This is a genomic window from Pseudomonas sp. FW305-96, from assembly GCF_058783825.1.
In genome coordinates, this window is record NZ_JBYSYW010000037.1 from 1 (window position 1) to 55,812 (window position 55,812).

At 60.4% G+C, this 55,812-nt stretch carries 60 protein-coding genes and 5 tRNA genes (1 of these 65 only partly in view); 60 read left to right on the top strand and 5 right to left on the bottom strand.

Annotation, left to right across the window (positions count from 1 at the left end; translation table 11 throughout):
• Positions 1–206: 206 nt before the first annotated feature.
• From birA to bfr, 50 genes are all read left to right on the top strand, one after another.
• Positions 207–1,166, top strand: a complete 960-nt coding sequence (gene birA, locus AC3WL2_RS22105; RefSeq protein WP_102684361.1) for a bifunctional biotin--[acetyl-CoA-carboxylase] ligase/biotin operon repressor BirA — start codon at positions 207–209, stop codon at positions 1,164–1,166.
• Entirely contained in the window at positions 1,156–1,905 is a 750-nt protein-coding gene (locus AC3WL2_RS22110; protein ID WP_102684362.1) for a pantothenate kinase, read from the top strand. Before birA ends, AC3WL2_RS22110 begins: the two co-directional genes overlap by 11 nt.
• A gap of 11 nt (positions 1,906–1,916) precedes the next feature.
• Positions 1,917–2,342, top strand: a complete 426-nt coding sequence (locus AC3WL2_RS22115; RefSeq protein ID WP_102684363.1) for a hypothetical protein — start codon at positions 1,917–1,919, stop codon at positions 2,340–2,342.
• 152 nt (positions 2,343–2,494) lie between these two features.
• A tRNA-Tyr gene (locus AC3WL2_RS22120) sits at positions 2,495–2,578 on the top strand.
• A 24-nt stretch (positions 2,579–2,602) separates the two neighbouring features.
• A tRNA-Gly gene (locus tag AC3WL2_RS22125) sits at positions 2,603–2,676 on the top strand.
• Between the two features lie 28 nt (positions 2,677–2,704).
• Positions 2,705–2,780: transfer RNA gene (locus tag AC3WL2_RS22130), tRNA-Thr, on the top strand.
• A 79-nt stretch (positions 2,781–2,859) separates the two neighbouring features.
• Positions 2,860–4,053, top strand: a complete 1,194-nt coding sequence (tuf, locus tag AC3WL2_RS22135) for an elongation factor Tu (RefSeq protein WP_038707241.1) — start codon at positions 2,860–2,862, stop codon at positions 4,051–4,053.
• A gap of 54 nt (positions 4,054–4,107) precedes the next feature.
• A tRNA-Trp gene (locus AC3WL2_RS22140) sits at positions 4,108–4,183 on the top strand.
• 44 nt (positions 4,184–4,227) lie between these two features.
• Positions 4,228–4,596, top strand: coding sequence for a preprotein translocase subunit SecE (gene secE / locus AC3WL2_RS22145; protein WP_023628745.1), 369 nt, complete (start codon positions 4,228–4,230; stop codon positions 4,594–4,596).
• A gap of 9 nt (positions 4,597–4,605) precedes the next feature.
• Positions 4,606–5,139, top strand: coding sequence for a transcription termination/antitermination protein NusG (gene nusG, locus AC3WL2_RS22150; RefSeq protein WP_023628746.1), 534 nt, complete (start codon positions 4,606–4,608; stop codon positions 5,137–5,139).
• A gap of 119 nt (positions 5,140–5,258) precedes the next feature.
• A complete protein-coding gene (rplK, locus tag AC3WL2_RS22155; RefSeq protein WP_011531881.1) occupies positions 5,259–5,690 on the top strand; it encodes a 50S ribosomal protein L11 in 432 nt (143 codons plus the stop codon).
• The gene (rplA, locus tag AC3WL2_RS22160; protein ID WP_023628747.1) at positions 5,690–6,385 is read left to right on the top strand and encodes a 50S ribosomal protein L1; all 696 of its coding nucleotides are present in this window, start codon (positions 5,690–5,692) and stop codon (positions 6,383–6,385) included. The genes rplK and rplA overlap by 1 nt, the downstream gene beginning before the upstream one ends.
• 198 nt (positions 6,386–6,583) lie before the next feature.
• Entirely contained in the window at positions 6,584–7,084 is a 501-nt protein-coding gene (gene rplJ / locus AC3WL2_RS22165; protein WP_023628748.1) for a 50S ribosomal protein L10, read from the top strand.
• Between the two features lie 77 nt (positions 7,085–7,161).
• Complete coding sequence (rplL, locus tag AC3WL2_RS22170; protein WP_003255496.1) at positions 7,162–7,527, top strand: 50S ribosomal protein L7/L12; 366 nt, start codon at positions 7,162–7,164, stop codon at positions 7,525–7,527.
• A gap of 220 nt (positions 7,528–7,747) precedes the next feature.
• Entirely contained in the window at positions 7,748–11,821 is a 4,074-nt protein-coding gene (gene rpoB, locus AC3WL2_RS22175) for a DNA-directed RNA polymerase subunit beta (RefSeq protein ID WP_031314438.1), read from the top strand.
• Positions 11,822–11,883: 62 nt separating this feature from the next.
• A complete protein-coding gene (gene rpoC / locus AC3WL2_RS22180) occupies positions 11,884–16,083 on the top strand; it encodes a DNA-directed RNA polymerase subunit beta' (RefSeq protein WP_046857349.1) in 4,200 nt (1,399 codons plus the stop codon).
• A gap of 211 nt (positions 16,084–16,294) precedes the next feature.
• Positions 16,295–16,666 carry a 30S ribosomal protein S12 gene (gene rpsL / locus AC3WL2_RS22185; RefSeq protein WP_003255492.1) on the top strand — a complete coding sequence of 124 codons (372 nt, stop codon included), beginning with the start codon at positions 16,295–16,297 and terminating at the stop codon, positions 16,664–16,666.
• A 106-nt stretch (positions 16,667–16,772) separates the two neighbouring features.
• Positions 16,773–17,243 (top strand): 30S ribosomal protein S7, encoded by a 471-nt coding sequence (gene rpsG, locus AC3WL2_RS22190; RefSeq protein WP_023628750.1) that lies wholly within the window; start codon positions 16,773–16,775, stop codon positions 17,241–17,243.
• A gap of 30 nt (positions 17,244–17,273) precedes the next feature.
• Positions 17,274–19,418: an elongation factor G gene (gene fusA / locus AC3WL2_RS22195; protein WP_102684364.1), complete on the top strand. Its 2,145-nt coding sequence runs from the start codon at positions 17,274–17,276 to the stop codon at positions 19,416–19,418.
• 31 nt (positions 19,419–19,449) lie between these two features.
• Positions 19,450–20,643 (top strand): elongation factor Tu, encoded by a 1,194-nt coding sequence (tuf, locus tag AC3WL2_RS22200; RefSeq protein ID WP_038707241.1) that lies wholly within the window; start codon positions 19,450–19,452, stop codon positions 20,641–20,643.
• Positions 20,644–20,784: 141 nt separating this feature from the next.
• The gene (gene rpsJ, locus AC3WL2_RS22205; protein ID WP_003186070.1) at positions 20,785–21,096 is read left to right on the top strand and encodes a 30S ribosomal protein S10; all 312 of its coding nucleotides are present in this window, start codon (positions 20,785–20,787) and stop codon (positions 21,094–21,096) included.
• An 80-nt stretch (positions 21,097–21,176) separates the two neighbouring features.
• A complete protein-coding gene (gene rplC, locus AC3WL2_RS22210; protein ID WP_011531887.1) occupies positions 21,177–21,812 on the top strand; it encodes a 50S ribosomal protein L3 in 636 nt (211 codons plus the stop codon).
• Between the two features lie 12 nt (positions 21,813–21,824).
• Entirely contained in the window at positions 21,825–22,427 is a 603-nt protein-coding gene (gene rplD / locus AC3WL2_RS22215) for a 50S ribosomal protein L4 (protein WP_003255485.1), read from the top strand.
• Entirely contained in the window at positions 22,424–22,723 is a 300-nt protein-coding gene (gene rplW, locus AC3WL2_RS22220; RefSeq protein ID WP_003255484.1) for a 50S ribosomal protein L23, read from the top strand. Before rplD ends, rplW begins: the two co-directional genes overlap by 4 nt.
• A gap of 14 nt (positions 22,724–22,737) precedes the next feature.
• On the top strand, positions 22,738–23,562 hold the full coding sequence (gene rplB / locus AC3WL2_RS22225) for a 50S ribosomal protein L2 (RefSeq protein ID WP_003255483.1): 825 nt from the start codon (positions 22,738–22,740) through the stop codon (positions 23,560–23,562).
• Positions 23,563–23,578: 16 nt separating this feature from the next.
• A complete protein-coding gene (gene rpsS / locus AC3WL2_RS22230) occupies positions 23,579–23,854 on the top strand; it encodes a 30S ribosomal protein S19 (RefSeq protein ID WP_003255482.1) in 276 nt (91 codons plus the stop codon).
• Positions 23,855–23,865: 11 nt separating this feature from the next.
• Entirely contained in the window at positions 23,866–24,198 is a 333-nt protein-coding gene (gene rplV / locus AC3WL2_RS22235) for a 50S ribosomal protein L22 (protein ID WP_003103908.1), read from the top strand.
• Positions 24,199–24,211: 13 nt separating this feature from the next.
• On the top strand, positions 24,212–24,898 hold the full coding sequence (gene rpsC, locus AC3WL2_RS22240; RefSeq protein WP_011531889.1) for a 30S ribosomal protein S3: 687 nt from the start codon (positions 24,212–24,214) through the stop codon (positions 24,896–24,898).
• 12 nt (positions 24,899–24,910) lie between these two features.
• Positions 24,911–25,324, top strand: a complete 414-nt coding sequence (gene rplP / locus AC3WL2_RS22245) for a 50S ribosomal protein L16 (RefSeq protein WP_009397508.1) — start codon at positions 24,911–24,913, stop codon at positions 25,322–25,324.
• The gene (gene rpmC, locus AC3WL2_RS22250) at positions 25,324–25,515 is read left to right on the top strand and encodes a 50S ribosomal protein L29 (protein ID WP_002555481.1); all 192 of its coding nucleotides are present in this window, start codon (positions 25,324–25,326) and stop codon (positions 25,513–25,515) included. The genes rplP and rpmC overlap by 1 nt, the downstream gene beginning before the upstream one ends.
• 2 nt (positions 25,516–25,517) lie before the next feature.
• Positions 25,518–25,784 (top strand): 30S ribosomal protein S17, encoded by a 267-nt coding sequence (gene rpsQ / locus AC3WL2_RS22255; protein ID WP_003255478.1) that lies wholly within the window; start codon positions 25,518–25,520, stop codon positions 25,782–25,784.
• Positions 25,785–25,807: 23 nt separating this feature from the next.
• Positions 25,808–26,176 (top strand): 50S ribosomal protein L14, encoded by a 369-nt coding sequence (gene rplN / locus AC3WL2_RS22260; protein ID WP_008089810.1) that lies wholly within the window; start codon positions 25,808–25,810, stop codon positions 26,174–26,176.
• An 11-nt stretch (positions 26,177–26,187) separates the two neighbouring features.
• A complete protein-coding gene (gene rplX / locus AC3WL2_RS22265; RefSeq protein WP_023629180.1) occupies positions 26,188–26,502 on the top strand; it encodes a 50S ribosomal protein L24 in 315 nt (104 codons plus the stop codon).
• A gap of 20 nt (positions 26,503–26,522) precedes the next feature.
• Positions 26,523–27,062 carry a 50S ribosomal protein L5 gene (gene rplE, locus AC3WL2_RS22270; protein WP_003255474.1) on the top strand — a complete coding sequence of 180 codons (540 nt, stop codon included), beginning with the start codon at positions 26,523–26,525 and terminating at the stop codon, positions 27,060–27,062.
• A gap of 13 nt (positions 27,063–27,075) precedes the next feature.
• Complete coding sequence (gene rpsN / locus AC3WL2_RS22275) at positions 27,076–27,381, top strand: 30S ribosomal protein S14 (RefSeq protein WP_023629181.1); 306 nt, start codon at positions 27,076–27,078, stop codon at positions 27,379–27,381.
• A 210-nt stretch (positions 27,382–27,591) separates the two neighbouring features.
• Positions 27,592–27,984 (top strand): 30S ribosomal protein S8, encoded by a 393-nt coding sequence (gene rpsH, locus AC3WL2_RS22280; RefSeq protein ID WP_046857345.1) that lies wholly within the window; start codon positions 27,592–27,594, stop codon positions 27,982–27,984.
• Positions 27,985–27,996: 12 nt separating this feature from the next.
• Positions 27,997–28,530, top strand: coding sequence for a 50S ribosomal protein L6 (gene rplF / locus AC3WL2_RS22285; protein WP_046857344.1), 534 nt, complete (start codon positions 27,997–27,999; stop codon positions 28,528–28,530).
• A gap of 10 nt (positions 28,531–28,540) precedes the next feature.
• Entirely contained in the window at positions 28,541–28,891 is a 351-nt protein-coding gene (gene rplR / locus AC3WL2_RS22290) for a 50S ribosomal protein L18 (protein WP_023629183.1), read from the top strand.
• A 3-nt stretch (positions 28,892–28,894) separates the two neighbouring features.
• Positions 28,895–29,395, top strand: a complete 501-nt coding sequence (gene rpsE / locus AC3WL2_RS22295; protein ID WP_046857343.1) for a 30S ribosomal protein S5 — start codon at positions 28,895–28,897, stop codon at positions 29,393–29,395.
• A gap of 2 nt (positions 29,396–29,397) precedes the next feature.
• Positions 29,398–29,574, top strand: coding sequence for a 50S ribosomal protein L30 (gene rpmD / locus AC3WL2_RS22300; RefSeq protein ID WP_011531895.1), 177 nt, complete (start codon positions 29,398–29,400; stop codon positions 29,572–29,574).
• 3 nt (positions 29,575–29,577) lie between these two features.
• Complete coding sequence (gene rplO / locus AC3WL2_RS22305; RefSeq protein ID WP_011531896.1) at positions 29,578–30,012, top strand: 50S ribosomal protein L15; 435 nt, start codon at positions 29,578–29,580, stop codon at positions 30,010–30,012.
• A complete protein-coding gene (secY, locus tag AC3WL2_RS22310) occupies positions 30,013–31,344 on the top strand; it encodes a preprotein translocase subunit SecY (RefSeq protein WP_003257108.1) in 1,332 nt (443 codons plus the stop codon).
• Positions 31,345–31,374: 30 nt separating this feature from the next.
• Positions 31,375–31,491, top strand: coding sequence for a 50S ribosomal protein L36 (rpmJ, locus tag AC3WL2_RS22315; protein ID WP_011531897.1), 117 nt, complete (start codon positions 31,375–31,377; stop codon positions 31,489–31,491).
• Positions 31,492–31,622: 131 nt separating this feature from the next.
• Positions 31,623–31,979 carry a 30S ribosomal protein S13 gene (gene rpsM, locus AC3WL2_RS22320; protein WP_003255457.1) on the top strand — a complete coding sequence of 119 codons (357 nt, stop codon included), beginning with the start codon at positions 31,623–31,625 and terminating at the stop codon, positions 31,977–31,979.
• An 18-nt stretch (positions 31,980–31,997) separates the two neighbouring features.
• Positions 31,998–32,387, top strand: coding sequence for a 30S ribosomal protein S11 (gene rpsK, locus AC3WL2_RS22325; protein WP_012270237.1), 390 nt, complete (start codon positions 31,998–32,000; stop codon positions 32,385–32,387).
• A gap of 15 nt (positions 32,388–32,402) precedes the next feature.
• Complete coding sequence (rpsD, locus tag AC3WL2_RS22330; protein ID WP_023629185.1) at positions 32,403–33,023, top strand: 30S ribosomal protein S4; 621 nt, start codon at positions 32,403–32,405, stop codon at positions 33,021–33,023.
• A 22-nt stretch (positions 33,024–33,045) separates the two neighbouring features.
• Positions 33,046–34,047 carry a DNA-directed RNA polymerase subunit alpha gene (locus AC3WL2_RS22335; RefSeq protein ID WP_003255452.1) on the top strand — a complete coding sequence of 334 codons (1,002 nt, stop codon included), beginning with the start codon at positions 33,046–33,048 and terminating at the stop codon, positions 34,045–34,047.
• Between the two features lie 42 nt (positions 34,048–34,089).
• Positions 34,090–34,476: a 50S ribosomal protein L17 gene (gene rplQ / locus AC3WL2_RS22340; protein WP_003255451.1), complete on the top strand. Its 387-nt coding sequence runs from the start codon at positions 34,090–34,092 to the stop codon at positions 34,474–34,476.
• Between the two features lie 170 nt (positions 34,477–34,646).
• Positions 34,647–36,086 (top strand): catalase, encoded by a 1,440-nt coding sequence (locus AC3WL2_RS22345; protein WP_102684365.1) that lies wholly within the window; start codon positions 34,647–34,649, stop codon positions 36,084–36,086.
• A 162-nt stretch (positions 36,087–36,248) separates the two neighbouring features.
• Complete coding sequence (gene bfr / locus AC3WL2_RS22350; RefSeq protein WP_028690240.1) at positions 36,249–36,713, top strand: bacterioferritin; 465 nt, start codon at positions 36,249–36,251, stop codon at positions 36,711–36,713.
• A gap of 72 nt (positions 36,714–36,785) precedes the next feature.
• On the opposite strand, the gene uvrA is transcribed toward bfr, so the two are convergent.
• The gene (gene uvrA, locus AC3WL2_RS22355; RefSeq protein WP_173862457.1) at positions 36,786–39,620 is read right to left on the bottom strand and encodes an excinuclease ABC subunit UvrA; all 2,835 of its coding nucleotides are present in this window, start codon (positions 39,618–39,620) and stop codon (positions 36,786–36,788) included.
• Positions 39,621–39,749: 129 nt separating this feature from the next.
• Between uvrA and AC3WL2_RS22360 the strand changes: the two genes are divergently transcribed.
• Positions 39,750–41,144, top strand: coding sequence for an MFS transporter (locus AC3WL2_RS22360; RefSeq protein WP_046857339.1), 1,395 nt, complete (start codon positions 39,750–39,752; stop codon positions 41,142–41,144).
• A gap of 9 nt (positions 41,145–41,153) precedes the next feature.
• Positions 41,154–41,702: a single-stranded DNA-binding protein gene (locus tag AC3WL2_RS22365; protein ID WP_023629920.1), complete on the top strand. Its 549-nt coding sequence runs from the start codon at positions 41,154–41,156 to the stop codon at positions 41,700–41,702.
• 88 nt (positions 41,703–41,790) lie between these two features.
• On the opposite strand, the gene AC3WL2_RS22370 is transcribed toward AC3WL2_RS22365, so the two are convergent.
• Entirely contained in the window at positions 41,791–42,285 is a 495-nt protein-coding gene (locus AC3WL2_RS22370) for a GlcG/HbpS family heme-binding protein (RefSeq protein ID WP_256582661.1), read from the bottom strand.
• Positions 42,286–42,520: 235 nt separating this feature from the next.
• On the opposite strand from AC3WL2_RS22370, the gene fdnG reads away from it, so the two are divergent.
• From fdnG to AC3WL2_RS22405, 7 genes are all read left to right on the top strand, one after another.
• On the top strand, positions 42,521–45,589 hold the full coding sequence (gene fdnG / locus AC3WL2_RS22375; protein ID WP_146022615.1) for a formate dehydrogenase-N subunit alpha: 3,069 nt from the start codon (positions 42,521–42,523) through the stop codon (positions 45,587–45,589).
• Entirely contained in the window at positions 45,589–46,539 is a 951-nt protein-coding gene (gene fdxH, locus AC3WL2_RS22380) for a formate dehydrogenase subunit beta (RefSeq protein ID WP_038707246.1), read from the top strand. Before fdnG ends, fdxH begins: the two co-directional genes overlap by 1 nt.
• Positions 46,536–47,192, top strand: coding sequence for a formate dehydrogenase subunit gamma (locus tag AC3WL2_RS22385; RefSeq protein ID WP_102684367.1), 657 nt, complete (start codon positions 46,536–46,538; stop codon positions 47,190–47,192). The genes fdxH and AC3WL2_RS22385 overlap by 4 nt, the downstream gene beginning before the upstream one ends.
• A gap of 4 nt (positions 47,193–47,196) precedes the next feature.
• Complete coding sequence (gene fdhE, locus AC3WL2_RS22390) at positions 47,197–48,123, top strand: formate dehydrogenase accessory protein FdhE (RefSeq protein ID WP_102684368.1); 927 nt, start codon at positions 47,197–47,199, stop codon at positions 48,121–48,123.
• Positions 48,124–48,276: 153 nt separating this feature from the next.
• A complete protein-coding gene (gene selA / locus AC3WL2_RS22395) occupies positions 48,277–49,704 on the top strand; it encodes an L-seryl-tRNA(Sec) selenium transferase (RefSeq protein ID WP_102684369.1) in 1,428 nt (475 codons plus the stop codon).
• Positions 49,701–51,623 (top strand): selenocysteine-specific translation elongation factor, encoded by a 1,923-nt coding sequence (gene selB, locus AC3WL2_RS22400; protein ID WP_102684370.1) that lies wholly within the window; start codon positions 49,701–49,703, stop codon positions 51,621–51,623. The genes selA and selB overlap by 4 nt, the downstream gene beginning before the upstream one ends.
• Before the next feature lie 6 nt (positions 51,624–51,629).
• Positions 51,630–51,725 (top strand) — tRNA-Sec (locus AC3WL2_RS22405).
• 36 nt (positions 51,726–51,761) lie between these two features.
• On the opposite strand, the gene AC3WL2_RS22410 is transcribed toward AC3WL2_RS22405, so the two are convergent.
• Positions 51,762–52,751, bottom strand: coding sequence for an asparaginase (locus AC3WL2_RS22410; protein WP_102684371.1), 990 nt, complete (start codon positions 52,749–52,751; stop codon positions 51,762–51,764).
• A gap of 75 nt (positions 52,752–52,826) precedes the next feature.
• Positions 52,827–54,269 (bottom strand): alanine/glycine:cation symporter family protein, encoded by a 1,443-nt coding sequence (locus AC3WL2_RS22415; protein ID WP_023632679.1) that lies wholly within the window; start codon positions 54,267–54,269, stop codon positions 52,827–52,829.
• Positions 54,270–54,450: 181 nt separating this feature from the next.
• Here AC3WL2_RS22415 and AC3WL2_RS22420 point away from each other — a divergent pair, with 181 nt between their 5' ends.
• A complete protein-coding gene (locus AC3WL2_RS22420; RefSeq protein ID WP_023632678.1) occupies positions 54,451–55,263 on the top strand; it encodes a helix-turn-helix domain-containing protein in 813 nt (270 codons plus the stop codon).
• A 41-nt stretch (positions 55,264–55,304) separates the two neighbouring features.
• Here AC3WL2_RS22420 and AC3WL2_RS22425 read toward each other — a convergent pair whose 3' ends face one another.
• A protein-coding gene (locus tag AC3WL2_RS22425) for an alpha/beta hydrolase (protein ID WP_102684372.1) crosses the window boundary here: on the bottom strand, positions 55,305–55,812 show its 3' portion. Its footprint extends 332 nt past the window's final position; the window shows 508 of its 840 coding nt (coding positions 333–840); its start codon lies beyond the right edge, outside the window; its stop codon occupies positions 55,305–55,307.

Consider the following 55,812-nt stretch of genomic DNA (forward strand, 5'->3'; position numbering starts at 1 on the left):
CCATGTGAGAGTAGGTCATCGTCAAGATTCATTTCGCAAAACCCCTATCTGCGCGAGCAGGTAGGGGTTTTGTCTTTTGTGCTTTTGGCAAGTCGATGCGCTCCCTTGTAGGAGCGCGTTGCCTGCAATGCCAACGGTAGCCCTTTTCCTATGCAAGCCCTCGGGGCGTGGCTATCATGCCAGCCTTATTCCGAGTCGAGATTGGCATGCTGAAGTTGTTGAACCTCCTCAAGGATGGCCGGTTCCATTCCGGAGAAGCCCTGGGGGCCGCCCTTGGGGTGAGTCGCAGCGCCGTTTGGAAGCAGCTGCAGCACCTGGAGAGCGAACTGAACCTGACCATTCACAAGGTCCGTGGCCGCGGCTATCAGCTGGCGGCGCCGTTGAACCTGCTCGAAGCGCAGGCGATCGCCAAGTTCTCCCAGGGCGAGCCATGGCCGGTGTTCATTCACGAAACCATCGACTCCACCAATGCCGAAGGGCTGAGGCTGGTCGCGCAAGGGCAGGCTGCGCCGTTTCTGGTGCTGGCCGAGCGCCAGAGTGCAGGTCGCGGTCGGCGCGGGCGCCCGTGGGTCAGTCCTTTTGCCGAAAACCTCTATTACAGCCTGGTCTTGCGCATCGATGGTGGCATGCGTCAGCTCGAAGGTTTGAGTCTGGTGGTCGGCCTGGCGGTAATGCGTACACTACAGGCGTTCGGGCTAAAGGATGTGGGGCTCAAGTGGCCCAACGATGTCCTTGCCGGCGGGCGCAAGATCACCGGGATCCTCCTGGAGCTGGTCGGGGATCCTGCGGACGTCTGCCATGTAGTGCTGGGTATTGGTATCAATGTAAACATGCAGGGCAACGAACAGATCGATCAGCAATGGGCCTCTATGCGCGGCGAAGCTGGGCAATTGGTGGATCGCAACCACCTGGTGGCGGTGCTCAGCCAGCAGTTGCAACACGAGCTTGGTCGCCATCGCCGCTATGGTTTCGCTGCGTTCCAGGAAGAATGGGAACAGGCGCATCTTTGGCAGGGGCGTAAAGTTTCACTTGTCGCGGGCACCTCGCGTATCGAAGGCGTCGCGCTGGGGGTGGATGGCCAGGGCGGCTTGCGTCTGGAGGTCGATGGTGTGGAAAAGAGCTTCAGCGGCGGCGAGCTGAGCCTGAGGTTGCGTGATGATTCTTGAGCTCGATTGTGGAAACAGCTTTATCAAGTGGCGCGTCATCCATTCAGCCGACGCCACCATCAACGGTGGTGGCATCGTGGACTCCGACCAGGCGTTGGTCGCAGCTGTCGCGGGGCTCTCGAGCCTGCGTCTGACTGCCTGCCGCATGGTCAGTGTACGCAGTGAAGAGGAAACTTCATCGCTGTGTGCGCTGATCCAGGCCTCGTTCGGTGTCGAGGCAAACGTGGCCCAGCCTGTGAGGGAAATGGCTGGCGTGCGCAATGGCTATGACGATTATCAGCGCCTGGGCATGGACCGCTGGCTGGGGGCGCTGGGCGCCTATCACCTGGCCAAGCGTGCTTGTCTGGTCATCGATTTCGGCACCGCGGCCAAGGCCGATTTCGTCGCGGCCAATGGTGAGCACCTTGGTGGCTACATCTGCCCGGGCATGCCGCTGATGCGTAGCCAGTTGCGTACCCATACCCGGCGTATTCGCTATGACGACGCGTCGGCCGAGCGCGCCCTGAACAGCCTGGCGCCGGGGCGCTCGACCGTCGAGGCGGTCGAGCGTGGTTGTGTGCTGATGCTCCAGGGCTTCGCCCGTACCCAGATCGAGCAGGCCAGGGCGATCTGGGGTGAGGACTTCACTGTCTTTCTGACTGGTGGAGATGCGCCCTTGGTGCAGGAGGCGGCGCCGAAGGCTCGGATCGTGCCGGACCTGGTATTCGTCGGTTTGGCCATGGCCTGTCCATTGAACTGAGGTGACTGACTATGCGCTGGTTGTTTCTGCTGTTGGTTGTGCTCAACGTCTTTTATTACGTGTGGCATCAGCAGGAAGCTCCCCTGAGGGTCAAGGAAGTCGCCCCGTTGGCTTTGTACAAAGGTTCCCAGCAGGAAATCCGCCTGTTGCGCGAAACCGGAGTTGCGGCGCCCGCCCGACGCCGTGACGAATGTCTGGTTGTTGGGGGGATGACTGCGCCCGAGCAACTCGAGGCGTTGCGTCAGCGGCTGGTCAGTCTGGATATCGCTGCCCTGCCAGTGGTTGGTCAGCTACCGGGTGCCGAGGGGCTATGGCTCAAGGTTGCCCCGGAAAGCGAGCGTTTGCTGGACCCAACTGTGCTCTCGACTCTTTCCAAGGATTTCAAAGACTTAAAACACAAAATTATTTTGTGCGAGGGTATTGCAACTGCTGAATAGCTTGATAGAATGGCGCCCGCTTCACAGGGAACATCACTTAGGTGGTAGATCTGGAGGCAGTGTCAAAGCAGCTAAGTTTCAGATTTGATTGAAAAAATTTGAAAAAACGCTTGACACTGGGGCGGCAGCCAAATAGAATGCCGGCCACATCTGGAGGGATTCCCGAGCGGCCAAAGGGGACGGACTGTAAATCCGTTGCGAGAGCTTCGAAGGTTCGAATCCTTCTCCCTCCACCAGTTTTAGCGAGAGCTGCAAGCTCCGCGGGTATAGTTTAGTGGTAGAACCTCAGCCTTCCAAGCTGATGATGCGGGTTCGATTCCCGCTACCCGCTCCAAGTTTGCTGTTGTTGCACAAAGTGTTTCGCTCTTGTAGCTCAGTTGGTAGAGCACACCCTTGGTAAGGGTGAGGTCAGCGGTTCAAGTCCGCTCAAGAGCTCCATATAAACAAGGCAGATATGAAAATATCTGCCTTTGTTTTATCAGCGGTATGACTATTTCTTCTGCGGAGGACTGTATCGATGGCTAAGGAAAAGTTTGATCGTTCGCTACCTCACGTTAACGTCGGCACTATCGGCCACGTTGACCACGGTAAGACCACTCTGACTGCAGCGCTGACCCGCGTCTGCTCCGAAGTTTTCGGTTCGGCCGTCGTTGAGTTCGACAAGATCGACTCGGCTCCGGAAGAAAAAGCTCGCGGTATCACCATCAACACCGCGCACGTCGAGTACAACTCGAACATTCGTCACTACGCTCACGTTGACTGCCCAGGTCACGCTGACTACGTGAAGAACATGATCACCGGTGCTGCCCAGATGGACGGCGCGATCCTGGTTTGCTCGGCCGCCGATGGTCCGATGCCACAAACCCGTGAGCACATCCTGCTGTCCCGTCAGGTTGGCGTTCCGTACATCGTGGTCTTCCTGAACAAGGCTGACCTGGTAGACGACGCTGAGCTGCTGGAACTGGTCGAGATGGAAGTTCGCGACCTGCTGTCCACCTACGACTTCCCAGGCGACGACACCCCGATCATCATCGGTTCGGCTCGTATGGCGCTGGAAGGCAAAGACGACAACGAAATGGGCACTACCGCTGTCAAGAAGCTGGTAGAAACTCTGGATGCCTACATCCCTGAGCCAGTTCGTGCCATCGACCAGCCGTTCCTGATGCCAATCGAAGACGTATTCTCGATCTCGGGTCGTGGTACCGTTGTTACCGGTCGTATCGAGCGTGGTATCGTCCGCGTTCAGGACGCCCTGGAAATCGTTGGTCTGCGTGACACCACCACCACCACCTGCACCGGTGTTGAGATGTTCCGCAAGCTGCTGGACGAAGGTCGTGCTGGCGAGAACTGCGGCGTTCTGCTGCGTGGTACCAAGCGTGACGACGTTGAGCGTGGTCAGGTTCTGGTCAAGCCAGGTTCGGTCAAGCCGCACACCAAGTTCACCGCAGAAGTCTACGTCCTGTCGAAGGAAGAAGGCGGTCGTCACACTCCGTTCTTCAAAGGCTACCGTCCTCAGTTCTACTTCCGTACCACTGACGTGACCGGTAACTGCGAACTGCCGGAAGGCGTTGAAATGGTAATGCCAGGTGACAACATCCAGATGACTGTCACCCTGATCAAGACCATCGCAATGGAAGACGGTCTGCGTTTCGCCATCCGTGAAGGCGGTCGTACCGTCGGCGCCGGTGTCGTAGCAAAAATTATCGAATAAGTAGTTGATTTACTTGATCAGGCCGGTATAATGGCCGGCCTGATACAGCGTTACAGGTCAGTAGCTCAATTGGCAGAGCGACGGTCTCCAAAACCGTAGGTTGGGGGTTCGATTCCCTCCTGACCTGCCATTCACCTCGGTGTGATTGGCTTTCTTCTTACAGGATCCTCCCCGATGACTCCCAAAACTGAAGCCCAAGAATCGCGTTTCGACTTGTTCAAGTGGCTGGCTGTAGTGGCTTTGGTGGTTGTCGCCGTTGTGGGTAATCAGTATTACTCCGCCTCGCCGATCCTGTACCGCGTTCTTGCACTTCTCGCCCTGGCTGCGGTTGCAGGCTTCGTTGCCTTGCAGACTGCGAAGGGTAAGTCGTTCTTCACGCTGGCGAAGGAAGCGCGGACCGAGATCCGTAAAGTCGTGTGGCCGACCCGCCAAGAAACCACTCAGACCACGCTGATTGTCGTGGCTGTTGTTCTGGTTATGGCACTGCTGCTGTGGGGTCTCGACTCCCTGCTCGGTTGGGCGGTCTCCTTGATTGTTGGCTAAGGGTGTCCCGTGGCTAAGCGTTGGTACGTAGTGCATGCTTACTCGGGTTACGAGAAGCATGTGATGCGCTCCCTGATCGAGCGCGTCAAGCTGGCTGGCATGGAAGACGAATTCGGCGAGATCCTGGTCCCGACCGAAGAAGTCGTTGAAATGCGTAACGGCCAGAAGCGCAAGAGCGAGCGCAAATTCTTCCCTGGCTATGTATTGGTCCAGATGGAAATGAACGAAGGGACTTGGCACCTTGTCAAGGATACCCCTCGGGTCATGGGTTTCATTGGTGGTACCGCAGACAAGCCTGCGCCGATCACTGATAAAGAGGCCGAGGCAATCCTCCGTCGCGTTGCCGATGGTAGTGACAAGCCGAAGCCGAAGACGTTGTTCGAGCCGGGTGAAGTGGTTCGAGTCGTTGATGGTCCGTTTGCTGACTTCAATGGCACCGTCGAAGAGGTTAACTACGAAAAGAGCCGCCTGCAGGTTGCAGTGCTCATTTTCGGTCGCTCTACTCCGGTGGAGCTCGAGTTCGGCCAGGTCGAGAAGGTCTAGCAGGACGAAGCATCCCATACCCCGCAGCCCTATGTGCTGCGGGGTTTTGTCGTCACTGGGATAAAACGCAAGTCATCCGGGGAGCCATCTGGCGTTTGTACCCGATTTTGGAGTAGCTCATGGCTAAGAAGATTCAGGCTTACATCAAGCTGCAAGTAAAGGCCGGCCAGGCCAACCCAAGCCCACCCGTTGGTCCAGCACTGGGTCAACACGGTGTGAACATCATGGAATTCTGCAAGGCCTTCAACGCCCGTACTCAGGGTCAAGAGCCAGGTCTGCCGACTCCAGTGATCATCACTGTCTACAGTGACCGTAGCTTCACCTTCGAAACCAAGAGCACCCCTGCCTCGGTTCTGCTGAAGAAAGCTGCTGGCCTGACCAGTGGTTCGGCTCGCCCGAACACCGTTAAAGTCGGTACCGTTACCCGCGCTCAGCTGGAAGACATCGCGAAAGCCAAACAGGCTGACCTGACTGCCGCTGACCTGGACGCTGCTGTACGCACCATCGCTGGCTCTGCCCGCAGCATGGGCCTGAACGTGGAGGGTGTGTAATGGCTAAGCTGACCAAGCGCCAAAAGGCAATCGCCGAAAAAATCGAAGCAGGCAAGGCCTACAACTTCGAAGAAGCGGCAACTCTGCTGGCCTCGCTGCCTGCTGCCAAGTTCGTCGAGTCCTACGACATCGCCGTCAACCTCGGTGTTGACCCGCGTAAATCCGACCAGGTCGTACGTAGCGCTACCGTGCTGCCGCACGGCACTGGCAAGACCGTACGTGTTGCCGTCTTCACCCAGGGCCCGGCTGCTGAAGCCGCTCTGGCTGCCGGCGCTGACCGCGTAGGTATGGACGATCTGGCTGCCGAAATGAAAGGCGGCGACCTGAACTATGACGTCGTCATCGCATCGCCTGATGCCATGCGTGTTGTAGGTCAGCTGGGTCAGGTTCTGGGTCCTCGCGGCCTGATGCCTAACCCGAAAGTCGGTACCGTTACCCCAGACGTAGCCACTGCCGTGAAAAACGCCAAGGCTGGTCAGGTTCGCTACCGTACCGACAAGAACGGTATCATCCACACCTCCGTTGGCAAGATCGGCTTTGAAGCTGGCAAGCTGAAGGAAAACGTTGAAGCCCTGATCGCTGATCTGAAGCGTATCAAGCCGGCTTCCTCGAAAGGTATCTACGTCAAGCGCGTTACCCTGAGCACCACCATGGGCCCAGGTCTGATCATCGATCAGAGCTCGCTGGACGTGTAAGACCATGCCGGCGGGTGTAAGCTCGCCGGCAGCAAAAATTGGGGTCCCTGCCTGGCGGGGGCTATCCAAGACCGTAGGCGGCGCAAGCCTTAAACAACCAGCCTACGCAGATGGTGCTCCCGGTTCCTTACCGAATCAGACACCAAAACGACATCCGGCTTCGGCCAGATGAAACGGTAACAAGCAGGAGTTTTACCCGTGGCAATTAAACTCGAAGACAAGAAGGCCATCGTCGCTGAAGTCAACGAGGCTGCCAAAGTCGCTCTGTCCGCTGTCGTGGCTGATGCCCGTGGTGTGACTGTAGGCGCAATGACCGGACTCCGTAAAGAGGCTCGTGAAGCTGGCGTATACGTACGTGTCGTACGTAACACCCTGCTCAAGCGCGCTGTTGCCGACACTGAATTCAGTGTCCTCAACGACGCCTTCACTGGCCCGACCCTGATCGCTTTCTCCAACGAACACCCGGGCGCCGCTGCTCGTCTGTTCAAGGAGTTCGCCAAGGGTCAGGACAAGTTCGAGATCAAGGCAGCTGCGTTTGACGGCAAGTTCATTGCAGCGAACCAGATCGACGTGTTGGCTACCCTGCCGACCCGCGACGAAGCCATCGCGAAGCTGATGAGCGTGATTCAAGGCGCTACCAGCAAGCTGGCCCGTACCCTGGCAGCCATTCGCGACCAGAAAGAAGCCACCGCTGCCTAAGGCACCGGAAACTCTTTCAAATCATACGTTTAATTTGATAGCTGCGTAGGCTGTCACCCCAATACAGGATTTAAGTCATGTCTCTGACTAACGAGCAAATCATCGAAGCAATCGGCCAGAAAACCGTTCTGGAAGTTGTTGAGCTGATCAAAGCAATGGAAGAAACCTTCGGCGTTACCGCTGCTGTTGCCGCTGCCGGCCCAGCTGCTGCTGCTGCCGTTGTTGAAGAGCAAACCGAGTTCAACGTTGTTCTGGTTGAAGCCGGCGACAAGAAAGTAAACGTGATCAAGGCCGTTCGCGAGCTGACTGGTCTGGGCCTGAAAGAAGCCAAAGAGAAAGTCGATGGCGCTCCTCAGGTTGTAGCTGAAGGCGTTTCGAAAGAAGCCGCTGAAGACGCTAAGAAGAAGCTGGAAGAAGCAGGCGCTAAAGTCGAGCTGAAGTAATTTCGACTTTGCGATGCCAGCCCGAGCGTCAAGCGAAGGGCTGATGGCTGGTGGCTTATGCCACCGGCCTTTTTCCGTTATTGGTGGCCGATCAGGTCGGCCCCGATAACGAGCTGCAAGACACCCAAGAGGGTGGCGCAAACCAAAGGGTTTGCACGATTTTCTGGCTGCTCCCGCCGGGAGATGCCAAACAAGCAGGTGACCAAGCTGGGGAATGCTGATGGCTTACTCATACACTGAGAAAAAACGTATCCGCAAGGACTTTAGCAAGTTGCCGGACGTCATGGATGTGCCGTACCTCCTGGCCATCCAGCTGGATTCGTATCGCGAATTCCTGCAGGCGGGAGCATCCAAGGATCAGTTCCGCGACGTCGGTCTGCATGCGGCCTTCAAATCGGTATTCCCGATCATCAGCTACTCCGGCAATGCTGCCCTGGAGTACGTCGGCTATCGCCTGGGCGAGCCGGCTTTCGATGTGAAGGAATGTGTCCTGCGCGGTGTGACCTTCGCGGTCCCGCTGCGGGTGAAGGTGCGCCTGATCATCTTCGACAAGGAATCGTCGAATAAAGCGATCAAGGACATCAAAGAGCAAGAAGTCTACATGGGTGAAATTCCCCTGATGACTGAAAACGGTACCTTCGTTATCAACGGTACCGAGCGTGTGATCGTCTCCCAGCTGCACCGTTCGCCTGGTGTGTTCTTCGACCACGACCGTGGCAAGACGCACAGCTCCGGTAAGCTGCTGTACTCCGCGCGCATCATCCCTTACCGCGGTTCGTGGCTGGACTTCGAGTTCGACCCGAAAGACTGCGTGTTCGTACGTATCGACCGTCGCCGCAAACTGCCGGCCTCGGTACTGCTGCGTGCCCTGGGTTACAGCACCGAAGAGGTTCTGAACACCTTCTACACCACCAACGTGTTCCACCTTTCCGGCGAGAAGCTCAGCCTGGAACTGGTACCTCAGCGTCTGCGTGGTGAAGTTGCGGTCATGGATATCCATGACGACAGCGGCAAGGTCATCGTCGAGCAAGGCCGCCGTATTACCGCGCGCCACATCAACCAGCTGGAAAAGGCTGGCGTGAAAGAGCTCGACGTTCCGCTGGAGTACGTACTGGGTCGCACCACCGCCAAGGCGATCGTGCATCCGGCTACCGGCGAGATCATTGCCGAGTGCAACACCGAGCTGACCACCGACCTGCTGGTGAAGATCGCCAAGGCCCAGGTCGTTCGCGTCGAGACGCTGTACACCAACGACATCGACTGCGGTCCGTTCATCTCCGACACCCTGAAGATCGACACCACCAGCAACCAACTGGAAGCGCTGGTCGAGATCTACCGCATGATGCGTCCAGGCGAGCCGCCAACCAAGGACGCCGCCGAGACCCTGTTCAACAACCTGTTCTTCAGCGCCGAGCGTTACGACCTGTCCGCCGTTGGCCGCATGAAGTTCAACCGTCGTATCGGTCGCACCGAGATCGAAGGTTCGGGCGTGCTGAGCAAGGAAGACATCGTCGAGGTCCTCAAGACCCTGGTCGATATCCGTAACGGCAAAGGCATCGTCGACGACATCGACCACCTGGGTAACCGTCGCGTCCGTTGCGTCGGCGAGATGGCCGAGAACCAGTTCCGCGTTGGCCTGGTGCGTGTTGAACGCGCGGTCAAAGAGCGTCTGTCTATGGCTGAAAGCGAAGGCCTGATGCCGCAGGACCTGATCAACGCCAAGCCGGTTGCGGCGGCGGTGAAAGAGTTCTTCGGCTCCAGCCAGCTTTCGCAGTTCATGGACCAGAACAACCCGCTTTCCGAGATCACCCACAAGCGCCGCGTCTCCGCACTCGGCCCGGGCGGTCTGACCCGTGAGCGTGCTGGCTTCGAAGTCCGTGACGTACACCCGACCCACTACGGCCGCGTGTGCCCGATCGAGACTCCTGAAGGTCCGAACATCGGTCTGATCAACTCCCTGGCGGCCTATGCCCGCACCAACCAGTACGGCTTCCTGGAAAGCCCGTACCGTGTGGTGAAGGAAGGCGTGGTCAGCGACGACATCGTGTTCCTGTCCGCCATCGAAGAGGCCGATCACGTGATCGCCCAAGCTTCGGCCGCGATGAACGACAAGAAGCAGCTGATCGATGAGCTGGTAGCTGTTCGTCACCTGAACGAATTCACCGTCAAGGCGCCGGAAGACGTCACCCTGATGGACGTTTCGCCGAAGCAGGTAGTGTCGGTTGCCGCGTCGCTGATTCCGTTCCTCGAGCACGACGACGCCAACCGTGCGTTGATGGGTTCCAACATGCAGCGTCAGGCTGTACCGACCCTGCGCGCCGACAAGCCGCTGGTAGGTACCGGCATGGAGCGCAACGTTGCCCGTGACTCCGGTGTCTGCGTGGTTGCTCGCCGCGGTGGTGTGATCGACTCGGTCGACGCCAGCCGTATCGTCGTGCGCGTTGCCGACGACGAAGTCGAGACTGGTGAAGCAGGTGTGGATATCTACAACCTGACCAAATACACCCGCTCCAACCAGAACACCTGCATCAACCAGCGTCCGCTGGTCAGCAAGGGTGACAAGGTTGCGCGTGGCGACATCATGGCCGACGGCCCGTCCACCGACATGGGTGAACTGGCACTGGGTCAGAACATGCGCATCGCGTTCATGGCGTGGAACGGCTTCAACTTCGAAGACTCCATCTGCCTGTCCGAGCGTGTGGTTCAGGAAGACCGCTTCACCACGATCCACATCCAGGAACTGACCTGTGTGGCCCGTGACACCAAGCTTGGCCCAGAGGAAATCACCGCGGACATCCCGAACGTCGGTGAAGCTGCGCTGAACAAGCTGGACGAAGCCGGTATCGTCTACGTGGGTGCCGAAGTCGGCGCTGGCGACATTCTGGTCGGCAAGGTCACTCCGAAAGGCGAGACCCAGCTGACTCCGGAAGAAAAACTGCTGCGTGCGATCTTCGGTGAGAAGGCCAGCGACGTCAAAGACACCTCCCTGCGTGTGCCGACCGGCACCAAGGGTACCGTCATTGACGTACAGGTCTTCACCCGTGATGGCGTCGAGCGCGACAGCCGCGCCCTGGCCATCGAGAAGATGCAGCTGGACGAGATCCGCAAGGACCTCAACGAAGAGTTCCGCATCGTCGAAGGCGCGACCTTCGAGCGTCTGCGTTCGGCTCTGAACGGCCAGGTGGTTGACGGTGGCGCGGGCCTGAAGAAAGGCACCGTGATCAGCGACGACGTGCTGAACGGTCTGGAGCACGGCCAGTGGTTCAAACTGCGCATGGCCGAAGATGCACTGAACGAGCAGCTGGAAAAGGCTCAGCAGTACATCGTCGATCGCCGTCGCCTGCTGGACGACAAGTTCGAAGACAAGAAGCGCAAGCTGCAGCAGGGCGATGACCTGGCTCCGGGCGTACTGAAGATCGTCAAGGTCTACCTGGCAATCCGCCGTCGCATCCAGCCGGGTGACAAGATGGCCGGTCGTCACGGTAACAAGGGTGTCGTCTCGGTAATCATGCCGGTCGAAGACATGCCGCACGACGCCAACGGTACTCCGGTCGACGTCGTACTGAACCCGCTGGGCGTACCTTCGCGTATGAACGTCGGTCAGATCCTTGAAACCCACCTGGGCCTCGCGGCCAAGGGCCTGGGCGAGAAGATCGACCGCATGATCGAAGAGCAGCGCAAAGCCGCTGAACTGCGCACCTTCCTCACCGAGATCTACAACGAGATCGGTGGTCGTCAGGAGAACCTGGAAGAGTTCACCGACGAAGAGATCATCGCCCTGGCGAACAACCTGAAGAAGGGCGTGCCGATGGCCACTCCAGTCTTCGACGGTGCCAAGGAGCGTGAGATCAAGGCCATGCTGAAACTGGCAGATCTGCCAGAGAGCGGCCAGATGGTGCTGTTCGATGGCCGTACCGGCAACAAGTTCGAGCGTCCGGTGACCGTTGGTTACATGTACATGCTCAAGCTGAACCACTTGGTGGACGACAAGATGCACGCGCGTTCCACTGGTTCCTACAGCCTGGTTACCCAGCAGCCGCTGGGTGGTAAGGCGCAGTTCGGTGGTCAGCGTTTCGGGGAGATGGAAGTGTGGGCGCTGGAAGCATACGGCGCGGCATACACCCTGCAAGAAATGCTCACAGTGAAGTCGGACGACGTGAACGGCCGTACCAAGATGTACAAGAACATCGTGGATGGCGATCACCGTATGGAGCCGGGCATGCCCGAGTCCTTCAACGTGTTGATCAAAGAGATCCGTTCCCTCGGTATCGATATCGATCTGGAAACCGAATAACACGTGACGCGAGGGGAGTGGGCAGGTAATGCCCACTCCCTGCTCCGCCAGGAGGAAAGGCCTTGAAAGACCTACTGAATTTGCTGAAAAACCAGGGTCAAGTCGAAGAGTTCGACGCCATCCGCATCGGTCTGGCGTCGCCTGAAATGATCCGTTCGTGGTCGTTCGGTGAAGTCAAGAAGCCGGAAACCATCAACTACCGTACGTTCAAGCCTGAGCGTGACGGCCTGTTCTGCGCCAAGATCTTTGGCCCAGTCAAGGACTACGAGTGCCTGTGCGGCAAGTACAAGCGCCTCAAGCACCGCGGCGTGATCTGCGAGAAGTGCGGCGTTGAAGTTGCCCTGGCCAAGGTTCGTCGTGAGCGCATGGCGCACATCGAACTGGCCTCGCCGGTTGCCCACATCTGGTTCCTGAAGTCGCTGCCGTCCCGTATCGGCCTGCTGATGGACATGACCCTGCGTGACATCGAGCGCGTGCTCTACTTCGAGAGCTACGTGGTGATCGATCCGGGCATGACCACCCTCGAGAAGGGTCAGTTGCTGAACGACGAGCAGTACTTCGAAGCGCTGGAAGAGTTCGGTGACGACTTCGACGCCCGCATGGGTGCCGAGGCTGTCCGCGAGCTGCTGCACGCTATCGACCTGGAGCACGAGATCGGCCGCCTGCGCGAAGAAATTCCGCAGACCAACTCGGAAACCAAGATCAAGAAGCTGTCCAAGCGCCTGAAGCTGATGGAAGCTTTCCAGGGCTCGGGCAACCTGCCTGAGTGGATGGTCCTGACCGTCCTGCCAGTCCTGCCACCGGACCTGCGTCCGCTGGTGCCGCTGGATGGCGGCCGCTTCGCGACCTCCGACCTGAACGACCTGTATCGTCGGGTGATCAACCGTAACAACCGTCTGAAGCGCCTGCTCGATCTGTCGGCGCCGGACATCATCGTGCGCAACGAAAAGCGCATGCTGCAGGAAGCGGTCGACGCCCTGCTCGACAACGGCCGTCGCGGTCGCGCCATCACTGGCTCGAACAAGCGTCCGCTGAAGTCCCTGGCCGACATGATCAAAGGTAAGCAAGGTCGCTTCCGTCAGAACTTGCTCGGTAAGCGCGTGGACTACTCCGGTCGTTCGGTAATTACCGTAGGCCCGACCCTGCGTCTGCACCAGTGCGGTCTGCCGAAGAAGATGGCCCTCGAGCTGTTCAAGCCGTTCATTTTCGGCAAGCTGGAAATGCGTGGTCTGGCGACCACCATCAAAGCTGCCAAGAAGATGGTCGAGCGCGAGCTGCCGGAGGTGTGGGACGTGCTCGCCGAGGTGATCCGCGAACACCCCGTACTGCTCAACCGTGCGCCTACCCTGCACCGTCTGGGTATCCAGGCTTTCGAGCCTGTGTTGATCGAAGGTAAGGCGATCCAGCTGCACCCGCTGGTCTGCGCCGCGTACAACGCCGACTTCGACGGTGACCAGATGGCCGTTCACGTGCCGCTGACCCTGGAAGCCCAGCTCGAAGCGCGCGCGCTGATGATGTCGACCAACAACATCCTGTCGCCAGCCAACGGTGAGCCAATCATCGTTCCGTCGCAGGACGTGGTACTGGGTCTGTACTACATGACCCGTGAAGCCATCAACGCCAAGGGCGAAGGTCGCGTATTCGCCGACCTTCAGGAAGTCGACCGCGTATTCCGCGCCGGCGAAGCCGCCCTGCACGCGAAAATCAAGGTTCGTATCAACGAAACCGTGAAAGACCGTGATGGCAGCATCACCAAGAACACCCGTATCGTCGACACCACCGTCGGCCGTGCGCTGCTGTTCCAGGTAGTACCGGCCGGCCTGCCGTTCGACGTCGTCAACCAGTCGATGAAGAAGAAGGCGATCTCCAAGCTGATCAACCAGTGCTACCGCGTGGTGGGTCTGAAAGAGACCGTGATCTTCGCTGACCAGCTGATGTACACCGGTTTTGCCTACTCGACCATTTCCGGCGTTTCGATCGGCGTTAACGACTTCGTTATCCCGGACGAGAAAGCCCGCATCATCGGTACCGCTACCGACGAAGTGAAGGAAATCGAGAGCCAGTACGCCTCCGGCCTGGTAACCCAGGGCGAGAAGTACAACAAGGTCATCGACTTGTGGTCCAAGGCGAACGACGAAGTGTCCAAGGCGATGATGGCCAACCTCTCGAAAGAGAAGGTAGTCGATCGCGAGGGCAAGGAAGTCGAGCAAGAGTCCTTCAACTCGATGTACATGATGGCCGACTCCGGTGCGCGTGGTTCCGCCGCTCAGATCCGTCAGCTGGCCGGTATGCGTGGCCTGATGGCCAAGCCGGACGGCTCGATCATCGAGACGCCGATCACCGCGAACTTCCGTGAAGGTCTGAGCGTACTGCAGTACTTCATCTCGACTCACGGTGCTCGTAAAGGTCTGGCGGATACCGCGTTGAAAACCGCGAACTCCGGTTACCTGACTCGCCGTCTGGTAGACGTTGCCCAGGATCTGGTCGTGACCGAGATCGACTGCGGCACCGACCAGGGCCTGTTGATGACCCCGCACATCGAAGGCGGCGACGTTGTCGAGCCGCTGGGTGAGCGCGTACTGGGTCGTGTCATCGCCCGTGACGTATTCAAGCCAGGCACCGAGGACGTCATCGTTCCGGCCGGTACCCTGGTAGACGAGCAGTGGGTCGAGTTCATCGAGCTGAACAGCATCGACGAAGTCGTCGTGCGTTCGCCGATCAACTGCGAAACCCGCTACGGTATCTGCGCCAAGTGCTACGGTCGTGACCTGGCTCGTGGTCACCAGGTGAACATCGGTGAAGCTGTCGGCGTTATCGCTGCGCAGTCGATCGGTGAGCCGGGTACCCAGCTGACCATGCGTACGTTCCACATCGGTGGTGCTGCAAGCCGTACTTCGGCTGCCGACAGCGTCCAGGTGAAGAACGGCGGTATGGTGCGCCTGCACAACCTGAAACAGGTTGAGCGTGCCGACGGTAACCTGGTTGCCGTATCGCGTTCCGGCGAGCTGGCGATTGCCGACGAGTTCGGTCGTGAGCGTGAGCGTTACAAGCTGCCTTACGGTGCCGTGATTTCGGTCAAGGAAGGTGACAAGGTCGAAGCTGGCGCCATCGTCGCCAAGTGGGACCCGCACACCCACCCGATCGTTACCGAGCTGAAAGGTACCGTGACCTTCGTGGGCATGGAAGAAAACATCACCATCAAGCGTCAGACCGATGAACTGACCGGCTTGACCAACATTGAAGTCCTGGACGTCAAGGATCGCCCTGCCGCAGGCAAGGAAATCCGTCCGGCGATCAAGATGGTCGACGCCAACGGCAAGGACCTGTACCTGCCAGGTACCGACGTACCTGCCCAGTACTTCCTGCCGGCCAACGCCCTCGTCGGCGTGGCTGACGGTGCCCAGATCGGCGTCGGTGACGTTATCGCGCGTATCCCGCAAGAAACGTCGAAGACCCGTGACATCACCGGTGGTCTGCCACGCGTTGCCGACTTGTTCGAAGCGCGCCGTCCGAAAGAAGCCTCGATCCTGGCTGAAGTCAGCGGCACCATCGCGTTCGGTAAAGAGACCAAGGGCAAGCGTCGCCTGGTCATCACTCCGACCGACGGTAGCGATCCGTATGAAGAGCTGATTCCGAAGTGGCGCCACCTGAACGTCTTCGAAGGCGAACAGGTCAACCGCGGCGAAGTTATCTCCGACGGCCCGAGCGATCCGCACGACATCCTGCGTCTGCTGGGTGTGAGCGCGCTGGCGAAGTACATCGTCAACGAGATCCAGGACGTTTACCGTCTGCAAGGCGTGAAGATCAACGACAAGCACATCGAGACCATCCTGCGTCAGATGCTGCGCAAGGTCGAGATCTCCGAGTCGGGCGATTCCAGCTTCATCAAGGGCGACCAGATGGAACTGACTCAGGTCCTGGTAGAGAACGAGCGTCTCGCCGGCGAAGACAAGTTCATCTCCAAGTTCACCCGTGTGTTGCTGGGTATCACCAAGGCTTCGCTGTCCACCGAATCGTTCATCTCGGCGGCTTCCTTCCAGGAAACCACCCGTGTACTGACCGAGGCGGCGGTAACCGGCAAGCGTGACTACCTGCGCGGCCTGAAAGAGAACGTGGTCGTGGGTCGTCTGATCCCGGCCGGTACCGGTCTGGCCTATCACAGCGAGCGTAAGCGTCGCCGTGATGCCGACAAACCGCTGCGTGTGAGCGCCAGTGAGGTGGAAGCCGCACTGACCGAAGCGCTGAATTCCAGCGGTAACTAAGTACAGGGCAGGGCCCCGGCAAGCCTCGGGCGGGCATCGGTGACATGATTTGTTGCCGATGACCGGGCGAGGAGGGCCGGGGCCTCGTCTTGACTGGGTGCAAGATCCTCTTTAGACTTTTGTACCCTTAAATTTGGTGAGGCTCCGTCTCGCCAATTTTTGGCTTTCTTGCAAGACAATAGAGTCGCAAGACAATCAGTGGAGCTAGTAGATGGCAACTATCAACCAGCTGGTACGTCAGCCGCGTAAGCGTTCGGTCGAGAAGTCCGACGTTCCTGCGCTGCAGAACTGCCCGCAACGTCGTGGCGTGTGCACCCGCGTGTACACCACCACGCCGAAAAAACCTAACTCGGCACTGCGTAAAGTATGCCGTGTGCGTCTGACCAACGGTTTCGAGGTTTCCTCGTACATCGGTGGTGAAGGCCACAACCTGCAAGAGCACAGCGTCGTCCTGATCCGTGGCGGCCGTGTAAAAGACTTGCCAGGTGTTCGTTACCACACCGTTCGCGGCTCTCTGGATACTTCGGGCGTCAAAGGCCGTAACCAGGGTCGTTCGAAGTACGGTACCAAGCGTCCGAAGTAATCGGCCGTTTGCACATATCCATTTTTTTGAGTCGATAAGAGTAAGGTCGGGCAGGGGTCGAAGACCCACGTCCCGGGCTAACCTGAAGACCGTTTGAGGGCTTATCATGCCAAGACGTCGTGTAGCAGCAAAACGTGAGATCCTGGACGATCCGAAGTACGGATCCCAGATCCTCGCCAAGTTCATGAACCACGTGATGGAAAGCGGCAAGAAGGCCGTGGCCGAGCGCATCGTTTACGGTGCCCTGGACGCAGTCAAAGCACGCAAGAACAGCGACCCCCTGGAAATCTTCGAGAAAGCTCTCGACGCCATCGCTCCGCTGGTCGAAGTAAAGTCCCGCCGTGTCGGCGGTGCCACTTACCAGGTCCCGGTTGAAGTTCGTCCGTCCCGTCGTAACGCTCTGGCAATGCGCTGGCTCGTAGACTACGCCCGCAAGCGCGGCGAGAAGTCGATGGCTCTGCGCCTGGCCGGTGAACTGCTGGATGCTGCCGAAGGCAAAGGTGCTGCAGTCAAGAAGCGTGAAGACGTTCACCGTATGGCTGAAGCCAACAAAGCGTTCTCGCACTACCGCTTCTAATTCAAGCATCAATTATTTTGCGAGGGCTTTATGGCTCGTACTACAGCAATTAACCGCTACCGTAACATCGGTATCTGCGCGCACGTTGACGCGGGCAAGACTACCACTACCGAGCGGATCCTGTTCTACACAGGTCTGAGCCACAAGATGGGCGAGGTGCATGACGGCGCCGCGACCACCGACTGGATGGTGCAGGAGCAGGAGCGCGGTATCACCATTACCTCCGCTGCCGTTACCACCTTCTGGAAAGGTTCTGTCGGTCAGTACGACAACTACCGCGTAAACGTCATCGATACCCCCGGCCACGTTGACTTCACCATTGAAGTTGAGCGTTCGCTGCGCGTACTCGACGGCGCGGTCGTTGTGTTCTGCGGTACCTCCGGCGTTGAGCCGCAGTCCGAAACCGTATGGCGTCAAGCCAACAAGTACGGTGTTCCACGTGTTGTCTACGTGAACAAGATGGACCGTGCTGGTGCCAACTTCCTGCGCGTCGTAGGTCAGATCAAGAACCGTCTGGGCCACACCCCGGTTCCGGTTCAGCTGGCCATCGGTTCGGAAGATAACTTCCAGGGTCAGGTTGACCTGATCAAGATGAAGGCTATCTACTGGAACGACGACGACAAAGGCACCACCTACCGCGAGGAAGAAATTCCTGCGGACATGCTCGAGCTGGCCGAAGAATGGCGCGCGAACATGGTGGAAGCTGCTGCCGAAGCCAACGAAGAGCTGATGAACAAGTACCTTGAAGAAGGTGAGCTGACCGTCGAAGAGATCAAGGCAGGCCTGCGTGCGCGCACCCTGGCCAGCGAGATCGTTCCGGCCGTCTGCGGTTCGTCGTTCAAGAACAAGGGTGTTCCCCTGGTTCTCGACGCCGTCATCGACTACCTGCCTGCGCCGACCGAGATCCCTGCAATCCAGGGCATCAACCCGGACGACAAAGAGCTGGACAAAGAAGATCCGGCTGTTCGTAAGGACGAGCGTCACGCAGACGACGACGAGCCGTTCTCGGCTCTGGCGTTCAAGATCGCGACTGACCCGTTCGTGGGTACTCTGACCTTCGTTCGCGTCTACTCGGGCGTTCTGGCCTCCGGTGACTCGGTCATCAACTCGGTCAAAGGCAAGAAAGAGCGCGTTGGTCGTATGGTGCAGATGCACGCCAACCAGCGTGAAGAGATCAAGGAAGTACGCGCTGGCGACATCGCGGCCCTGATCGGCATGAAAGATGTGACCACCGGCGAAACCCTGTGCAACATCGAGAAGCCAATCATCCTTGAGCGTATGGACTTCCCTGAGCCGGTGATTTCGCTCTCCGTCGAGCCGAAAACCAAGGCTGACCAGGAGAAGATGGGTATCGCTCTGGGCAAGCTGGCCCAGGAAGACCCGTCGTTCCGCGTCAAGACCGACGAAGAAACCGGCCAGACCATCATCTCCGGTATGGGTGAGCTGCACCTGGACATCCTCGTTGACCGCATGAAGCGCGAATTCAACGTCGAAGCCAACATCGGTAAGCCTCAGGTTTCGTACCGTGAGAAGATCACCAAATCCGGCGTTGAGATCGAAGGCAAATTCGTTCGTCAGTCGGGTGGTCGTGGTCAGTTCGGTCACTGCTGGATCCGTTTCTCGGAGCCAGATCAGGACGACAAGGGCAACATCACCGAAGGTCTGGTGTTCTCCAACGAAGTCGTTGGCGGTGTGATTCCTAAGGAATTCATCGCTCCGATCCAGAAGGGTATCGAAGAGCAGATGAAAAACGGCGTTGTTGCCGGTTATCCTCTGATCGGCCTGAAGGCCACGGTATTCGACGGTTCGTACCACGACGTCGACTCCAACGAAATGGCGTTCAAAATCGCTGCTTCGATGGCAACCAAGCAACTGGCCCAGAAGGGCGGTGGCGTGGTTCTCGAGCCGATCATGAAGGTCGAAGTTGTAACCCCGGAAGACTACCTGGGTGACGTGATGGGTGACCTGAACCGTCGTCGTGGTCTGGTCCAGGGTATGGATGAGTCGGTCTCTGGCCGCGTCGTCCGCGCTGAGGTTCCGCTGGGAGAGATGTTCGGTTACGCAACCGACGTTCGTTCCATGTCTCAGGGTCGCGCAAGCTACTCCATGGAATTCTCGAAGTACGCTGAAGCTCCGTCGAACATCGTCGAAGCTCTCATTAAAAAACAAGGCTGATTCAGCCCCTTTAGGCTAGGAGTTCACTGTCGTGGCTAAAGAAAAATTTGATCGTTCCCTTCCGCACGTCAACGTTGGCACCATCGGTCACGTTGACCACGGTAAAACCACCCTGACCGCAGCTCTGACCCGCGTCTGCTCCGAAGTTTTCGGTTCGGCCGTCGTTGAGTTCGACAAGATCGACTCGGCTCCGGAAGAAAAAGCTCGCGGTATCACCATCAACACCGCGCACGTCGAGTACAACTCGAACATTCGTCACTACGCTCACGTTGACTGCCCAGGTCACGCTGACTACGTGAAGAACATGATCACCGGTGCTGCCCAGATGGACGGCGCGATCCTGGTTTGCTCGGCCGCCGATGGTCCGATGCCACAAACCCGTGAGCACATCCTGCTGTCCCGTCAGGTTGGCGTTCCGTACATCGTGGTCTTCCTGAACAAGGCTGACCTGGTAGACGACGCTGAGCTGCTGGAACTGGTCGAGATGGAAGTTCGCGACCTGCTGTCCACCTACGACTTCCCAGGCGACGACACCCCGATCATCATCGGTTCGGCTCGTATGGCGCTGGAAGGCAAAGACGACAACGAAATGGGCACTACCGCTGTCAAGAAGCTGGTAGAAACTCTGGATGCCTACATCCCTGAGCCAGTTCGTGCCATCGACCAGCCGTTCCTGATGCCAATCGAAGACGTATTCTCGATCTCGGGTCGTGGTACCGTTGTTACCGGTCGTATCGAGCGTGGTATCGTCCGCGTTCAGGACGCCCTGGAAATCGTTGGTCTGCGTGACACCACCACCACCACCTGCACCGGTGTTGAGATGTTCCGCAAGCTGCTGGACGAAGGTCGTGCTGGCGAGAACTGCGGCGTTCTGCTGCGTGGTACCAAGCGTGACGACGTTGAGCGTGGTCAGGTTCTGGTCAAGCCAGGTTCGGTCAAGCCGCACACCAAGTTCACCGCAGAAGTCTACGTCCTGTCGAAGGAAGAAGGCGGTCGTCACACTCCGTTCTTCAAAGGCTACCGTCCTCAGTTCTACTTCCGTACCACTGACGTGACCGGTAACTGCGAACTGCCGGAAGGCGTTGAAATGGTAATGCCAGGTGACAACATCCAGATGACTGTCACCCTGATCAAGACCATCGCAATGGAAGACGGTCTGCGTTTCGCCATCCGTGAAGGCGGTCGTACCGTCGGCGCCGGCGTCGTAGCCAAAATCATCGAGTAATCACTCGACCGATTGAAAAAGCCCCCGCTCAGCGGGGGCTTTTTTTATTGGGTTGACACTAAATTGGGGCGTCTATAGAATCACGCCTCCTTTTAGCGGGCGTAGTGCGTCCGTTGGGAACAGCCTGGAGTCTGAAATCCAATGCAAAATCAGCAAATCCGTATCAGGTTGAAGGCTTTCGACCATCGCCTGATCGACCAATCCACCCAGGAAATCGTGGAAACCGCGAAACGTACTGGGGCACAAGTGCGTGGTCCAATTCCACTGCCTACCCGCAAAGAGCGTTTCACCGTTCTGGTCTCCCCGCACGTCAACAAAGACGCGCGTGACCAGTACGAGATTCGCACTCATAAGCGTGTTCTGGACATCGTCCAGCCAACGGATAAAACCGTTGACGCGCTGATGAAGCTCGATCTGGCGGCCGGCGTGGAAGTACAGATCAGCCTCGGCTAAGACTTCGGTCTGGTCGTGTAACGCTCTGAAATGGGCGGCCATAGCGGGTGAAAGCCCCGTACACTCATGAGGTTTACAACATGACTATTGGTGTAGTCGGTCGGAAAGCGGGCATGACCCGTATTTTCACCGAAGAAGGTGTCTCCATTCCGGTCACGGTCATTGAGATCGAGCCGAATCGCGTCACCCAGTTCAAAACCGAAGAAACTGATGGCTACCGTGCAGTGCAAGTCACTGTCGGCGAGCGTCGTGCTTCGCGTGTGACCGCCGCTCAGGCAGGCCACTTTGCCAAGGCCAACGTTGCCGCTGGTCGCGGTGTCTGGGAGTTCCGTCTTGAAGAAGGCGATTTCCAGGCTGGCGATCTGATCAAAGCTGAACTCTTCACTGCAGGCCAGCTGGTAGACGTAACCGGTCAGTCCAAAGGTAAAGGCTTCGCCGGTACCATCAAGCGCTGGAACTTCCGTGGTCAAGATAACACCCACGGTAACTCCGTATCGCACCGTGTCCCTGGCTCCATCGGCCAGTGCCAGACTCCTGGTCGTGTATTCAAGGGCAAGAAAATGTCCGGTCACATGGGCGCTGAGCGCGTGACTGTGCAGTCCCTGGAAGTAGTACGCGTAGACGCTGAACGCAACCTGCTGCTGATCAAGGGTGCCGTTCCAGGCGCTACTGGCGGCGACGTGGTTGTGCGTCCAGCTGTCAAGGCTCGCGGGTAAGGGGAAACTGACATGCAACTTAATGTAAATGACGCTCAGGCGATCGAAGTTTCCGAACTGACTTTCGGTGGCGAATTCAACGAGACGCTGGTACACCAAGCAGTCGTGGCCTACATGGCCGGCGGCCGTCAGGGCACCAAGCAGCAGAAGACCCGTTCTGACGTGGCCGGTGGCGGTAAGCGCCCATGGCGTCAGAAAGGTACTGGCCGTGCTCGTGCCGGTACTACCCGTGGTCCGATCTGGCGTGGCGGTGGTGTAACCTTCGCAGCTCGTCCTCAAGATCACTCGCAGAAGCTCAACAAGAAGATGTACCGCGCAGCCCTGCGCTCCATCCTCGCCGAGCTGGTGCGTAGCGACCGTCTGGTCGTGGTTCAGGACTTCGCTGTTGAAGCACCGAAAACCAAAGATCTGCTGAACAAGCTGAACGGCATGGGTCTGAGCGACGTACTGATCGTTTCGGACGCTGTTGATCAGAACCTGTACCTGGCTGCTCGTAACCTGCCGCACGTCGACGTACGTGACGTTCAAGGTTCCGACCCGGTCAGTCTGATCGCATACGAGAAAGTGTTGATCACTGTCTCGGCCGTGAAGAAATTCGAGGAGCTGCTGGGATGAACCAGGAACGCGTATTCAAAGTCCTCCTTGGCCCGCACGTTTCCGAGAAGGCTACCGTTCTGGCTGAGAAAAAAGGCCAGTTCGTATTCAAGGTTGCTACCGATGCAACCAAGCTGGAAATCAAGAAAGCTGTCGAAGGCCTGTTCAACGTAAAAGTTGAAAACGTGTCGACCGTTAACGTTCTGGGTAAAACCAAGCGTACCGCACGTGGTCTGGGCAAGCGTAATGACTGGAAGAAGGCGATCGTCTCCCTTCAGCCAGGCCAAGATCTCGATTTCAGCAGCAGTGCTGAGTAAGGAAGGGGTGCATCATGGCAATCGTTAAATGCAAACCGACTTCCCCTGGCCGCCGTTTCGTGGTCAAGGTGGTCAACAAGGAGCTGCACAAAGGCGCTCCTCACGCACCGCTGATCGAGAAGAAATCGAAGTCTGGTGGTCGTAACAACAATGGCCGCATCACCACGCGTCACGTGGGTGGTGGTCATAAGCAGCACTACCGTCTGGTCGACTTCCGTCGCAACGACAAAGATGGCATCCCAGCCACTGTCGAGCGTATCGAATACGATCCAAACCGTACTGCTCACATCGCCCTGCTGTGCTACGCAGACGGTGAGCGTCGCTACATCATCGCCCCTAAAGGCGTGAGTGCTGGCGACCAGCTGATCGCAGGTGCCCTGGCCCCAATCAAGGCCGGTAACTCCCTGCAACTGCGCAACATTCCAGTAGGTAGCACCATTCACGGCATCGAACTGAAGCCGGGTAAAGGTGCTCAGATCGCTCGTTCCGCTGGTGCTTCGGCTCAGCTGATCGCTCGCGAAGGTGTCTACGTGACCCTGCGTCTGCGCTCTGGTGAAATGCGTAAAGTCCTGGCTGAGTGCCGTGCGACCCTGGGCGAAGTCTCGAACTCCGAGCACAGCCTGCGTTCGCTGGGTAAAGCTGGTGCCAAACGCTGGCGCGGCGTTCGCCCAACCGTTCGTGGTGTTGCCATGAACCCGGTTGACCACCCGCATGGTGGTGGTGAAGGTCGTACCTCCGGTGGTCGTCATCCGGTATCGCCATGGGGCTTCCCAACCAAGGGTGCCAAAACCCGTGGTAATAAGCGTACCGACAACATGATCGTCCGTCGTCGCAAGTAACTAGAGGGATACGACAGTGCCACGTTCTCTGAAAAAAGGTCCTTTTATCGATCTTCACCTGTTGAAGAAGGTCGAAGTGGCGGTGGAGAAGAACGATCGCAAGCCAGTTAAAACCTGGTCGCGCCGTTCGATGATCCTGCCACAAATGGTCGGTCTGACCATCGCGGTACACAACGGTCGCCAACACGTCCCAGTTCTCGTGAACGAAGACATGGTCGGCCACAAACTGGGCGAGTTCGCCGGTACCCGCACCTACCGCGGGCACGTGGCTGACAAGAAAGCCAAGCGTTAAGGGGTAAGGAAATGGAAGTAGCCGCTAAGTTGTCGGGCGCTCGCATCTCCGCCCAGAAAGCCCGCTTGGTCGCCGACCAGATCCGCGGGAAGAAGGTGGGCGAAGCGCTCAACCTGTTGGCCTTCAGCAGCAAAAAAGCCGCTGAAATCATGAAGAAAGTCCTCGAGTCGGCCGTTGCCAACGCCGAACACAACGAAGGCGCAGACGTTGATGACCTGAAGGTCTCCACCGTCTTCGTCAACGAAGGGCGTTCGCTGAAGCGCATCATGCCGCGTGCCAAAGGCCGCGCTGATCGCATCGTCAAGCGGTCTTGCCATATCACTGTCAAGGTTGCGGACAAGTAACGGAGTCGATCAGATGGGTCAGAAAGTACATCCCACTGGCATTCGCCTGGGAATCGTCAAGGAGCACACCTCCGTCTGGTACGCAGACGGCGCGACTTACGCAGATTACCTGCTCAAGGATCTGCAAACTCGCGAGTACCTCCAAGACAAACTAAAAAGCGCGTCCGTTAGCCGTATCGATATTCATCGTCCGGCTCAAACTGCACGCATCACCATCCACACCGCTCGTCCCGGTATCGTTATCGGCAAGAAAGGTGAAGATGTTGAGAAGCTGCGTCAGGACCTGACCAAGCAGATGGGTGTGCCTGTGCACATCAACATCGAAGAGATCCGCAAGCCGGAACTCGACGCCATGCTGGTTGCTCAGAGCGTAGCCCAGCAGCTGGAACGCCGCGTAATGTTCCGTCGCGCCATGAAGCGCGCCGTGCAGAACGCCATGCGTATTGGTGCCAAGGGCATCAAGATCCAGGTGAGCGGTCGTCTCGGCGGTGCCGAGATCGCACGTACCGAGTGGTATCGCGAAGGTCGTGTGCCCCTGCACACCCTGCGTGCCGATATCGACTACAACACCTACGAAGCTCACACCACCTACGGTGTGATCGGTGTGAAGGTTTGGATCTTCAAAGGCGAAGTTATTGGTGGTCGCCAGGAAGAGCTGAAGCCGCAAGCACCAGCGCCTCGTAAAAAAGCTGCTAAGTAAGGGGTACGCCAAATGTTGCAACCAAAGCGTACAAAATTCCGCAAGCAGATGACCGGCCACAACCGTGGTCTGGCACTGCGCGGTAGCAAGGTCAGCTTCGGCGAGTTCGCGCTGAAAGCTGTCGCCCGCGGTCGTCTCACCGCTCGCCAGATCGAGTCGGCACGTCGTGCCCTGACCCGTCACGTGAAACGTGGCGGCAAGATCTGGATCCGTGTGTTCCCGGACAAGCCGGTTACCAAGAAGCCTCTCGAAGTGCGGATGGGTAAAGGTAAGGGTTCCGTGGAATACTGGGTTGCCCAGATTCAGCCAGGCAAAGTCCTGTACGAGATCGAGGGTGTTTCTGAAGAGCTGGCGCGCGAAGCTTTCGCCCTGGCTGCTGCAAAGCTGCCACTCGCCACCTCCTTTGTTAAGCGGACGGTGATGTGATGAAAGCGAATGAACTTCGTGAAAAATCCGCACAGCAACTGAATGAGCAACTGCTCGGCTTGCTGCGCGACCAGTTCAATCTGCGCATGCAGAAAGCAACTGGCCAGTTGGGGCAGTCGCACCTGCTCTCGCAAGTTAAGCGTGACATCGCTCGCGTGAAAACTGTGCTCAACCAGCAGGCAGGTAAGTGATCATGGCTGAAGCTGAAAAAACCGTCCGTACGCTGACTGGCCGTGTCGTCAGCGACAAAATGGACAAGACCATCACCGTTCTGATCGAGCGTCGCGTAAAGCACCCGATCTACGGTAAATACGTTAAGCGTTCGACTAAGCTGCACGCGCACGACGAAGCCAACCAGTGCAAGATCGGCGACAAGGTTTCCATCCGTGAAACCCGTCCGCTGGCCAAGACCAAGTCCTGGGCACTGGTTGAAGTCCTCGAACGCGCTGTTGAAGTCTAAGGGCTAGGGGTCGGAGAAATTTTATGATTCAGACTCAATCCATGCTCGATGTGGCCGATAACAGCGGCGCTCGTCGCGTCATGTGCATCAAGGTGCTCGGCGGTTCCCACCGTCGTTACGCCGGTATCGGTGACATCATCAAAGTTACCGTCAAGGAAGCAATTCCTCGCGGTAAGGTCAAGAAAGGCCAGGTGATGACCGCTGTTGTCGTCCGTACCCGTCACGGTGTACGTCGCGCTGACGGTTCCATCATTCGTTTCGACGGCAACGCTGCTGTTCTGCTGAACACCAAGCAAGAGCCGATCGGTACTCGCATCTTCGGGCCAGTGACCCGTGAACTTCGTACCGAGAAGTTCATGAAGATCGTTTCGCTCGCCCCTGAAGTGCTCTAAGGAGATCCGACATGCAAAAGATTCGTCGTGACGACGAGATCATCGTGATCGCCGGCAAAGACAAGGGTAAGCGCGGTAAGGTGCTGAAGGTTCTGGCTGATGACCGTCTGGTCATCGGTGGCGTGAACCTGGTCAAGCGTCATACCAAGCCTAACCCGATGGCGGGCGTTCAGGGCGGTATCGTCGAAAAAGAAGCGCCACTGCACGCTTCCAACGTTGCCATCTTCAACAGCGAAACCAACAAGGCTGACCGCGTTGGCTTCAAAGTAGAAGAAGGCAAGAAAATTCGTGTCTTCAAGTCGACCCAAAAAGCGGTTGATGCTTGAACACTGCTAGGTAGAAGACCATGGCACGACTGAAAGAGATTTACCGGAACGAAATCGCTCCCAAGCTTAAGGAAGAACTTAAGCTGTCGAACGTGATGGAAGTTCCGCGCGTTACCAAAATCACCCTGAACATGGGTCTGGGCGAAGCGATCGGCGACAAGAAAGTCATCGAGCACGCTGTTGCCGACCTGGAAAAGATCACCGGTCAAAAGCCGGTCGTGACTTTCGCTCGTAAATCCATCGCGGGCTTCAAAGTCCGTGAAGGCTGGCCGATCGGCGTCAAGGTGACCCTGCGTAGCGACAAGATGTACGAATTCCTGGACCGCCTGCTGGCGATCTCCCTGCCTCGGGTTCGCGACTTCCGCGGCCTGAATGCCAAGTCCTTCGATGGTCGTGGCAACTACAGCATGGGCGTGAAAGAGCAGATCATCTTCCCGGAAATCGACTACGACAAGATCGATGCTCTGCGCGGTTTGGACATCACCCTGACCACCACTGCTCGTTCGGACGACGAAGGCCGCGCTCTGCTGCGTGCTTTCAAGTTCCCGTTCCGCAACTGATTGGAGTAGGAAAATGGCCAAGAAGAGCATGAAGAACCGCGAGCTGAAGCGTCAGCTCACGGTAGCCAAGTACGCCAAAAAGCGTGCCGAGCTGAAAGCGACCATCGTCAACCTGAACGCCTCTCCAGAAGAGCGTTTCGCTGCCGTTGTCGCCCTGCAGAAGCAACCACGTGACGCCAGTGCTTCGCGCATGCGTAACCGTTGCCGCATCACCGGTCGTCCGCACGGCGTGTACCGCAAGTTCGGCCTCGGCCGTAACAAGCTGCGCGAAGCCGCCATGCGTGGTGACGTGCCGGGTCTGGTCAAGGCCAGCTGGTAATCCCGGTTGGCGTGACCGCCGGTGGAAGGGGAGCGATCTTCCGACCGCCGGTGACCTCGCATTGAAACAAGCCCCTATATGGGGCTTGTTTCGTTTCTGCCTTGTGTCTAGAATGACCGGCTCACCTGAGCCCGGGTTTTTTGCCCTGCCTGTTCGGGTGGTTGTGATAGCCGCAAGGCTAATAATTCTTGTATCAGGAGCATCTAGCCCATGAGTATGCAGGACCCGTTAGCGGACATGCTAACTCGCATCCGTAATGCCCAGATGGCTGAAAAGTCTGTCGTAAGCATGCCTTCTTCTACCCTGAAGGTCGCGGTTGCCAAAGTACTGAAAGACGAAGGCTACATCGCTGGCTACGAAGTCAACGGCGAAGCCAAGCCTTCGCTGTCGATCGAACTGAAGTACTTCGAAGGCCGTCCGGTCATCGAGGAACTGAAGCGTACCAGCCGTCCTGGCCTGCGCCAGTACAAGGCCGTCACTGAGCTGCCGAAAGTACGTGGCGGCCTGGGCGTGTCTATCGTCTCCACCAACAAAGGTGTGATGACTGACCGCGCTGCGCGCGCTGCCGGTGTCGGCGGCGAAGTTCTGTGCACAGTGTTCTAAGGGGAGATAGGCATGTCTCGCGTCGCTAAGAACCCCGTTAAGCTGCCAGCAGGCGTCGAAGTCAAATTCGCCGGTCAGCAGCTTTCGGTGAAGGGTGCCAAGGGCACTCTCGAACTGAACGTTCACTCGTCTGTTGAAGTTACCGAAGAGTCTGGTGAGCTGCGTTTCGTCGCTCGCAACGGTGACCAGCAAGCTCGCGCCATGGCCGGTACCACCCGCGCCCTGGTGAACAACATGGTCCAAGGCGTAAGCCAAGGCTTCGAGCGCAAGCTCCAGCTGGTCGGTGTTGGTTACAAAGCTCAGGCCAAAGGCACCGTCCTGAACCTGGCTCTGGGCTTCTCGCACCCAGTGGATTACGAACTGCCAGCCGGTATCACCGCTGAAACCCCAAGCCAGACCGACATCCTGATCAAGGGTATCGACAAGCAGCTGGTGGGTCAGGTGGCCGCTGAAGTCCGCGGTTTCCGTCCGCCAGAGCCTTACAAGGGCAAGGGTGTGCGTTACGCGGACGAAGTAGTCCGTCGTAAAGAAGCCAAGAAGAAGTAGGGCCTAGCAAATGACCGACAAAAAAGTTATTCGACTGCGTCGCGCTCGCAAAGCACGCCTGAAAATGCACGAGCTCGAAGCCGTGCGTCTGTGCGTGTTCCGCTCCTCGCAGCACATCTATGCCCAGGTCATTTCGGCCGACGGCAGCAAGGTTCTGGCAAGCGCCTCTACCTTGGACAAAGAACTGCGTGATGGCGCCACTGGCAACATCGACGCGGCCACTAAGGTTGGCAAGCTGGTAGCTGAGCGCGCGAAAGCCGCCGGTGTATCTCAAGTTGCCTTTGACCGTTCCGGCTTCAAGTACCATGGCCGCGTCAAAGCGCTGGCTGATGCTGCTCGTGAAGGCGGGCTGGAGTTCTAAGTTATGGCAAATAACGATCAAAAGCGCGACGAAGGCTACATCGAGAAGCTGGTTCAAGTTAACCGCGTAGCCAAAACCGTTAAAGGCGGCCGTATCTTCACCTTCACCGCGCTGACCGTGGTAGGTGATGGCAAGGGTCGTGTTGGCTTTGGCCGTGGCAAATCGCGCGAAGTACCTGCCGCGATCCAGAAAGCCATGGAAGCTGCTCGTCGCAACATGATTCAGGTTGACCTGAAGGGCACCACCCTGCAGTACGCCACCAAGGCCGCCCACGGCGCCTCGAAGGTCTACATGCAGCCTGCCTCGGAAGGTACCGGTATCATCGCCGGCGGCGCAATGCGTGCCGTCCTGGAAGTTGCTGGTGTTCAGAACGTCCTGGCCAAGTGCTACGGTTCGACCAACCCGGTGAACGTGGTTCACGCCACCTTCAAGGGTCTGAAAGCCATGCAATCCCCTGAGTCCATTGCTGCCAAGCGCGGCAAGACTGTTGAGGAGATCCGCTGATCATGGCAACCGTCAAAGTTACGCTGATCAAGAGCGTCTCGGGCCGCATCCCTAACCACAAGCTGTGCGTGAAGGGTCTGGGTCTGCGTCGTATCGGTCACACTGTAGAAGTCCAGGATACTCCCGAGAATCGCGGGATGATCAACAAGGCTTACTACATGCTGAAGGTCGAGGGTTAATCAATGAAACTCAATGATCTGAGTCCAGCGCCGGGTTCCCGTCGCGAGAAGCACCGTCCGGGCCGTGGTATCGGTAGCGGTCTGGGCAAGACTGGTGGCCGTGGTCACAAAGGTCAGACTTCCCGTTCCGGTGGCTCCATCGCTCCAGGCTTCGAAGGCGGTCAACAGCCGCTGCACCGTCGCCTGCCGAAGTTCGGCTTCGTTTCCCTGAAAGCCATGGACCGCGCCGAAGTGCGTCTGTCCGAGCTGGCCAAGGTGGAAGGCGATCTGATCACCGTTCAGTCCCTGAAGGACGCCAACGTGATCGGCCAGCACGTACAGCGTGTGAAAATCATGCTGTCGGGCGAAGTCACTCGCGCAGTCACCCTCAAGGGTATCGCCGTCACCAAAGGTGCACGTGCGGCTATCGAAGCAGCTGGCGGCAAGTTCGAGGAATAAATGGCTAAGCAAGGTGCTCTCTCTTCGCTCGGTAAGGGCGGGATGTCGGAACTCTGGGCTCGTCTGCGTTTTCTGTTCATGGCGATCATCGTCTATCGGATTGGCGCGCACATCCCGGTACCAGGCATTAACCCGGACCGTCTTGCGGATCTGTTCCGGCAGAATGAGGGGACCATTCTTAGCTTGTTCAACATGTTTTCCGGCGGCGCGCTGGAGCGCATGAGCATCTTTGCACTGGGGATCATGCCGTACATCTCGGCATCGATCATCATGCAGCTCATGACCGCGGTCAGCCCGCAGCTGGAGCAGTTGAAGAAGGAAGGTGAAGCTGGCCGTCGCAAGATCAGCCAGTACACCCGCTACGGCACCGTTATCCTGGCGCTGGTTCAAGCCATTGGCATGTCCATTGGCCTGGCCAACCAGGGCGTGGCGTTTTCTGTTGGCCTCGGCTTCCATGTCGTCGCCGTCTCCACCTTCGTGGCGGGCGCGATGTTCATGATGTGGCTGGGTGAGCAGATCACCGAGCGCGGTGTGGGCAACGGTATCTCGATGTTGATCTTCGCAGGTATCGTTGCCGGTCTTCCGAGAGCAATCGGGCAGTCTTTCGAGTCTGCACGCACAGGCGATATCAACATCTTCGCCCTGGTCGCAATCGGTTTGCTGGCAGTAGCGATTATCGGCTTCGTGGTGTTCATCGAGCGTGGTCAGCGTCGTATCGCCGTTCACTACGCCAAGCGTCAGCAGGGCCGCAAGGTCTTCGCTGCGCAGACCAGCCACTTGCCGCTGAAAGTGAACATGGCAGGCGTAATTCCGGCCATTTTCGCGAGCAGCATCTTGCTGTTCCCGGCTTCGCTGGGTGCCTGGTTCGGTCAGTCTGAAGGTATGGGCTGGCTGCAGGACATCTCGCAGTCGATCGCTCCTGGTCAGCCGTTGAACATTCTGCTGTTTAGTGCAGGGATCATTTTCTTCTGCTTCTTCTACACAGCGTTGATGTTCAACCCGAAAGACGTAGCGGAAAACCTGAAGAAGTCCGGTGCCTTTATTCCGGGTATCCGTCCTGGTGAGCAGTCGGCGCGCTACATTGATGGCGTTCTGACTCGTTTGACCATGTTCGGTGCTCTTTACATGATGGCCGTGTGCCTTCTGCCCCAGTTCCTGGTGGTAGCAGCAAACGTGCCGTTCTACCTTGGCGGGACCTCGTTGCTGATTGTGGTAGTGGTTGTGATGGACTTCATGTCCCAAGTACAATCGCACCTCGTTTCGCACCAGTACGAATCCCTGATGAAGAAAGCCAACCTGAAAGGCTACGGCGGCAGCGGTCTGCTGCGCTGATTTAGCCCCTTAAGGTTCGAGGAGTCGGTAATGAAAGTTCGTGCATCGGTGAAAAAGCTGTGCCGCAACTGCAAGATCATTCGTCGCGAAGGTATCGTGCGCGTGATCTGCAGCGCGGAACCGCGTCACAAGCAGCGCCAAGGCTGAGTGTGATCCGCGCTTCAAACCCAGCAGCTAGTGTGCTGCTGGGTTGATTATTCGTTTCTACAGCGATATTATCTCGCGCCCTATTTCTTGGCTTCCGGGGCGTAGGTAGCTGTCAATTGGAGTCCCACTGAATGGCCCGTATTGCAGGCGTCAACATTCCAGATAACAAGCATACTGTTATCTCGCTGACCTACATCTATGGTGTCGGTCGCACAACTGCACAGAAGATCTGTGCGGATGCTGGTGTAAACCCAGCCGCTAAGATCAAGGATCTGAGCGACGAGCAAATCGAAACCCTGCGTGGCGAAGTCGCGAAGTTCACCACCGAAGGTGACCTGCGCCGTGACATCAACATGAAGATCAAGCGCTTGATGGACCTGGGTTGCTACCGCGGCCTGCGTCATCGTAAAGGTCTGCCGGTTCGCGGTCAGCGCACCAAGACCAACGCACGCACCCGTAAGGGCCCGCGTAAGCCGATCCGCAAGTAATCGCCCAGGAATATAGACATGGCAAAACCTGCTGCTCGTCCTCGTAAAAAAATCAAAAAGACAGTGGTTGATGGCATCGCCCACATCCATGCGTCTTTCAACAACACCATCGTGACCATCACCGACCGTCAGGGCAACGCACTGTCCTGGGCTACTTCCGGTGGTTCGGGTTTCCGTGGTTCGCGCAAATCCACCCCGTTCGCAGCACAGATCGCTGCTGAGCGTGCTGGTCAAGCTGCGCTGGAATACGGTCTGAAGAACCTCGACGTGAACGTCAAGGGTCCAGGTCCAGGTCGTGAGTCCGCCGTTCGTGCACTGAACAGCTGCGGCTACAAGATCGCCAGCATCACCGACGTGACGCCAATCCCGCATAACGGGTGCCGTCCGCCGAAGAAGCGTCGCGTGTAATCAGGAGACAGATAAATGGCACGTTACATTGGTCCAAAATGCAAACTGTCTCGCCGTGAAGGCACTGACCTGTTCCTGAAGAGCGGCGTTCGCGCTCTGGAATCGAAGTGCAACATCGAAGCAGCCCCAGGTATCCACGGCCAGCGCCGTGGCCGTCAGTCCGACTACGGTACCCAGCTGCGCGAGAAACAAAAAGTCCGTCGTATCTACGGTGTTCTGGAGCGTCAGTTCCGCGGTTACTACCAAGCTGCTGCCTCGAAAAAAGGCGCAACCGGTGAGAACCTGCTGCAACTGCTCGAGTGCCGTCTGGATAACGTCGTTTACCGTATGGGCTTCGGCTCGACTCGTTCCGAGTCCCGTCAGCTGGTTTCGCACAAAGCGATCAGCGTCAACGGTAAGACTGTAAACATTCCATCCTACCAAGTTCGTCCGGGTGACGTGGTCTCGGTTCGCGAGAAGTCGCTGAACCAGCTGCGCATTGTTCAAGCCCTTGAACTGTGCGCCCAGCGTGGCCGCGTTGAGTGGGTTGATGTGGATGCTGCTAAAAAGTCGGGCGTTTTCAAGAACGTTCCTGCTCGCAGCGACCTGTCCGCCGACATCAACGAAAACCTGATTGTCGAGCTCTACTCCAAGTAAGGGCTAGAAAATAGGTGCATCCATGCAGATTTCGGTAAATGAGTTTCTGACACCCCGTCACATCGACGTGCAGGTTGTCAGTCCAACCCGCGCCAAGATCACGCTCGAGCCTCTCGAGCGTGGCTTCGGCCATACCCTGGGCAACGCGCTGCGCCGCATCCTGTTGTCCTCCATGCCTGGCTGTGCAGTAGTCGAGGCCGAGATCGATGGCGTACTCCACGAGTACTCCGCGATCGAAGGTGTACAGGAAGACGTCATTGAAATCCTGTTGAACCTGAAAGGCCTGGCTATCAAACTGCACGGTCGTGACGAAGTTACGCTGACCTTGTCGAAAAAGGGTTCGGGGGTGGTTACCGCTGCCGATATTCAGCTGGATCACGATGTCGAGATCGTCAACCCCGATCACGTAATCGCGAACCTGGCGTCCAACGGCGCCCTGAACATGAAGCTCACTGTAGCTCGTGGTCGCGGTTACGAGCCGGCCGACTCCCGTCAGACTGACGAAGACGAAAGCCGCAGCATTGGCCGTCTCCAGCTGGACGCCTCGTTCAGCCCGGTGCGTCGTATCGCCTACGTGGTCGAGAACGCCCGTGTTGAGCAGCGTACCAACCTGGACAAGCTGGTCATCGATCTGGAAACCAACGGTACCCTGGATCCTGAAGAGGCTATCCGTCGTGCCGCGACCATCCTGCAACAGCAGCTGGCCGCGTTCGTCGACCTCAAAGGTGACAGCGAGCCGGTTGTGGTCGAGCAGGAAGACGAGATCGATCCGATCCTGCTGCGCCCGGTTGACGACCTGGAACTGACTGTACGTTCGGCCAACTGCCTCAAGGCGGAGAACATCTACTACATCGGCGACCTGATTCAGCGTACCGAAGTAGAGCTGTTGAAGACTCCTAACCTGGGCAAGAAGTCCCTGACTGAAATCAAGGACGTCCTGGCCTCCCGTGGTCTGTCTCTCGGCATGCGCCTCGACAACTGGCCGCCTGCAAGCCTTAAGAAAGACGACAAGGCGACTGCCTGATCGTCGTAATCACCGAACGTTGTGTTTGGTAAGGAATGAATCATGCGTCATCGTAAAAGTGGACGTCACCTGAGCCGTACCAGCTCTCACCGCAAAGCTATGTTCCAGAACATGGCTGTGTCGCTGATCGAGCACGAGCTGATCAAAACCACCCTGCCGAAAGCCAAGGAACTGCGCCGCGTTGCCGAGCCGCTGATCACCCTGGCCAAGGAAGACAGCGTTGCCAACCGTCGTCTGGCCTTCGACCGTACCCGTTCGAAGTCCGCCGTTGGCAAACTGTTCAACGACCTGGGCAAGCGTTACGCCACCCGTCAGGGCGGCTACCTGCGCATCCTGAAGTGCGGTTTCCGCGCTGGCGACAACGCGCCTATGGCGTACGTCGAGCTGGTTGATCGTCCGGTCGGTGGTGCTGTAGAAGCTGCCGAGTAAGACGTTCTGTCTGCTACAAGAAACCGGGCCTAGGCCCGGTTTTTTGTTGTCTGATGAATTGTTATTTTCTATTGATATAAGTCACTTAATGAATTTGTCCTTGTAACCTCGCTCGACAATAATCTCCTCAAGCCGATTAGCCGGCAATTCAAGACCGATCAGGAGAGCCCATGAGCAAGATTCTCACTACCGCCAGCGGTGCACCCGTAGCCGACAACCAGAACTCCCGTTCCGCAGGCCCTCGTGGCCCGCTGCTGCTCGACGACTTCCACCTGCTCGAGAAGCTTGCCCACTTCAACCGCGAGAACATCCCGGAGCGTCGCGTGCACGCCAAGGGCTCCGGCGCCTACGGTACCTTCACCGTCACCCGCGATGTCACCGAGCTCACCAGTGCCAAGCTGTTCGAGGCTATTGGCAAGCAGACCGAAACGTTCCTGCGGTTCTCCACCGTGGGCGGCGAACGCGGCTCTGCGGATACCGAACGCGACCCGCGTGGTTTTGCGGTTAAGTTCTACACCGAGGAAGGCAACTGGGACATTGTTGGCAACAACACTCCCGTGTTCTTCATTCGCGACCCGCTGAAGTTCCCTGACTTCATCCACACCCAGAAGCGCCACCCGCAGACCAACCTGAAGAACGCGCAAATGATGTGGGACTTCTGGTCGCATTCGCCCGAGGCACTGCACCAGGTCACCATCCTGTTCTCCGATCGCGGCATTCCCGATGGGTACCGCCACATGCACGGCTTCGGCAGCCACACCTACAGCCTGATCAACGCCCAGGGCGAGCGGAGCTGGGTCAAATGGCACTTCAAGACCCAGCAAGGCATCAAGAACCTGGCGCCGGCTGATGCCGCCCGTCTGGCCGGGAGCGACCCGGACTACGCCCAGCGTGACCTGTTCGAGGCCATCGAGCGCGGCGATTTCCCGCGTTGGACCGTGTGCATCCAGGTGATGAGCGAGGCCGAGGCGGCCAGCCGTGACGAAAACCCGTTCGATGTGACCAAGACCTGGTCGCAGAAGGACTACCCGTTGATCGAAGTCGGTGTGCTGGAGCTCAACCGCAACCCGCTCAACTACTTCGCCGAGGTCGAGCAGGCGGCGTTCGGGCCCAGCAACATGGTCCCCGGGGTTGGCCTGTCGCCAGACCGCATGCTGCAGGGGCGTGTGTTCGCCTATGCCGATGCGCATCGCTACCGCGTAGGCACCAACCACCAGCAACTGCCGGTCAATGCGCCGCGCAGCCCGGTGAACAGCTACCAACGCGACGGCTCCATGGCCATCGGCGCATACGGCGGCGCTCCTAACTACGAGCCCAACAGCCATGCAAGCGCGCCGAAGCAATCGCCGCGGCATGCCGAGCCCGCACTGGCCCTGAACGGCTCGGCGGATCGTTACGATCACCGTGAGGACAACGATTACTACAGCCACGCCGGGGCACTGTTCCGTCTGATGAGCGATGAGCAGAAGGCGCTGTTGATCGACAACATCGCCGGGACCATGGCCGGTGTCAGCGACGATGTCATCCAGCGTCAGCTGCAGTACTTCTACAAGGCTGATCCGGCCTACGGCGAAGGGATTGCCAAGGCATTGGGCGTGAATCTCGGCTAAGTCGAAGTGATAAGAAGAACCGCCCTCATTTGGGCGGTTTTTCAATGAATATCACTACTGTTTAGCCGATTTTTTGCTTCTAATTGCGCGTTTTTCAGTGACCGCGAGCAAAACCTGGTTCACACTAGCCCTATTGACGTATTCACACGGAGAAGCAGGGCGATGCAAGGTCACCCGGACGTAATCAACTATCTCGTCACGTTGCTGAAGGGCGAACTGGCAGCACGCGATCAGTACTTCATTCACTCGCGCATGTACGAAGACTGGGGCCTGACCAAGCTCTATGAACGTATCAACCACGAGATGGAAGAAGAGACGCAGCACGCCGATGCCCTGATGCGCCGTATCCTCATGCTCGAAGGCACGCCGGACATGCGCGCCGACGACCTGGAAGTGGGCAGTACCGTGCCGGAGATGATCGAGGCCGACCTCAAGCTCGAGTACAAGGTACGTGCCGCGCTGTGCAAGGGCATCGAGCTGTGCGAACTGCACAAGGACTACATCAGCCGCGACATCCTGCGCGCGCAGCTGGCCGACACCGAAGAAGATCACACCTACTGGCTGGAGAAGCAGCAGGGCCTGATCAAGGCCATCGGCCTGGAGAACTACCTGCAGTCGCAGATGTAAGTTATCCACAGCCCTACGAAAAAGCCCCTGGCACCGACGGTACCAGGGGCTTTTTCATGTCAGCGACTCCACTCAGGCCCGGTCACGCTCCAGCAGTGGCTTGAGGTAGTGGCCGGTGTACGACTGCTTCATCTTGCTCAGCTCTTCTGGCGTGCCACAGGCAATGATCTGGCCGCCTTTGGACCCACCTTCCGGCCCCAAATCCACCAGCCAGTCGGCGGTCTTGATCACATCCAGGTTGTGCTCGATGACCACCACGGTGTTGCCGTGGTCACGCAGGCGGTGCAGCACGTCCAGCAGTTGCTGGATATCGGCGAAGTGCAGGCCGGTGGTCGGCTCGTCGAGGATGTACAGGGTCTTGCCTGTGTCGCGTTTGGACAGCTCGCGGGACAGCTTGACCCGCTGCGCTTCGCCGCCCGACAGCGTGGTCGCCGATTGCCCCAGCTTGATGTACGACAGGCCCACATCCATCAGGGTCTGCAGCTTGCGCGCCAGGGCCGGCACCGCGTCGAAGAACTCGCGGGCATCCTCGATGGTCATTTCCAGCACCTCGTGGATGTTCTTGCCCTTGTACTTGATCTCCAGGGTTTCTCGGTTGTAGCGCTTGCTCTTGCACACGTCGCACGGCACGTAGATGTCCGGCAGGAAGTGCATCTCCACCTTGATCAGGCCGTCGCCCTGGCAGGCCTCGCAGCGCCCACCCTTGACGTTGAACGAGAAGCGCCCCGGGCCGTATCCGCGCGAACGCGATTCCGGCACCCCGGCGAACAGCTCGCGGATCGGCGTGAAGATGCCGGTGTAGGTAGCCGGGTTCGACCGTGGCGTACGGCCGATCGGGCTCTGGTCGATATCGACCACCTTGTCCAGGTGCTGCAGGCCATCGACGCTGGCGTGCGGCGCTGCTTCCAGGCTGCTTGCCCCGTTTAGCGCAGTGGCGGCCAGGGGGAACAGGGTGTTGTTGATCAGCGTCGATTTGCCCGAGCCGGACACACCGGTCACGCAGGTCAGCAGGCCGATCGGCACTTCCAGGTCGACGTTCTGCAGGTTGTTGCCGCGCGCGCCCTTGAGTTTGAGCGACAGCTTCTTGTTGCGCGGGGTGCGCTTGGCCGGCACGACGATCTTCTTGCGTCCGGACAGGTATTTGCCAGTCAGCGAGTCGGGATGCGCCATCACCTCCTCGGGTGAGCCCTCGGCGACGATCTGCCCGCCATGCACGCCAGCGCCCGGGCCAATGTCCACCACGTAGTCGGCCAGGCGGATGGCGTCCTCGTCGTGCTCGACCACGATCACCGTGTTACCGAGGTCGCGCAGGTGGTTGAGCGTTGCCAGTAAGCGGTCGTTATCGCGCTGGTGCAGGCCGATCGAGGGCTCGTCGAGAATGTACATCACGCCCACCAGGCCTGCGCCGATCTGGCTGGCCAGGCGGATACGCTGGGCCTCGCCGCCAGACAGGGTATCGGCGCTGCGGTCCAGGGTCAGATAGTCGAGGCCGACGTTGACCAGGAACTGCAGACGCTCGCAGATCTCCTTGAGAATCTTCGCCGCGATCTCGCCACGCCGACCGGTGAGGCTCAGCGCGCCGAAGTAATTGCTGGCTTCGCCGATCGGCAGGTTGGTCACTGCCGGCAGGGTCTTCTCACCCACCCAGACGTGGCGCGCTTCGCGGCGCAGGCGGGTGCCGCGGCAATCAGGGCAGGGCTGGGTGCCGAGGAACTTGGCCAGCTCTTCACGCACGGTGGCCGACTCGGTCTCGCGATAGCGACGCTCAAGGTTCGGCACGATGCCTTCGAACGGGTGCGAGCGCTTGACGATGTCGCCTCGGTCGTTGAGGTACTTGAAGTCGACACTCTGTTTGCCGCTGCCGTTCAGAATCACCTTCTGGTGCTCGGCGGACAGCTCGCCGAACGGTTCCTCCAGGCTGAAGCCGTAATGCGCGGCCAGCGAGCCGAGCATCTGGAAGTAATAGACGTTGCGCCGGTCCCAACCGCGAATCGCGCCTTCGGCCAAGGTCAGCTCGGCGTTGACCAGGCGTTTGGTGTCGAAGAACTGCTTGACCCCCAGGCCATCGCAGGTCGGGCAGGCGCCAGCCGGATTGTTGAAGGAGAACAGCTTCGGCTCCAGTTCGCTGATCGCATGGCCGCACACCGGGCAGGCGAAGCGCGCCGAGAAGATCACTTCTTCGCCTTCCTCGTCGTCCATCGGCGCCACCAGGGCGATGCCGTCGGCCAGCTTGAGCGCGGTCTCGAAGGACTCGGCCAGGCGCTGCTGCAGGTCGGCGCGGACCTTGAAGCGGTCTACCACCACATCAATGCTGTGTTTCTTCTGTTTGTCGAGCTTGGGCAACTCGTCGAGCTCGTAGAGCTTGCCGTTGACCCGGGCGCGTACGAAACCCTGGGCGCGCAGTTCGTCGAACACCGCCAGGTGCTCGCCCTTGCGCTCGCGGATCACCGGCGCCAACAGCATCAGCTTGCTGCCTTCGGGCTTTTCCAGCACCAGGTCGACCATCTGGCTGATCGTTTGCGCTTCAAGCGGGATGTCATGGTCCGGGCAGCGCGGGGTGCCGACGCGGGCATAGAGCAGGCGCAGGTAGTCGTAGATCTCGGTGATGGTGCCGACGGTCGAGCGCGGGTTGTGCGAGGTCGACTTCTGCTCGATGGAGATGGCCGGCGACAATCCTTCGATGGTGTCGACGTCGGGTTTTTCCATCATCGACAGGAACTGCCGGGCATAGGCCGACAGCGACTCGACATAGCGGCGCTGGCCTTCGGCGTACAGCGTGTCGAACGCCAGCGAGGACTTGCCGGACCCGGACAGGCCGGTGATCACGATCAGTTTGTCCCGGGGCAGGGTCAGGTCGATGTTCTTCAGGTTGTGGGTACGCGCCCCACGGATCAGGATCTTGTCCACTACGGCCTCGCTCGGCGGGCATAAACAAAGCAGTATACGGCGCGCTGCCAGTACGCGGCAAAGCGTCGCGTATATGCCGTCAAGGCGTCGGACTGATAGAATCGCCGCCGGTTCACACGAGGTTAATCCATGCACGACACCCACAACGAGCGCATGAGTGGCAGCGAAACCCGCGCCGCGAGCGGCCTGGCCCTGGTCTTTGCCTTTCGTATGCTGGGCATGTTCATGGTGCTGCCGGTGCTCGCCACCTACGGCATGGACCTGGCCGGCGCCACGCCTGCACTGATCGGCCTGGCCATCGGCGCCTATGGTCTGACGCAAGCGGTGCTGCAGATTCCGTTCGGGGTGATTTCCGACCGCATCGGTCGCCGGCCAGTGATCTATGTGGGGCTGGTGATCTTCGCCCTGGGCAGTGTGCTGGCGGCCCAGGCCGACTCGATCTGGGGGGTTATTGCCGGGCGCATCCTGCAGGGCGCGGGGGCGATTTCCGCGGCGGTCATGGCGCTGTTGTCCGACCTGACCCGCGAACAGCACCGGACCAAGGCCATGGCCATGATCGGCATGAGCATCGGCCTGTCGTTCGCCGTGGCGATGGTGGTCGGCCCGCTGTTGACCCGCGCCTTTGGTTTGTCAGGATTGTTCCTGGCCACTGCAGGACTTGCCCTCGTCGGCATCGCGCTGATCGCTTTCGTCGTGCCCAGCTCGCACAGTGTGCTGAGTCATCGCGAGTCCGGTGTCGCCCGTCAGGCCCTCGGCCCGACCCTGCGCAATCCGGACCTTCTACGCCTGGACATCAGTATTTTCGTGCTGCACGCGATCCTGATGGCCAGCTTCGTGGCGCTGCCGCTGGCCTTCGTCGAGCGCGGCGGGCTGCCCAAGGAGCAGCACTGGTGGGTGTACCTGACCGCACTGCTGGTTTCATTTTTTGCAATGATCCCCTTCATCATCTACGGGGAAAAGAAGCGCAAGATGAAACGCGTGTTGCTCGGCGCGGTCAGTGTCCTGCTGCTGGTGGAGGTGTTCTTCTGGCAGTGGGCTGACAACTTGCGCGGACTCGTGATCGGCACCGTGGTATTCTTTACTGCATTCAACCTGCTGGAGGCATCCTTGCCTTCGCTGGTCAGCAAGGTGTCGCCTGCCGGCGGCAAGGGCACGGCGATGGGGGTGTACTCCACCAGCCAATTCCTTGGCGCGGCACTGGGTGGCATCCTCGGTGGCTGGTTGTTCCAGCACGGTGGCTTGAGCATGGTGTTCCTCGGCTGCGCTGGCTTGTGCGCCTTCTGGCTGCTGACGGCGTTGCGCATGAACGAGCCGCCGTACGTGACCAGCCTGCGCATGCCGCTGACGCCGGAAGCGGTCCGGGAAGCCGGGCTGACCGAGCGCCTGATGGCCGTGCCGGGTGTGACCGACGCTGTGGTGGTGGCAGAAGAAGCCGCCATCTATATCAAACTGGATACGAAAATTTTGGACCGTGCGACCCTCGAGCGTCTGGTGAACCCAGCCTCTGCGGCGTGCGAAGCCTAGGAGAACGTTATGGCCCGTGGGGTTAACAAAGTCATTCTGGTCGGTACCTGCGGTCAGGATCCCGAAGTCCGCTACCTGCCCAACGGTAACGCCGTGACCAACCTGAGCCTGGCCACCAGCGAGCAGTGGACCGACAAGCAGTCGGGCCAGAAGGTCGAGCGCACCGAGTGGCACCGTGTCTCGCTGTTCGGCAAGGTCGCCGAAATCGCCGGCGAGTACCTGCGCAAGGGTTCGCAGTGCTACATCGAGGGCAAGCTGCAGACCCGCGAGTGGGAAAAGGACGGCATCAAGCGCTACACCACCGAGATCATCGTCGACATCAACGGCACCATGCAGCTGCTCGGCGGTCGTCCGCAGGGCCAGCAGGGCGGTGGCGACCAGTACAACCAGGGTGGTGGCAACAACTACAACCAGGGCGGTCAGCAGCAACAATACAACCAGGCTCCACGCCAGCAGGCCCAGCGCCCGCAACAAGCTCCGCAGCGCCCAGCGCCGCAACAGCCGGCTCCGCAGCCTGCCGCTGACTTCGACAGCTTCGACGACGATATTCCGTTCTGATCCTTGCCTGTGGGCACTAGGTGCCACAGGTGAACGGAGCTGTGACAAGAAACCCGCTTCAGGCATGAAGCGGGTTTCTTTTTGCCTGTCAGCTTTCTTCGAGTGCCGCCTGGGCAAACTGTGCATCTAGCTCTGGTGTTGCTCCGCTGATGCCTATACCGCCGATATGCCTGCCGTTCGCATCCATGATTGGCAACCCGCCTTCCAGCAAAGTGAAACCGGGCAGCGAAGCGTAGGGATTGGCTGGCAATCCGGCGCTGCGTTCACCCAGTGAGCGGGATGAAAGTGGAAAGCGTGCAGATGTAGCGGCTTTGAGCTGCGCGACCTGGATGCTGCCGCTGCTGGCGCCGTCCATGCGATGGAAGTGCTTCAGGTTGCCGTGGTTGTCGACGATGCTGATGACGATGGCGAAGCCTTGGGCACGGGCGGCGCGCTCGGCGGCGGCGGCCAGGCGTCGAGCCTTTTCGGCGCTAATGGGCGAAATGGCAGGGGTGTCGGGCCGGTTGGGTGGGGCCGCCAGTGTGGGCGTTACGTGCATCGGGAGGGCGAGCAAGAGCCCGACCATGAAGTGTTTCGTGTTCATTCATACGTGCCTCGTCCATGTGGATTCCGCAACCTATCAAGCAAAAGCTGGTTTGCGGTGTAGTCCGTTTCTGATCGCAATGTGGGACTGCATTACCTTTCCATGATCCATATCACCCCACTTCCCAGATTCTTGACTAGGCTTAACAGTTGGCGGTCTCTGTCCACCGCCACCGTGAAGTCCCTGAGGCGCCGGCCAAGTCCCGTGCGCCCGAGAACCTGATCAGGAGTGCACGATGGACCTCAACCGTCGGCAATTCTTCAAGGTCGCCGCCGTCGGCCTTGGAGGCTCGAGCCTCGCGGCGTTGGGCATGGCCCCGACCCCCGCGTTCGCCGAGCAGGTGCGCCACTTCAAGCTGGCGCATACCAAAGAAACCCGTAACACCTGCCCCTACTGCTCGGTCGGCTGCGGCCTGATCATGTACAGCCAGGGTGACGCGGGCAAGAACGTCAAACAGAACATCATCCATATCGAGGGCGACGCGGACCATCCGGTCAACCGCGGCACCTTGTGCCCGAAAGGCGCGGGCCTGCTGGACTTTATCCACAGCCCGAGCCGCCTGCAGTACCCCGAGGTGCGCAAGCCGGGCAGCAACGAGTGGACCCGCATCGAGTGGGACGAAGCCCTCGACCGCATCGCCGACCTGATGAAACAGGACCGCGACGCCAACTTCATCGAGAAGAACGCCCAGGGCCAGACGGTCAACCGCTGGCTCACCACCGGGTTCCTTGCTGCGTCCGCCGCTTCCAGCGAAGCGGGCTACCTGACGCACAAGGTGGTCCGTGCAACCGGCATGCTGGGGTTCGATAACCAGGCGCGTGTCTGACACGGCCCGACGGTGGCAAGTCTTGCCCCGACGTATGGCCGTGGCGCGATGACCAATCACTGGTCCGATATCGCCAACGCAAACCTGGTCCTGGTGATGGGCGGCAACGCCGCTGAAGCGCACCCGTGCGGCTTCAAGTGGGTGACCGAAGCCAAGGCGCACAACAAGGCGCGGCTGATCGTGGTCGACCCGCGGTTCACCCGTACCGCCTCGGTGGCCGATTACTACGCGCCGATCCGTACCGGCAGCGACATCGCCTTCATGGGCGGGCTGATCAACTACCTGCTGAGCAACGACAAGATCCAGCACGAGTACGTGCGCAACTACACCGATGTGTCGTTCATCGTCAAAGAGAGCTATGGCTTCGAGGACGGACTGTTCAGCGGCTACGACGCGACCAAGCGCGTGTATGCCGACAAGTCTGGCTGGGGTTATGAGCTGGGCGAGGATGGCTTTGCCAAGGTCGACCCGACCCTGCAGCACCCGCGTTGCGTGTACCAGTTGATGAAGCAGCACTACAGCCGCTACACGCCGGAGCTGGCGAGCATGACCTGTGGCATGCCCCAGGACCAGATGATGAAAGTCTGGGAAGAGATCGCCACCTGCTCGGTGCCGGGCAAGACCATGACGATCCTCTATGCCCTGGGCTGGACCCAGCACTCGATCGGCGCGCAGATCATCCGCAGCGCGGCGATGGTGCAGTTGCTGCTGGGCAACGTCGGCATGCCCGGTGGCGGGGTCAACGCCCTGCGCGGGCACTCCAACATCCAGGGCCTGACCGACCTGGGCCTGCTGTCTAACTCGCTGCCGGGCTACCTCACGCTGGCCGGCGACGCCGAGCAGGATTACGCCACCTACATCGACAAGCGCGCCTCCAAGCCGTTGCGCCCGGGGCAGCTGTCGTACTGGCAGAACTACGGCAAGTTCCACGTCAGCCTGATGAAGGCCTGGTACGGCGCCAACGCCACGGCCGAGAACAACTGGGGCTATGACTGGCTGCCCAAGCTCGACGTGCCGGCCTACGACGTGCTGCGCATGTTCGAGATGATGGGCCAGGGCAAGGTCAACGGCTACATGTGCCAGGGCTTCAACCCGATCGCCGCGTTGCCGGACAAGAACCGCGTCACCGCCGCGCTGGCCAAGCTCAAGTGGCTGGTGATCATGGACCCGCTGGCTACCGAAACGTCCGAGTTCTGGCGCAACGCCGGCCCGTTCAACGACGTCGACACGGCCAACATCCAGACCGAGGTGATCCGCCTGCCCACCACCTGCTTCGCCGAAGAGGACGGTTCGCTGGTCAACAGCAGCCGCTGGCTGCAGTGGCACTGGAAGGGCGCCGATGGCCCGGGCCAGACCCGTACCGACGTGCACATCATGAGCGAGCTGTTCCTGCGCCTGCGCAAGCGCTATCAGGCCGAGGGCGGCGCCTATCCGGACCCACTGCTCAACATCAGCTGGCCGTACAAGGTCCCTGAGGAGCCATCCCCCGAAGAGCTGGCCAAGGAGATGAACGGCTGGGCGGTCAGCGACCTGACCGATGCCAGCGGCGCGATGCTCAAGGCAGGGCAACAGCTCGCCGGCTTCGCGCAGTTGAAGGATGACGGCAGCACCGCGTCGGGCTGCTGGATCTTCGCCGGCAGCTGGACCGAGCAGGGCAACCAGATGGCCCGTCGTGACAACAGCGATCCCTATGGCATGCACCAGGTGCAGAACTGGGCCTGGGCCTGGCCGGCCAACCGCCGCATCCTCTACAACCGCGCCTCCAGCGACCCGCAAGGCAAGCCATGGGACCCGGAGAAGAAGCGCCTGGTGTGGTGGAACGGCAAGGCCTGGACCGGCACCGACGTGCCCGACTTCAAGGTCGACTCGCCGCCGGAGGCGGGGATGAATCCGTTCATCATGAACCCCGAGGGTGTGGCGCGCTTCTTCGCCATCGACAAGATGGCCGAGGGCCCGTTCCCCGAGCATTACGAACCTTTCGAGACACCGATCGGCATCAACCCGCTGCACCCGCAGAACAAGAAGGCCACCAGCAACCCGGCCGGGCGGATCTTCGATTCGGTGTGGGACACCTTGGGTACCCACGACGAGTTCCCGCACGCCGCGACCACCTACCGGCTGACCGAGCACTTCCACTTCTGGAGCAAGCATTGCCGGCTCAACGCCATCGCCCAGCCCGAGCAGTTCGTCGAGATCGGCGAGGTGCTGGCGAACGAGAAGGGCATCAAGGCCGGTGACCGGGTAAGGGTATCGAGCAAGCGCGGGCACATTGATGCGGTGGCGGTGGTGACCAAGCGGATCCGTCCGCTGCAGGTCAACAACCAGACCGTGCACCAGATCGGCATCCCGCTGCACTGGGGCTTCACCGGTGCCACGCGGCACGGCTACCTGACCAACACCCTGGTGCCGTTCCTCGGGGATGGCAACACGCAGACGCCGGAGTCCAAGTCGTTCCTCGTCAAAGTGGAGAAACTCTGATGGCCAGCCAAGACATCATTGCCCGCTCGGCCACCACCACCGTGCCGCCCTCGGTACGCCAGCAGCAGGAAGTCGCCAAGCTGATCGACACCACCAAGTGCATCGGCTGCAAGGCCTGCCAGGTGGCGTGTTCGGAGTGGAACGAACTGCGTGACGAGGTTGGCCACAACCATGGCACCTACGACAACCCCCAGGACCTCAGTGCCGAAACCTGGACCCTGATGCGCTTCACCGAGCACGAGCGCGACGACGGCAACCTGGAGTGGCTGATCCGCAAGGATGGCTGCATGCACTGCGCCGATCCGGGTTGTCTGAAAGCGTGCCCGAGCCCGGGGGCGATCATCAAGCATGCCAACGGTATCGTCGACTTCAACCAGGACCACTGCATCGGTTGCGGCTACTGCATCACCGGCTGCCCGTTCAACATCCCGCGCATTTCGCAGAAGGATCACAAGGCGTACAAGTGCACCCTGTGTTCCGACCGTGTGAGCGTGGGCCTGGAGCCGGCCTGCGTGAAGACCTGCCCGACAGGGGCGATCGTCTTCGGCAGCAAGGAGGAGATGAAGGTGCACGCCGACGAGCGCATCGTCGACCTGAAGTCGCGGGGCTACGACAACGCCGGGTTGTACGACCCGGACGGTGTCGGCGGCACCCACGTGATGTACGTGCTGCACCATGCTGATACGCCGCGGATCTACGCCGGTCTGCCGGACCAACCGGTGATCAGCCCGCTGGTCGGGCTGTGGAAGGGCTTCAGCAAGCCGCTGGCGCTGCTTGCCATGGGCGCGGCGGTGCTGGCCGGGTTCTTCCACTACGTACGTGTCGGCCCGCAGCGGGTCGAGGAGGATGAGCATCCGGCACCTGTGGATAACGATGTCCACCAGGTGGACCCGGCGGTGCATGTCTATGATCCGAACCGCCCGGGCGGGCAGGGGGAGCAGCGGCCATGAACGACAACAAGCCTATCCTGCGCTACAACGCCAACGAGCGGAGCAACCACTGGATCGTCGCGATCCTGTTCGTGCTGGCCGGCCTGTCGGGGCTGGCGCTGTTCCACCCGGCGCTGTTCTGGCTCAGCCACCTGTTCGGCGGCGGGCCGTGGACACGGATCCTCCACCCGTTCATCGGCGTGGCCATGTTCGTGTTCTTCCTTGGCCTGGTGCTGCGCTTCTGGCGCGCCAACTTCATCACCGCCAACGACCGCCTGTGGCTGCGCCGCATCGACCGGGTGATGCTCAACAAGGAAGAGGGCGTGCCGCCGATCGGCAAGTACAACGCCGGGCAGAAGCTGCTGTTCTGGACCTTGCTGGCGTGCATGCTGGTGCTGCTGGTCAGCGGCGTGGTGATCTGGCGGGCCTGGTTCAGCCATTACTTTGATATCGGTGCTATCCGACTGGCGACCTTGCTGCATGCCCTGGCGGCGTTCGTGCTGATCCTCAGCATCATCGTGCACATCTACGCCGGGATCTGGATCAAGGGCTCGATCGGCGCCATGCTGCATGGCTGGGTCAGCCGCGCCTGGGCGCGCAAGCACCATGAACTGTGGTACCGGGAAGTCACCGGCGACAAGACGCCGCACAATCACGGTAGAAAAGAAGGATGAGCGTTTGAGCACGATTCTCGAACCCGGGCAGATCGAAGCGTCGGCGGTAATGCCGCCGTTCCTGCATCTGCCGCCCGCCAATCTGTTCGCAGTGCGGGCCGCGCGCCTGGAGCACCTGGCCGAGGGCAATGCCCTTGGCGAGTATCTGCATCTGGTCGCGCGCCTGTGCCGGATCCAGCAGCAGCTTGTGGATAACCCGCCCGGTGGCTTGCCGGTAGCCGAGGAGCGTCAGCGCCTGTGCATAAGTCATGGCCTGCCACCCCTGGCAGCGGACGGCCTGGTGCGCGAAGGGCAGTGGCTGGTGTGGCTGCAAGCGCTGCTCGATCACTTCGAACCGGCGCCCGAAGGGCCACTGGCAGCGGCGCTGGGCAGCCTGCGCGAGAGCGGTGACGAACAGCGCAAGGGCTGGGCCATCGCGCTGCTCGGTGGCCAGTACGACGCCGTACCGACGGCCTTGGTGCCCTTCCTGGGCGCGGCGTTGCAGGCCGCCTGGTCGAGTTGGTTGCTGACGCTGCCAGAGCCTGAGCTCAAGCCCGCTGGCAGCCTGGCCCAGTGCCCGGCCTGCGGCTCGCCGGCCATGGCCGGTGTGGTGCGCAATCGCGGCAAGCACAACGGCCTGCGCTACCTGGCCTGTTCGCTGTGTGCCTGCGAATGGCATGTGGTGCGGGTCAAGTGCGTGTACTGCGAGTCGAGCAAGGGCCTGCGCTACAGCAGCCTCGAGGATGACCGCCATGCGCCGGGCAAGGCACCGCTGCGCGCCGAGTGCTGTCCGGGGTGCCAGGGCTACCTGAAGCAGAGCTACCTGGAGAACGACGCGGCGGCCGAGCCGTTGGCCGATGACCTGGCGAGCCTGGCGCTGGATATGCGGCTGGACGAGGAGGGCTTCCATCGGCTGGCGCCGAACCTGCTGCTGGCGCCGGGCAGTGGGTGAGTGTCTACACTTCAGTATCGAGTTGCCCCCATCGCCGGCAAGCCGGCTCCCACAGGTGCAGCGCAAGCCTTGAATCTGGCACTGGGCCTGTGGGAGCTGGCTTGCCAGCGATAGGGCCGGACCAGACAACGGATCAGTCATAGGTAGTACTGCATGTCCTCAAGCCCCGCCAGCGCCACCCCGCGCCTGCCCTCCATCGACTCCCTGCTGCGCCACCCCGCCTGCCAGCCGTTGCTCGACCGCCACGGCCGTGACGCCGTGCTGGCCACCCTGCGCCAGCTGCTCGACGACCTGCGTGACCCCGCCCGGCTAGGCCAACTAACTGCCGTGGAGCTGGCCGCCGAGGTGCTGCTCGGGCGCACGGGCGAGCGCCTGGCCATCCAGCAGCGCAGCCAGGTGCGCCGGGTCTTCAACCTCACCGGTACGGTGCTGCACACCAACCTCGGCCGCGCCCTGCTGCCGGAGGAGGCGGTGGAGGCGATGCAGGTCGCCGCCCGCTATCCGCTGAACCTGGAGTTCGACCTGGCCACCGGCAAGCGGGGTGACCGCGACGACCTGATCGAAGGCCTGATCCGCGAGCTGACCGGCGCCGAAGCCGTCACCGTGGTCAACAACAATGCCGCCGCCGTGCTGCTGGCGCTCAACAGCCTGGGCGCACGCAAGGAGGGCATCATCTCCCGCGGCGAGCTGATCGAGATTGGCGGTGCGTTCCGCATCCCCGACATCATGGCCCGCGCCGGGGTGAAGCTGCACGAGATCGGCACCACCAACCGCACCCACGCCCGCGACTACGAAGGCGCGATCAACCCGCGCACAGGGCTGCTGATGCGCGTGCATTGCAGCAACTACAGCATCCAGGGCTTCACCAACCAGGTACCCACCGCCGAGCTGGCGCGCATCGCCCATGACCACCAGCTGCCGCTGCTCGAAGACCTGGGCAGCGGCAGCCTGCTCGACCTGACCCGCTGGGGCCTGCCGGCCGAGCCGACGGTGCGCCAGGCGCTGGCCGACGGCGCCGACATCGTCACCTTCAGTGGCGACAAGCTGTTGGGCGGCCCGCAGGCGGGGATCATCGTCGGGCGCAAGGAACTGATCGCGAAGATCAAGAAGAACCCGCTCAAGCGTGCCCTTCGGGTCGACAAGATCACCCTTGCCGCGCTGGAGGCGGTGCTGCAGCTCTATCGCAACCCCGATCGCCTGGCCGAACGCCTGCCCAGCCTGCGCCTGCTGACCCGTGCCCAAGCCGAGATCGCCGCCCAGGCCGAGCGCCTGGCGCCCGAGTTGGCTGCTCGTCTCGGCGCGCAATGGGTGGTGAGCGTCGAGCCGGCCCTGGGCATGATCGGCAGCGGCAGCCAGCCGGTGGCGCGGCTGCCCAGCGCGGCGCTGTGCCTGCGCCCGCAGGTGTCGAAGAAACTGCGCGGGCGTAGCTTGCATGTACTGGAGCGCGCGTTGCGCGACCTGCCGGTGCCGGTGCTCGGGCGTATCGACGACGATGCCCTGTGGCTTGACTTGCGCCAGCTGGACGACGAGGCCCAGTGGCTGGCGCAACTGCCGGCGTTGCAACTGGGGGCGGTGCAGTGATTGTCGGGACTGCCGGCCACATCGACCATGGCAAGACCGCGCTGCTCCAGGCCCTGACCGGCCAGGCCGGCGACACCCGCCGGGAGGAGCGCGACCGGGGCATGACCATCGACCTCGGCTATCGCTACGCGGCGCTGGCGCAAGGGGCGCCGCTGACAGGCTTCATCGATGTGCCGGGCCACGAGCGGTTTATCCACAACATGCTGGCCGGTGCCCATGGCATCGACCTGGTACTGCTGGTGGTGGCCGCCGACGATGGGGTGATGCCGCAGACCCGTGAGCACCTCTCGATTATCGAGTTGCTGGGCATTCCCCAGGCGCTGGTGGTGATCAGCAAGTGCGACCGGGTCGAGCCGTCGCGGTTGAGTGAAGTCCGGGCCCAGATCATCGAACTGCTCGCGCCCGGCCCCTACGCCGGGGCCAGGCAGTTTGCGGTTTCGAGCCTGTCCGGCGAGGGCATCGACGCCCTGCGCGAGGCTTTGCTGGCGGCTGAAGCGCATGTTCGCCAGCGCAGCGTGCGTGGCGGTTTCCGTCTGGCGGTAGACCGAGCTTTCGCGGTTTCCGGAGCGGGAGTCGTGGTCACCGGCACGGCGCTGGCCGGGCAGGTCAGCGTCGGCGATACCTTGCTGCTCGGCAAGGCCGGCAAAGCGGTGCGGGTGCGTGGCCTGCATGCCCAGAACCAGGCAGCCCTGGTCGCCGCAGCCGGGCAGCGGGTGGCCTTGAACATCAGCGCTGAAAAGCTCTCGGCCGAGCAGGTGCATCGTGGCGACTGGCTTGTGCCGGAGTGGCTGCATGCGCCCAGCGTGCGGGTCGATATCGACTTCACCCTGCTGCCGGGTGAAACCCGCGCCTTCGAGCATTTCAGCGCAGTGCACGTGCACCTGGGCACCCAGGATGTCACCGCCCGGGTTGCCTTGCTCGAAGGTGAGCGGCTCGCCGCCGGCCAGCGCATGTTCGCCCAGTTGCTGCTCAATGCCCCGCTGCAGGCGGTGCATGGGGATCGTCTGGTGCTGCGTGACCAACGCGCCCAGCGCACGCTGGGTGGTGGGCGTGTGCTCGACCCGTTCGCCCCGAGCCGGCAACGGCGCAGCGAAGCGCGCTTGCGTCAGTTGCAGGTGCTGCGCGACACCGACAATCTCGAGCAAGCGTTGTCGGCCCTGCTCGAGGCGGCCCCCGGCGGTCTCGAGCCCCGGCGTCTGGAGCGCCAGTTCAACCGCCTGCGCGAGAGCTGGCAGTTGCCGGATTCGGTGCTGGTGATTGCCACCCGTCAAGGTCAGCTGTTGTTCGATCGCTTACAGTGGCAGGCACTCAAGCGACAGGTGCTGGAGCGTCTGGCGCAGTTCCATGCGCAAGAGCCCGACCAGCTTGGCCCGGACCGGGACCGCTTGCGCCGCTTTACCGCCTTGCCATTGGAGCGCCCCGCGTTTGTCAGCTTGCTCGATGAGCTGCTGGGCGCAGGTGCGATCAGCAGCAGCGGCCCCTGGTTGCACCTGCCGGACCACCGGGTCCAGTTGAGCGACGCGGACAGCGCGTTGTGGGAGCGTCTGTTGCCGCGCTTGTTGGCAGGTGAGTTCGACCCGCCCTGGGTACGGACCCTGGCCGGCGAGGAGGGTTGCGAAGAGGCTGATGTCCGGCTGTTGTTGCGCAAGCTGGCCCGGTTGGGCCTGGTGCATCAGGTGGTGCGTGACCTGTTCTACCCGGAGACGACGCTCAGGCGCATGGCAGAGCTGCTGTTGCGCCAGGCTGCGACTTCGCCGATAGTGCAGGTCGCGGCGTTTCGCGATGGTTTGGCCATCGGTCGCAAGCGCAGTGTGCAGATACTCGAGTACTTCGACCGCATCGGCCTGACTCGACGGGTCGGTGACCTGCGGCAGGTTCGTGCCGACAGCGCCCTGGCCCAACCGCAACACGGGCCCTGATTTCAAGGAAGGCAATCGCGCCCGGTGGCGCGGCCGGGCTTCAAACCCGGTTGGGGACGGCAGCCGTTCCCGGGCAGGTTCGACTCCCGCTGCCTTCCGCCATTTCTCCCGGTTACCAAACGCTCGCGGGCGGAACGCTTAAGCGCGCTCCCCGCACAGATCCAGCGCAAACCAGTGCTCTGCCGAGTCGGCATCCAATCCCGCACCGAGCAACGCAAACAGCTTGCCCAGCGCCGCCTCGCGGGTCATGCCGCCGCCACTGACCAGCCCGGTGTCGCGCAGGCGGCTGCCGGCGGCATAGGTGTCGAACACCACCGAGCCTTCCGGGCACTGGCTGATGGCAACGATCATCACGCCGCCCTGGCGGGCGTCGTGCAGCGCGTCGAGCAGCGCCTGGTCATCCGACGGGCCGGTGCCGCTGCCGTAGCACTCCAGCACCAGGCCCTGGATGCCGCTGTCGAACAGGCCGCGCAGGTGTTCGGCGGCAAGGCCCGGGAACACAGGCATGACCGCCAGCTTGACCGGCTGGCGTGGCTGGCGGTAGTCCAGGCGGTTCGGCAGTTCCGGGGCACGCTCGCCATCACGATGGCGCGGCAGCACGGTGAAGGCGTCGAACGCCTCGCTGCGCAGTTTCGAGGCGCGGCAGCCGTGCAGCAACTGGCCATGGAAATACAGCTGCACGCCGTCTTCCAGGCCGTTTTCGAACAGATTGAGCGCGCCGACCAGGTTGGCCCAGGCATCGCTGTCCGGCGCGCCGGCCGGCAGCATGGAACCGGTCAGCAGGACCGGCACCGGCAGGCCCAGCAGCAGGAACGACAGGGCTGCGGCGCTGTACGCCAGGGTGTCGGTGCCGTGCAGCACCAGCACGCCGTCGTGGCCGTCGCGCTCGACCGCCTCGACGATGGCATCGCGCATCGCCAGCCAGTTGGCCTGTTGCATGTTGGCGCTGTCGATCAACGGGTTCAGTTCACGCAGCGCCCATTGCACCTTTGGCGCATCGCCGCAGGCGGCAAAGTGTTCGCGCATGCGCGCTTCGAAGCCACCGGCCGGCGCGAGGCCTTCGGCGGTCTGCAGCATGCCGATGGTGCCGCCGGTGTACAGGACGAGGAGATTCTTGACTGCACGCATGGGAGTATTCCGTAGCGATGTAGCGAAGGAAGGAGACAACCGCCCCGGGCGGGGCGGTTGTGGCAGGGCAGGGTATCAGTGCTGCGCTGGCGCCGGGGCGGCGGCTTTGTCAGCGGCTGTTTCAGCCTGCGGGTTGGCCGGCCAGGCGGCGCGGTCCAGGTCCAGGTCGGCGAACTTGCTGGAGTCGAACACTGGCTGCTTGATGCCCGCCTTGCGTTGGGCGTCGTAGTCGCGCATCACGCGCAGGCCGACCTTGAACAGCATGGCCAGGGCGATCAGGTTGACGAAGGCCAGGCAGGTCATGGTGATGTCGGCGAAGGCGAACACGGTCGACAGGTCCTGGGTCGAACCCCACACTACCAGCGCCAGCACCAGGCCACGGAAGGTCATCAGCACGGCACGGTTGCGGCTGAGGAACTGCAGGCTGTTCTCGCCCAGGTAGTAGTTGTAGAGGATGCAGGTGAAGACGAACAGCGACAGCGCGACGCTGACGAAGATGCGGCCCCAGTCACCGACCACGGCGGCCAGCGAGTTCTGGGTCAGGACGATGCCGTCACCTTCGAAGCCCGGGGTGTAGAAGCCCGACAGCAGGATCAGCAGCGCGGTGCAGGTGCAGATCACGAAGGTGTCGAGGAACACGCTGAAGGCCTGGACCACGCCTTGGGCGCCCGGGTGTTTCACGGCGGCGACGGCGGCCACGTTCGGCGCGCTGCCCAGGCCCGCTTCGTTGGCAAACACGCCACGTTTCACGCCCATGACGATGGCGCTGCCGAGCAGGCCGCCGAACGCCGGGTCGAGGCCGAAGGCGCTCTTGAAGATGGTTTCCAGCATGGCTGGCACGTGTTCGATCTGGGTGCCGATCACGTACAGGGTCACGCCGATGTAGGCCAGGGTCTTGACCGGTACCAGCAGGTCGGACACTGCGGCGATGCGCTTGATGCCGCCGATGAAGGTGATGGCCAGCAGCACGGCGAGGACGATGCCGGTCTGCTTGGGATCGAAGGCGAAGGCGTTCTGCAGCGAGTGGGTCACGGTGTACGACTGCAGGCCGATGAAGGCGAAGCCGTAGGTGACCAGCAGCAGGATCGAGAACACGATGGCCATGCTTTTCAGCTTCAGGCCGTGCTGGATGTAGTACGCCGGGCCGCCGCGGTACAGGCCGTCGCCGTCGGCGCGCTTGTAGACCTGGGCCAGGGTGCATTCGAAGAAGCTGCTGGACATGCCCACCAGTGCGGTGACCCACATCCAGAACACGGCGCCTGGGCCGCCGAGGGTCACGGCGATACCGACACCGGCGATGTTACCGGCGCCGACGCGGCCGGCGAGGCTCAGCATCAGGGCCTGGAACGAGCTCAGTTGGCCTGCCTGGCCGCGAAGGGATTCCTTGAAGACGCCGAACATGTGGCCGAAGTGGCGGAACTGGACGAACCGCGAGCGGATGGTGAAGTAACCGCCGAGTCCGACGATCAGCACGATGAGGAGTTTCCCCGAAAGGAAATCGTTGAGTGCTTCGAGCATTGGAAAATGACCTCGATTCTTATTCTTCGCATGGAAAGACCAGCGGACGGCAGGCGCACCGCTATTCATTGGGGGCGCATGGTTGGCCATGACAACTATGGTTACAATTTCGCGGGTTGCTCTGTTTTGGTGCGACTTGATGCTAGAATGGCGCCACTCGCATCACCTGGACCCGCGTATCATGGGCGATCATTTCGCTATCAACCTCAAATTGGCCTGCAGCCACTACCGCTCTATCTCCGAGGTTTGCCGGCAGCTGTCGATCAATCGGGCGCAGTTCAACAAGTACCTGAGCGGCCAGAGCCGCCCGACGGCCTACAACCTCAAGCGTATCGGCGACTTCTTCGGCGTGGAGGACTACGAGCTTGGCCTGCCGCCCGAGCAGTTCGCTCGCCTGATCGGTGCACGCAACCAGCAGCAGCCTGTCGGCCCCCAGGACGACCCCATCAGCGAGCTGTTCAAGCCTCTGCATAAAGAAGCCGGCAACCTCTCGCGCTATTGCGGCTATTACTTCGAATACTCCAACTGCATGTCGGTGCCCGGTTCGATCCTGGTGTCGCTGGTGCACCTGTGGGAGGAGCGCGGCAGTTTCTTGTTCGAGCGCCAGGAACGCCAAGAGCGCAGCAGCGGCCTCGACCGGCATGCCGAGGTGCGCTGCCGCTACCTGGGTGCGGCGTTCCAGCTGCAGGACCGGATGTTCCTGATCGACTACGAGTCGCTGACCCTTAACGAGATGAGCCAGACCGTGCTCATCCCCAGTTTCAAGAGCCGTATCAGCCGCTTGAACGGTCTCAAGACCGGGGTTTCCAGCGGTGACCGGCGCAACCCGGCCTGCACCCGGGTGGTGTGGGAGTACCTGGGCGAGGAGATCAACCGTATCAACGCCTTCCGGCAGATCAAGCTGTACCGCCCGGACGATCCGCGCATCGACGACGATATCCGCGACCGCCTAAGTGCGGGGATGATCAGCAACGGGTTGTTCGAGATCGAGTGAATCAACGTTGATGTCGCATTGACTCGTGGGCGCCCGCAGAGCTAGTCGAGAATGAACGCCGCCACCGCATCGGCCACCTGATCCGCCACCTGTGGCCGGTCTCGCAGGTGCGCGGCGATGCCGTGGTCGCAGTCGGTGAGCATCAGGCATTCCACATGGGGCGCCGGCACCGAACGCAGCAAGGCGTGGGTGACTTCCTCGGGGATCGGGCTGTAGCGCTCGACACCCGCCAGGCGCCGGGTGCCGGCAGAGGTGCCGGGGCCCTGGCCGTGGACCCTGGAGTTGAGCCCGTCATATTCGCCGATCACCAGCAGCACCCGGCCCTGGAACTGGCGCAGGAAGGCATAGCTGTCGCAGTCGAGGAACGCATAAGGCTTGCGAATCGCTTCGCTGAAGGCCGGCCCGAAGGGCGCGCAATGGGCTGCATCGGGATAGACCGCCGGGCAGATCAGCACCAGCTTGCGCACGTTGGGGCGTTGGGCGGCCAGCTTGAGGGCGATGGCGGCGCCCAGGCTGTGGCCGACCAGGGTGTCGCTGCGCGCGTCCAGA

What these genes read in the sequence shown, in the direction of transcription:
- birA (WP_102684361.1), top strand. Translation starts at nt 207, where the DNA reads ATGCTGAAGTTGTTGAACCTCCTCAAGGATGGCCGGTTCCATTCCGGA.
- rplN (WP_008089810.1), top strand. Translation starts at nt 25,808, where the DNA reads ATGATTCAGACTCAATCCATGCTCGATGTGGCCGATAACAGCGGCGCT.
- rplP (WP_009397508.1), top strand. Translation starts at nt 24,911, where the DNA reads ATGTTGCAACCAAAGCGTACAAAATTCCGCAAGCAGATGACCGGCCAC.
- rpsM (WP_003255457.1), top strand. Translation starts at nt 31,623, where the DNA reads ATGGCCCGTATTGCAGGCGTCAACATTCCAGATAACAAGCATACTGTT.
- rplK (WP_011531881.1), top strand. Translation starts at nt 5,259, where the DNA reads ATGGCTAAGAAGATTCAGGCTTACATCAAGCTGCAAGTAAAGGCCGGC.
- rpsC (WP_011531889.1), top strand. Translation starts at nt 24,212, where the DNA reads ATGGGTCAGAAAGTACATCCCACTGGCATTCGCCTGGGAATCGTCAAG.
- rplC (WP_011531887.1), top strand. Translation starts at nt 21,177, where the DNA reads ATGACTATTGGTGTAGTCGGTCGGAAAGCGGGCATGACCCGTATTTTC.
- rplW (WP_003255484.1), top strand. Translation starts at nt 22,424, where the DNA reads ATGAACCAGGAACGCGTATTCAAAGTCCTCCTTGGCCCGCACGTTTCC.
- secY (WP_003257108.1), top strand. Translation starts at nt 30,013, where the DNA reads ATGGCTAAGCAAGGTGCTCTCTCTTCGCTCGGTAAGGGCGGGATGTCG.
- rpsE (WP_046857343.1), top strand. Translation starts at nt 28,895, where the DNA reads ATGGCAAATAACGATCAAAAGCGCGACGAAGGCTACATCGAGAAGCTG.
- fusA (WP_102684364.1), top strand. Translation starts at nt 17,274, where the DNA reads ATGGCTCGTACTACAGCAATTAACCGCTACCGTAACATCGGTATCTGC.
- rpsQ (WP_003255478.1), top strand. Translation starts at nt 25,518, where the DNA reads ATGGCTGAAGCTGAAAAAACCGTCCGTACGCTGACTGGCCGTGTCGTC.
- rpoB (WP_031314438.1), top strand. Translation starts at nt 7,748, where the DNA reads ATGGCTTACTCATACACTGAGAAAAAACGTATCCGCAAGGACTTTAGC.
- AC3WL2_RS22415 (WP_023632679.1), bottom strand. Translation starts at nt 54,269, where the DNA reads ATGCTCGAAGCACTCAACGATTTCCTTTCGGGGAAACTCCTCATCGTG.
- bfr (WP_028690240.1), top strand. Translation starts at nt 36,249, where the DNA reads ATGCAAGGTCACCCGGACGTAATCAACTATCTCGTCACGTTGCTGAAG.
- rpsG (WP_023628750.1), top strand. Translation starts at nt 16,773, where the DNA reads ATGCCAAGACGTCGTGTAGCAGCAAAACGTGAGATCCTGGACGATCCG.
- rplB (WP_003255483.1), top strand. Translation starts at nt 22,738, where the DNA reads ATGGCAATCGTTAAATGCAAACCGACTTCCCCTGGCCGCCGTTTCGTG.
- rplF (WP_046857344.1), top strand. Translation starts at nt 27,997, where the DNA reads ATGTCTCGCGTCGCTAAGAACCCCGTTAAGCTGCCAGCAGGCGTCGAA.
- rplL (WP_003255496.1), top strand. Translation starts at nt 7,162, where the DNA reads ATGTCTCTGACTAACGAGCAAATCATCGAAGCAATCGGCCAGAAAACC.
- AC3WL2_RS22385 (WP_102684367.1), top strand. Translation starts at nt 46,536, where the DNA reads ATGAACGACAACAAGCCTATCCTGCGCTACAACGCCAACGAGCGGAGC.
- AC3WL2_RS22115 (WP_102684363.1), top strand. Translation starts at nt 1,917, where the DNA reads ATGCGCTGGTTGTTTCTGCTGTTGGTTGTGCTCAACGTCTTTTATTAC.
- rplQ (WP_003255451.1), top strand. Translation starts at nt 34,090, where the DNA reads ATGCGTCATCGTAAAAGTGGACGTCACCTGAGCCGTACCAGCTCTCAC.
- AC3WL2_RS22365 (WP_023629920.1), top strand. Translation starts at nt 41,154, where the DNA reads ATGGCCCGTGGGGTTAACAAAGTCATTCTGGTCGGTACCTGCGGTCAG.
- selA (WP_102684369.1), top strand. Translation starts at nt 48,277, where the DNA reads ATGTCCTCAAGCCCCGCCAGCGCCACCCCGCGCCTGCCCTCCATCGAC.
- rpsN (WP_023629181.1), top strand. Translation starts at nt 27,076, where the DNA reads ATGGCCAAGAAGAGCATGAAGAACCGCGAGCTGAAGCGTCAGCTCACG.
- rplV (WP_003103908.1), top strand. Translation starts at nt 23,866, where the DNA reads ATGGAAGTAGCCGCTAAGTTGTCGGGCGCTCGCATCTCCGCCCAGAAA.
- tuf (WP_038707241.1), top strand. Translation starts at nt 2,860, where the DNA reads ATGGCTAAGGAAAAGTTTGATCGTTCGCTACCTCACGTTAACGTCGGC.
- AC3WL2_RS22370 (WP_256582661.1), bottom strand. Translation starts at nt 42,285, where the DNA reads ATGAACACGAAACACTTCATGGTCGGGCTCTTGCTCGCCCTCCCGATG.
- AC3WL2_RS22345 (WP_102684365.1), top strand. Translation starts at nt 34,647, where the DNA reads ATGAGCAAGATTCTCACTACCGCCAGCGGTGCACCCGTAGCCGACAAC.
- rpmC (WP_002555481.1), top strand. Translation starts at nt 25,324, where the DNA reads ATGAAAGCGAATGAACTTCGTGAAAAATCCGCACAGCAACTGAATGAG.
- rpmJ (WP_011531897.1), top strand. Translation starts at nt 31,375, where the DNA reads ATGAAAGTTCGTGCATCGGTGAAAAAGCTGTGCCGCAACTGCAAGATC.
- AC3WL2_RS22360 (WP_046857339.1), top strand. Translation starts at nt 39,750, where the DNA reads ATGCACGACACCCACAACGAGCGCATGAGTGGCAGCGAAACCCGCGCC.
- secE (WP_023628745.1), top strand. Translation starts at nt 4,228, where the DNA reads ATGACTCCCAAAACTGAAGCCCAAGAATCGCGTTTCGACTTGTTCAAG.
- rplD (WP_003255485.1), top strand. Translation starts at nt 21,825, where the DNA reads ATGCAACTTAATGTAAATGACGCTCAGGCGATCGAAGTTTCCGAACTG.
- AC3WL2_RS22335 (WP_003255452.1), top strand. Translation starts at nt 33,046, where the DNA reads ATGCAGATTTCGGTAAATGAGTTTCTGACACCCCGTCACATCGACGTG.
- rpsD (WP_023629185.1), top strand. Translation starts at nt 32,403, where the DNA reads ATGGCACGTTACATTGGTCCAAAATGCAAACTGTCTCGCCGTGAAGGC.
- rplA (WP_023628747.1), top strand. Translation starts at nt 5,690, where the DNA reads ATGGCTAAGCTGACCAAGCGCCAAAAGGCAATCGCCGAAAAAATCGAA.
- rplE (WP_003255474.1), top strand. Translation starts at nt 26,523, where the DNA reads ATGGCACGACTGAAAGAGATTTACCGGAACGAAATCGCTCCCAAGCTT.
- rpsH (WP_046857345.1), top strand. Translation starts at nt 27,592, where the DNA reads ATGAGTATGCAGGACCCGTTAGCGGACATGCTAACTCGCATCCGTAAT.
- fdxH (WP_038707246.1), top strand. Translation starts at nt 45,589, where the DNA reads ATGGCCAGCCAAGACATCATTGCCCGCTCGGCCACCACCACCGTGCCG.
- AC3WL2_RS22110 (WP_102684362.1), top strand. Translation starts at nt 1,156, where the DNA reads ATGATTCTTGAGCTCGATTGTGGAAACAGCTTTATCAAGTGGCGCGTC.
- rplO (WP_011531896.1), top strand. Translation starts at nt 29,578, where the DNA reads ATGAAACTCAATGATCTGAGTCCAGCGCCGGGTTCCCGTCGCGAGAAG.
- AC3WL2_RS22410 (WP_102684371.1), bottom strand. Translation starts at nt 52,751, where the DNA reads ATGCGTGCAGTCAAGAATCTCCTCGTCCTGTACACCGGCGGCACCATC.
- rplX (WP_023629180.1), top strand. Translation starts at nt 26,188, where the DNA reads ATGCAAAAGATTCGTCGTGACGACGAGATCATCGTGATCGCCGGCAAA.
- rpmD (WP_011531895.1), top strand. Translation starts at nt 29,398, where the DNA reads ATGGCAACCGTCAAAGTTACGCTGATCAAGAGCGTCTCGGGCCGCATC.
- rpsL (WP_003255492.1), top strand. Translation starts at nt 16,295, where the DNA reads ATGGCAACTATCAACCAGCTGGTACGTCAGCCGCGTAAGCGTTCGGTC.
- rpsJ (WP_003186070.1), top strand. Translation starts at nt 20,785, where the DNA reads ATGCAAAATCAGCAAATCCGTATCAGGTTGAAGGCTTTCGACCATCGC.
- rplR (WP_023629183.1), top strand. Translation starts at nt 28,541, where the DNA reads ATGACCGACAAAAAAGTTATTCGACTGCGTCGCGCTCGCAAAGCACGC.
- rpsK (WP_012270237.1), top strand. Translation starts at nt 31,998, where the DNA reads ATGGCAAAACCTGCTGCTCGTCCTCGTAAAAAAATCAAAAAGACAGTG.
- AC3WL2_RS22420 (WP_023632678.1), top strand. Translation starts at nt 54,451, where the DNA reads ATGGGCGATCATTTCGCTATCAACCTCAAATTGGCCTGCAGCCACTAC.